Here is a 57,671-nt window from a genome sequence, read left to right as displayed (position 1 = left end):
GCAATACAAATGTAGCTGATTTCATTTCCCGAGTGGAGACGAGTCCATCGGTGTTGGATGAGGAGATTTTGTCCATGGCAATCCTGATAGACGGCAACATGGCCCATGCCTGGACCCCATATAGATTTTATGTAGATGGCAACTTCAGCCATTGTGGTGTCAATTCATTTCAGTTGATAAGAACAGAAATGGGGTGGAAAATCGTCCATATTATAGATACCCGGAACAAAGAAGGCTGTGACTAGTGCCTGTTTTTATTTTGCTTCTGATATACGCTGACAATGGAATAGACCACATATCCTTCCAAAATGATAAATGCGGCCACAAACACCAGTTGCCCTACGTTATCCTTAATGCTGCCACGGAACAGGACGAACAGCAGGAAAATAACTATTCCAAAAATAAAAGCAGTTTTGATCCGCATGTAAATTATAGATTTGAACGATTAAATGGTGATAAAAAGATTAATTCACTGATATTTGTCGAAACAAGAGATCATTGCACAAACTTCTCCAATAAATATATCTTTCACCAATTCTAAGGGAAAAAGTTTGTGATATATAAAATTTGTCCTTAGAATTGTGCGTCAAATAAACAAGCATGGATTTCGCAGTAAATATGTCTACAGAAATATCGGGCTCTGAAACCTTTCAGTTGTTTACCTGCGTCAACTTTTCTACCCGTACCACGGCCACATTAATTTCAATTACGGGGTAATCCCGTTTTGCTTTACCATATTACCCCTTTTCCAGAGGTCTTCCATAGCCTTTACATATACCTTTTAATCCCATACATAGCAATGAAAATTATCAAATTCGGAGGATCATCCATAGGCGATATCGATAGGATAAAAAATGTGTTGAAAATCGTCAGCCAAGCAAAAGCTAAGGATGATATAGCTGTTGTTTTTTCTGCCTTTGGAGGTGTGACGGAGGATTTGTTGAAATGTGCGGAATTGGCCAAAAGAAATGACTCTGCCTACCAGCCGTTGCTTTTGGCGATGGAAAAAAGGCACATGCTTTTGGTAAAGCAATTGATAAACGTCCAGAAACAATCTTCCGTGCTGACCTATGTAAAGGTACGTTTCAATGAGTTGGAAGACCTTTTTCACGGTATTTTTTTAATAAAAGAATTTTCTGCCAGAACCTCCGACTATGTTGTAAGTTTCGGGGAGCGGATTTCGGCGTTCATTTTAGCTGAAGCTCTTCGGGAAAAGGGATTGGATACCCTTTATGTGGATGCTAGGGACGTAATTCGTACCAACGACAACTTTGGAAATGCCAAGGTGAATTTCCCCACAACAAACCAACTAATTTGGGATCTTTATACCAAAACAAACGACATGCTGGTGGTCACAGGGTTTGTGTCGGCCACAGATAAAGGAGAAACGACCACCCTGGGCAGAAGCGGTTCGGATTATACCGCAGCGATTTTCGCCGCAGCTCTCAAAGCGGATTCGTTGGAAATCTGGACGGATGTGTCGGGAGTTATGACGGCGGACCCCAAATTAGTGTATTCCGCCATTACCATACCTCAACTGAGTTACAATGAGGCGATGGAACTTTCGCATTTCGGAGCCAAGGTGGTTTTTCCAGCCACGATGCAGCCTGCAATGCGGAGGAAAATCCCCATCTATATTAAAAACACCTTTGAACCTGAAAATACGGGTACCCTCATTTGTGAGGAAACTGAGACTACCAAACTGATCAAAGGGATATCCTCTTTGAGTCACATTTCATTGTTGAATATCCAAGGGTCAGGATTGGTAGAAGTTGTCGGAGTCAGTAGCAGGGTCTTTGGTGCTTTGGCCCGTAGCCAAGTCAACGTAATCCTGATTAGTCAGGCTTCTTCCGAACACAGTATTTGTGTGGCTATAAAATCCTCTGATGCGGAAAAAGCGAGCGAAGTCATCGAACAGGAGTTTCATTTCGAAATCATTGCCGGCGAAATGGACAAGGTTGCCATCATGCCGAATATGGCCGTGATAGCAGTTGTAGGTGAAAACATGAAACACCATCCAGGGGCCAGTGGAAGACTATTTCAGGCCCTTGGAAGAAACAATATAAACGTTTCGGCGATAGCTCAAGGAAGCTCCGAACTGAATATTTCGGCGGTAATCAAACAAACGGATTTGCAGAAGGGGCTTAACGCATTGCATGAAGCCTTTTTCTTGGCAGATAATAAGGTATTACACCTCTTTCTAATTGGTGTGGGGCTAATCGGTAAAGCGTTGACGAAAATGATCAATACTCAATTGGTAAAGTTGCAGACGGATTATATGTTGGACATCAAGATTCATGGACTGGCGAATTCCAGGTACATGTCCTTTGATGAAGATGGGTTTGACCTTTCTACAAGTCCTGTTCCATCGGAAAAGGACCTTCCTATGGACTTGAATGTGTTCTTAAACACCATGAACAGCATGAATTTTTCCAATTCGGTCTTGGTGGACTGTACGGCAAGCCAAGAGGTAGGAGATTGCTATCAGCGGGTGTTGGAATCCAAAGTGGCTATCGTGACACCAAATAAAAAGGCTAATTCGGGCCCCTTGGAAAAATATAAGGAGTTGAAAAGGCTATCCGGTCAGCGAAATATTAAGTTCCTTTACGAAACCAACGTAGCCGCCGGCCTTCCAGTCATTAACACCCTTCAGGATCTTATCCTCAGCGGAGACTCAGTGATCCGAATCGAAGGGGTGTTAAGCGGTTCCATGAACTTTATCTTTAGTGAACTAGGTAAAGGCATTCCGTTCAGTGAGGTAGTGGCTAATGCCAAGGCAAAAGGCTATACCGAACCGGATCCGAGGGATGACCTGAGTGGAATGGATGTAGCGCGCAAAATTTTAATTCTTGGAAGGGAGGCCGAACAGGATCTTCACTTTGAGGACGTCACCGTACAAAGCATGGTACCAGAAGACTGTGTCCATGCCAAATCGATTTCTGAGTTTATGGAAAAACTTAAAGCCCACGATGACCATTTCAAAAAGCTTTTGGACGAGGCGGATAAGAAGGGTGAAAAGCTACGCTTTATGGCGGTACTTGAAAACGGAAAAGCGTCTGTAGGATTGAAATCAGTGAACAGTAAGCATCCATTTTATGCGTTGGAGGGCAGTGACAATATGATTCTGTTCACTACGGAACGTTACCATGAATTCCCAATGATCATTCGAGGCCCAGGTGCTGGCGCAGATGTTACTGCTGCCGGCGTATTTGCAGACATTATCCGCTTAGGAAATTATTCCCGCTAATCATGGAAATGAAAAAAGTTACCGCTTTTGCACCAGCTACCGTGGCCAATGTCTCCTGTGGATTTGATATCTTGGGCTTTGCAGTAGATGGGTTGGGAGACAAAGTATCTGTAAGTCTAAATGACTCTCAAGAGATCAAAGTTACCTTGATTGAAGGGGATCAGGGCAAGCTGCCATATGAGGTTGATAAAAACACCTGCGGGGTCGCAGTAAATGCCATGCTTAAGGCCATGAATTATAAGGGGGGCGTGGATATCGAATTGTATAAAGGCCTTCCTTTGGGCAGCGGAATGGGATCCAGTGCGGCGAGTGCCGTCGCTGCCCTAGTTGCTACAAATCGGCTGTTGGGAAACCCATTTGAAAAGGCAGCCTTATTGCCATTTGCGATAGAGTCGGAGCGGGTAGCCTGTGGGGCAGGTCACGCGGACAATGTATCCCCAGCCCTTTTTGGTGGATTTGTGTTGATCCGGGAGTACCATCCGCTCGATGTAATCCCGCTCAATGTACCTCGTGGACTTTATTGTACCCTGGTTCACCCACATTTGGTGTTGAATACAGCAGATTCCAGAAGTGTTTTGAAACAGCATGTGTCGCTGAAGGATGCCACCACCCAATCAGGCAACATTGCAGGACTTGTGGCTGGGCTATACCAAGAAAATATGGCCCTTATCAGCCGCTCCCTGAATGATGTCATTGCAGAACCCTCGAGGTCGGTCCTTATTCCTGGATACGATGAAGTGAAGGAGGCCATCAAAATGGCCGGTGCTTTGGGATGTGGAATTTCAGGCTCTGGTCCTACTATCTTTATACTTTCACCGTCGGAAGAAATCGCCTGGGAAGTAAGCCGAATCAGTCAGGAAGTATTTGAGAAGATAGGACTTGATATAGACCTGTACGTGTCAGCCATCAATACGCGTGGAGCATACGTTATCGAAGAAAAAAAATAATCCCTTTTTCAGCCAAACTGGTAATCGGGACAACTTCACACCATTGAACCAATCATGAAATTTTACAGTACCAATAATCCGGCACATATTGTTTCACTTCAGGAAGCTGTCATCAAAGGACTTGCTCCAGATCAGGGGCTTTATATGCCAGTGACCATTCCGCAACTTCCGGCTTCTTTTTTTAAGCGGATGCCGGAAATGTCTTTTCTGGAAATAGGTTTTGAGGTTATTAGTGCTATTTTCTCTGAAGACTTGTCGGAAGCTCAGATTCAGGACCTGGTAGCTCATACCTTGCAGTTTGACGCTCCTTTGGTCCAGGTAGAAGAGGATGTCTTTAGTTTGGAATTATTCCACGGACCTACATTAGCCTTTAAGGATTTTGGAGCGAGATTTTGCTCGAAGTTGATGAGCCTGTTGCTTGATGGGAAAAAGGTAAAGGTACTTGTCGCTACTTCCGGTGACACAGGCAGTGCTGTGGCCAACGGGTTTTATGGTATAGATGGTGTTGATGTCGTGATTCTGTACCCTTCTGGAAAAGTTAGCGAACTGCAGGAAAAACAGTTTACGACCTTGGGAGGCAACATAACAGCATTGGAAGTAGAGGGCGTATTTGACGATTGTCAGCGAATGGTTAAGGAAGCCTTTTTGGATGCTGACTTACAGGAAAAGATGCTATTAACATCCGCCAATTCCATCAACATTGCCAGATGGATTCCACAATGCCTCTATTACTTTTATGCCGTATCCCGTTTACCAAGGAATGATAAAAAAGTGGTTTTTGCGGTACCGAGTGGAAATTTCGGTAATTTAGCCGCCGGGATTTTAGCCCAGCGAATGGGGCTTTCAATTGACATGTTTGTGGCAGCTACCAACACTAATAAGATAGTACCTGATTTTTTAGAGGGGATGCCATTTATGGCCAAACCTTCCATACAGACTATAAGCAATAGCATGGATGTAGGTAATCCAAGTAATTTTTATCGGCTATTAGCCTTATATGGAGGAGATGAGGCTCTGTTGAAGAAAAATGTTACCGGTTGTTTTTATACTGACCAGGCTACCCGTGAATCCATGCTTGCTGTAAAGAAATCAACAGATTACACCATGGATCCGCATGGCGCTGTAGCCTACTTGGGATTAAAAGATTTTATGAGCGCATATCCTGATAGTTATGTAGGTGTTTTTTTGGAAACAGCACATCCGGGCAAATTCAGACAGGTAGTAGAGGAAACCCTTGGTGAAACCTTAGTCCTTCCGGATCGCTTGGAGTCCTTTATGAAAGGAGAGAAGAAAGTCTCCCCAATGGCCAATGATTATGCGGCATTTAAGAAGTTTTTGTTAAGCTCCATTTGATTAATACTATAACTAGCTTTTTTTGTATAAAAAACTTGAGTATGGATTATGGTTACGCTTTCATTTTGATGATTTCGGTAAGCACGGATTTTACGTGAAGGATGTCTTCTGTGGAAATTTTATCGGACTTGATTGACTCAAATATTTTCATGGGAATGGGTGCTGCAGTTTCCCTAGCTTGTAGACCTTTGTCGGTCAATTCTATAATGACACTTCGCTCATCTGTAGCTGAACGGGTTCTTCTGATAAATCCCTTACTTTCGAGCCTTTTCAGCAGGGGAGTGAGGGTGCTTGTTTCTAAGAGCAAACAAGAGCAGATATCTGAAACGTTTCGATGGTCATTTTCCCATAGAACCATCAGCACCAAGTATTGCGGATAAGTGATTTCCAGTTCGTTCAGGTAGGGCTGATAAAGCTTTGTAATTATTCTAGAGGTAGCGTATAGCGGAAAACATACTTGATTTTCCAGTTTTAGAAGTTCGGTATACATGGGGTTTACTTTTACATTTCAAATCTATAACAGTTTTTTGAAATTCTCTTCAATATGATCGGATTTGGAAGTTGGACTGAAACGTTTGACGGGATTTCCATCCTTATCAATCAAAAATTTCGTGAAATGCCACCTACAATCATTAGAGAGTACTCCGCTGTTTAAATGCCTTAACAGCACCTGTTGACCAAAGTGCCCAAAGCACCAAGACAGGCTGAAAGAACAGCCGAATCAATCGCGCACGATCTGTGTCAAGTCCAAAGGCATCAATGCTATTTGTATATTGGGCCACATTGCCTGGAAATATCAGTATGAAAAAAACACCTAAGGCTATACCAACCAAAACCCGTCTTTTCCTCCAAAAAAGCATTCCTATCCCCAGAGCAAATTCCACAATACCCGATAATAGCACCACCAGGTCTTTACTTAAAGGGATCCAGGTCGGAACCTGTGCCTGGAATTCCTCCCGTTGAAAGGTTAGGTGGCCAATAGCGGCCAATACCATAAACGAACCCAAAATGATTCGTAGCGCATGCTGTAAAAAAGTGGTTTTTACATAATTATCCATCCTTGTCTGCAGAGTTATTGGTTTGGTTTTATCATATATCGTACACGACATAAATTGGCGAAAGGTTTAATTTCAAAACATCTTTCTTAATATTTCCTTAAAAATTGCTTATCTCAGCTTTGGTAAAAGCGTTTGACTTCGATTTTTTTCATTCAAAAAGCCACTTGTATTCGCCTTCTTTTCGCTTGTATGCCTTCCAGAGCGATGGGGTATGATTAGACTGAGGTGTTCTGCTAGGTACGGTTTTGTCTTGCCGAAGTCTACGAATCAAACCCAAAATGCCCAATGAGGGATTGTTGGATAAAAAGCTCACCGTGCCTCCGTCTTTTACATTTCCTAAAAACATGTCATAGCTGTTCATATCATAAAAATATCCCAAATGTTTTATCCTACCGATTAAGGACATGTTTTGCTTAAGATTTGCTTCTACCAGACTAAATGGCATTTCTGCTTGCAGAATCAGCTGTTTGAATTCAGCTTCTTCGGGTAACGTCCTTACTGTGACAACGTCAAGATCAACAGTGACCGGAAACAGTGTGATAGTCTGCAATGGCGTTTTGGATGCTCCTACATCCAAAACCTTACTTTCATACCCGACATGCGAAATTTTTATTTTCGTGTGGGGTTTTACGGGAATTTCAAAATAGCCTTCTGTACCACTGGTGGTTTGCTGCTGGGGGCCCAAAAGGTGAGCGCCGTTTATTGGCTGAAGAGTCGTGGCATCGAGCAACCTGCCACTATAAGTAAAAGTGTCTTCTTGCGCATTGGATGACCTATAAATAAACAATAAAACCAATATGAATTGCCAAATTAAGCAGAAGTTAAACGTCATGATTAAGATTGTTGGAATGGAGGAACTAAATTTAGGCCTGAGTACTTAAAAAAAATAGATTTTAACTTTCGTTAACGGGGTATTTAACAATTTATAAGTTTGTTAACCAAATTTTAACAAAATAAAAATGGGTATAGAAAAGCATCAAATTTAAAAGGTTGTTGAAATTATGAAAAGCTCTGTTGGGTTTATTAGCGAGATTTTGATTGTATAGACCACGTTTTACAGCCGAATTGTCTAACTTGTACTGTAATTTACCTAAACCTATTTACATGAAAAAGCTGTTATCACTTTTCCCTGCGCTGTTGCTACTCGTTAGTGTACATGCCCAAACTTGGTCTACCCTTAAACCACCTACCGAATGCACTGCGAGGCATGAATGTGCAGCTGCCGCCGTGGGCGACAAACTTTATTTAATGGGGGGGAGGGGAATGAAACCTGTTGAAGCTTATGACCCAGCCACCAACACATGGGAAACAAAATCGATGGCACCCTTGGAAATGCACCATTATCAGGCCGTACCCTATCAGGATAAAATATACGTTATTGGCGCCTTTACAGGAGGATATCCGCATGAGACTCCGATACCTCATGTTTATATTTACGATCCCGAGAATGACGAGTGGACCAAAAGCCATGAAATTCCTGAGAACAGAAGGAGAGGAGCCGCTGGTGTAGTTGTGCATAACGATAAATTTTATGTAGTGGGTGGCATCGAGGACGGACATTGGGCAGATAATAGGGATTATTTGGATGAATATGATCCTAAGACAGGCGAGTGGCAAACCTTGCCTAGCTTGCCCCGAGTTCGTGACCACTTTCAAGCTGTTGTGGTAGATGACAAGCTGTATGCAGTAGGCGGCAGGAAATCCTTTGCGAAAGAAGGACACACCTTTGAACTCACCTATGGAGAAGTGGACGTATATGATTTTAGTCAGAAAAAATGGGAAACACTTGGTAGTCCGGATGACCTCCCAACCCAACGGGCGGGAAGCTCTACCGTGGCATATGAAAACGGATTTATCGTAGTTGGTGGAGAAAGCATCAATCAAGTAGCAGCCCATGCAAACGTTGAATATTACGAACCGGGCAAAGCTTGGAAGAAGATCGCACCCTTGCAGCGTGGGCGTCACGGCATGCAGGTAGTGCCCATTGCCGGGAAATTTTATGTAGCTGCCGGCTGCGGAAATCGAGGCGGCAACCCTGAACTTACCAGTATAGAAGTTTTAAAATAATTAGCAACCCTTAACAACGTCGACGGGAGATTTAAGATTAATATAGTATATGGTCAAAGGAACACATAATGCAGTGACTGATTCCCGAAATGCGGATATTAAAATTTGGATAAATGGAGAGTTGTTTCCAAGGGAGGAAGCGAAGATTTCTGTGTTTGACAGTGGTTACTTGGTCGGCGACGGTGTATGGGAGGCGTTCCGCTATCATGCGGGAAAGATGCTTTTTTTAGACAAACACTTGAATCGGTTATGGCAGTCGGCTAAAGTCATAGGCATGCATCTTCCCTTTAGCCAAGAAGACCTAAAGGGAAATATTCAGGAAACCTTGGATACCAATCAGATGCAGGATCATGTTCATGTCAGGGTAATGGTCACCCGCGGCATCAAAAAAACCCCCTCCCAAGATCCCCGTTTCACCATCTCCGGACCGAATGTCGTCATCGTCGCAGAACACAAGCAAGCTTCTGTTGAGAACAAAAACCGTGGCATTAGCTTGTGGACGAGTACTATCCGCAGGGGTTCACCGGATTATTTGGATCCCAGGCTCAACTGCCACAGTAAACTCCACGAGGTTCAGGCGCTGATACAGGCTATAGAAGCAGGAGCCGACGAGGCGCTGATGTTGGATGTGAACGGCTTCGTATCCACCTGCAATTCCACAAATTTTTTTATCGTAAAGGGTAAGGAATTGTGGACCTCTACCGGGCAATATTGCATGAATGGGATCACCAGAGGTCATGTGATTGAATTGTGTGAGAGGTATGACGTGATCTGCCGTCAAAAAGACTTCTCACTTTTTGATGTTTATGGCGCAGATGAAGCATTTGTGACTGGAACTTTTGGAGGGCTCACACCCGTGATAAAAATTGATGGCAAGATTATCGGGGAGGGGTCCTTTGGGCCTGTTACCCGACAGCTTAGTGATTGGTACGATTCCCTGATTCAGGAGGAAATAGAGAGTGAGGAAAATAATGGGAACAGGTAAAACAAAGCGGATCTTTTTATGGTCGGGTCCAAGAAATATCTCCACTGCCCTGATGTATGCGTTTGCACAACGATCCGATACGAAGGTTTATGACGAACCCCTTTATGGGTATTATTTGAGTCATACAGAAGCAAAAGAATACCACCCGGGATCGAAAGAGATTCTAGAAACCATGGAGCATGATGGGGATAAGGTAGTAAAGATGATGCTAACAACTACGGAAAAACCTATAGTATTTTTCAAAAACATGTGCCACCATCTGCTGGATCTAGACAGAAGTTTTATGGCGCAGGGAGAAAACGTCATTCTGACGAGAGAACCTGTTGAGATGCTTTCGTCTTTTGGGGAAGTGATAGACAATCCTCAAATGCACGATGTGGGCTATAAATCCCAAGTTGATCTAATGCATGATCTAATAAGTAGGGGGATTCCGGTAACGGTGGTAGATTCCAAAACCATTCTGATGGACCCTAGTCGGCAGTTGGAGTCGCTCTGTCATAAATTGGGGATTTCCTTCTCTCCGGAAATGCTTTCATGGTCAGCAGGGGCGCGGGAGGAAGACGGTATTTGGGCACCTTACTGGTATTCCAATGTTCATCGTTCCACCGGATTTGCTCCCTACAAACCGAAAGAAAGACCCTTTCCTGAGAAGTTACGGAGTCTTCTTGATGATTGTCAGCCTTTTTATGAGGAGTTGATGAAATTTAGTCTGTAGCGTATATCCTGCCTTTTAAGATAAAGGACGACTTCAATCCCTTGTACTTTGATTCTACACCATTAGTGGTAGATATTTCGCACCCTTGGTGATAGTGAAGGTTGAGTTTAGAGGTAAACAAACCAAAGCCCCGGATCCATCCGAGGCTTTTTAAGTCAACTCATTTGCGGAAATTGACCCGTCTTTAATTTTTATCCATACGGTAACCGATAAGGTATTTCTCCTTATTTTCTGGAGCCCTCTTTAAATAGGCATCATAGTGGTCAATTGTCATTAAGTTTACCTGAAAATAATGCTTACCGTAATTAACGGCATTCTTCTCCAATTTACTTACAAACAATTGGGCGAAATCAGTATGGCTGTAGTTATTCAAATCCATATTTGCAATTCTTTTACCATCTATCCAAACTCCATACATGTCAGCGTCTTTATACGTATAATTGTTCGGAAAATACCTATGAAAAAGCGACTAAATATCACGGTCAAGGAAGACCTGATCCGGAAAATGAAAAAATACGCAGATCTTCAAGAGACCAGTATCTCTAGTCTGATAGAGGAACATTTTGAGGAATTGTTAAGGCACCCTTCCAAGTTTCCCAAAGAAATGTCTCTAGTGGAATTTGTGAAAACACTTCCAAAATCCAAGGTTGATTTCCCAACCGATTTTGATTTTAAAAAGGAATATTATAAAGTAAAATCAGTAGAATATGACGAACAGAATCCTGTTTGATGCCAATGTTCTCTTAGATTTTTTTCTAGATAGGCCAGCAATTCCAACCCATGCCCAACAAAAAATTTAAATCCATTCATCGCCGGTCTTCCACCCATCAAGGACGGTTTGTTCATATTTTTTCAAATAGAGATTTTTGGTTTACAGTCCTCGTTTTAAATCTTAAATCCCTAGAACCAGTGATTTGGTGATGGAGTGATCTAATGATTTAGTTTAAAATAGGTAAATAACTACTTTTTCAATATTCAATGTCCCACCTTTCATACTTGAATCTAAATCATCTTTCCTATAATTCTAGTTTCTAATTAAAAATCCTAAATCTCAAATCTGAAATCCTAAATCTAAAATCCCAAATCAAACACATTTTCGATCACCACATCACAGATCACTTCACCTGCTTTCTTCGCTCCATAAGCTCTCTCCATGTAGTCAAAATGATGCCTTCGTCAACAAGAAATTGCTGAAACTTGGGATCCATCATAGCCAGCATGTCCCCTTTCCGTAGGGAAGCACTTGGAGAAATTAGCTCAAAATGCGGAGTTGAATTTGTTGCATGGAGAATGATTTGCGTCACACCCGGTTGCAGCATGCGGACTGTTTCAATAAATTTTTCTGTTTTGTATGCCTGGATTTTATCGTCGTTACCTTCGATGGATGGATCTATTTTCCAGCTATAGCTGTCAGTATGTAGATCGTCGAGTACAGGTAGACCCGCATCCCAAAGTGTTTTCCCGATCGCTTGCAACTGCTCAACATTCAATGTGGACGAATTACTTTCCTGCTGTATCCAGGTAGCATGACCTCCGGGAAACATCACAGGTATTTGATATTCCATTCCCAGTTGGAGGTATTTTTTCAAAAATGCCTCACTGGCGAAAAGGGTGCCCATGTGTGAATCTAAATGAGTTGGTTGAAATCCCATGGCGATGAATTTGTCCACCTGTGCCTTGATCTCAGCATAAAGTTCCTCAGGATCTCCGTGTGTAACCACATCCCGAACGGCTGGCCATAAGTAGCCGTGGGGGTCTACCAAAGTTGGTGTTGCCAGGCCGCCAGAAACAGGCGCCCAGCGATAACCTTTCCATTCTGATGTTAACGTGAGGTGCACTCCAGCGTCGGTGTCAGGATTTTCTTTTAGGTAGGAAAAGTAATCGGGAACCCACGAACAGGGCATCATGACCGAGCAGGAATTGGCAGCCCCTTGATCCATGGATAAGATGGTCCCTTCGTTTGCTTCGTAGGACATGCCCGCATCGTCAACGTGAAAAATAATGACCTTGGCATCTTTGGGGTAACCCAGTTTTTCAGCGTAAGTTTGGGAGAAACTGTTTTGGCTAATCAGCAAAAATGCCACTAAATAATAAAATCCAAAAGATGTTTTTTTCATGTCAATTTTTAATTTAATTTTGATTGATTCTCTCTATATTGTCTTATAATTACGTTAAAAAAGACAAATGGACTATGGCTCATTGCGGAAAATATCAGTCGGTGCTAATTAGCAAAAGTAGGTAAATCTCCGCCGGAATTTAGGTCGTTTTTGGAGCAGGGTAATAATGTTTCATTTGCTTTCTAACGCTTAAGAACATAATTTTAGCAAAAGTTTATCCTCCAAGTCGAGGAAAGTCCAAAAATCCCCGCCGATTCAGGTTCTCTCTAGAAATAATACAACTATATACGAATGGAAAATATTGAAGATTCTAATGAAGGAAGAAAAATTAAAGGAATATTGTATCTTCCCCAACATGCCAAATCCCTTGCATTAGATGATCTGCTTAAAGACATTGAAGGAGAAATCCGCTATTACGATCCGGAAAAGGTAGATGACGAGAATCTGAATTTTAAGTTTCTTCTACCTATGGGAGAAGCCGCCAAAGAGCGTGAGTTGGATTTTGTTCTAGGTTTCGACAACGCCTTGGAAAGGATGATTATAGGCTATCTCAACGGAGAAGGTAAATTTCTGGTACTTAATGCGCACCAACAGGCGGCATTAATGGTAGACCATTTTCTGACTGCCAATGGTCCCGATGAAGCCAAGGAAAAGACTGTTATAAAAGGAAATATTCTTTCCCAACAAATAGATAAGATTGTCATCAGAAATGAAGGCAGATATAGGGAATCCCATGTGGGATATATTCCCCTCAAAGTTGCTTTGGAAAAGGAACAAGAAAGCGGATTGACAGCATTGGCCTGTGACGATAGAAATCATATTCTATTTAACACGGATCCAGAGGAAAATACAAAGGCCTGTATCTTGTTTGTTTTGGATATGGTAACCCGACTCGTCAAAAGGGAGTCAAGTATCTATTTTCACCATGTAGACCTACAGATAATGTATAAGCTCTATGGGGAAAAGACCTTTAATATTTCTTCTGAGGGGCAAAACAAAAAGGTTTTTGACCGGTTTCGTCTCAAAGCTCCCTCGGACAGCATCAATGAAGAGCTCGTGACTATTTCAGATTACAAGAAGGAGCTTTTTCAGAATAAACTAACGGGTCGTAAAGGACCTCCTGAACTTGGGCCCATGGATCTGGTACAGCTGGAGTTTACCAGCGGACTCAAGATTAGCGTTGAGTTGGCGGATGGAGGAAGTAAGCTGTTTCTACATTTGAGTGATTTTAGTGACTGCTACAACCGTGCTTCATTCCCTGATGCGCGTAAAAACATTCATGACAGGCTATTAAAAGTAGTAGTGTCCTTGGGTAAGATGGTTATCAATTTAAACAATTGATTTAGTCTATAGGCTTGCTAGCTGTAAACGTCATTCTCCCCAACAGTTCAATCTGTTGGGGATTTTTTATGAAATGGTTGTAGGGCATTTGATTTTAATTGTGGCATATCATTTTTTAAAATGATAATTTCTTGTTGGGGAAAAATAGGAAGGAGTTTGTATATTTATTCCGTTAACTCAAATATATTGTCTAAACCCAATTCCTATGAATAAATACTCAGTGTTTCCTTTGGCTATATTTTTTCTCCTATTTACCTATGGGGGATTTGCACAACATGGCGACTATAAAGCTCCAGCTTTGGAAAATCCCGATGCCTGGTCACTGGTATTGATTCCGGACACTCAATCCTACATGAAATTCAAACGCAATCAGCCTATATTGGACTTAATGCTCAATTGGGTGGATGAGCATATCGATCCCTTGAATGTGAAGTTGGTTGTACAGGTAGGAGACTTGGTAGAACAAAACGGACTTGTAAACCCCGACGGAGTTGCTGCAAATCAGACTGGAACACAACAATGGGAGGCGGTTTCTGGCTCATTTTCCATTTTGGATAAGAATGTTCCCGTAATCGCCACTACCGGAAATCATGATTTCGGAATAGTCAATGTAGAAAACCGACAAACTTCCTATAACGATTATTTCCCGATTGGAAAAAATCACCATAATCAAAAAATGATTCGGGATGTGGCGTTGGATGAGACGGGTATGCCTACGCTTATCAATGCCACCTATGAGTTTATTTCTCCTGAAGGCAGGAAGTTTTTAGTAATGGTGCTAGAATTTGCACCAAGGGAGGCAAGCTTAAACTGGGCCATTCAGACGGTCAATAAGGAGGAATATCAAGATCACACGGTAATTCTCTTGGCACATTCATACCTTAACCGGAACAGTGAGCATATTGAAACAGAAGGATATCCCCTTTCCGACAGTAATTATGGGAAGGCTATTTGGGAAAAACTGGTACAACCTTCGAAGAACATTCAGATGGTTTTTTCCGGTCATATCGGAGCACCCAATGATAAGTCAGGTCACGTTGGGTTCCGTACAGATTCCAATGCAGCCGGTAAAAAAGTCCATCAAATGACCTTCAATGCACAAGCGCTAGGGGGAGGCTGGCACGGCAATGGCGGTGATGGTTGGCTAAGATGGTTGGAGTTTCAGGGGAATTCCGTTTTGGTTAAGACTTATTCACCTCTGTTCGCAATCTCACCCAACACGAGGCATTTGGCATGGGGAACTGACGAGTTTGCTACTTTTTCCTTCGAGTTGGATTAAGCGATAATTGATTTCTTTACTAGCGGTACATTACAGAGAGAGACTGACATAATATTATTTATTCTTTCCTGTAGCATTAGGTAAGGTTTTTGCGTCTTCTTTTTTGAAAGCTAAACCAATTATTATTGCCATGTGGAAAACCTTTACCCCTGTCCTGTTGACAGCGGGATTGCTAGTGCTATCCTGTGACCAGTTGGAAGATAAACCCCAACTTCTAGAATCTTTGGCACACAGCCAATGGGAAGTGACGGGGTATTTACCGCCAGCAACCCCCGAACCAAAGGTAAGTCCTGTACCTTATCAGTTGACTTTTATCAACGATTCTACGTTTATTCTTCAATTGGACATCAATCGCCTGGTAGGAAAATATTCAGCCACTCAAGGCGGTGATTTCTCGGTTAGGGAAATCAAACGGACCGACAACTGTTGTGACAGTGAGTATGCGCTTCAGATGGCTGAGATCGTTCAGGGCGCAAATGTGTTCCAGTCAACGAAAGAGGGAATTGCACTTCAGGGTTCTGGAGAAGTATTTTTAAAGAAAAAAATAACTGTGAATCCATGAGAAAATATATCGGATTGATTTTAATAAGTATGGCCATCCTCCAATTTTCGTGTACGGAGGAGGATGAAATCATCCGTTGTGATGCCCAGCCTAATATCAGCGAATCACTTTATGGAACCACTTCTTCTTCGGTCACGATCACTGGAGCATCCATATTGACCAATTGCCTCGAAATTCGATTTTCATATACCGGATGTACTGACGTAGCCACTTACGACTTAGCGGTGTCGGAAATTGTTTCCGACACCTATCCTCCCAACAGAGCCATGCGTATAGTATTGTCCGAAGAAGGAAATTGCAGCATCACCCAAAGCCAAACCTATAGAGTTGATTTGACCATTCTTCAGGTCGAAGATACCAGTAGGCTTAATTTAGAACTTGAAGGTTGGGGTGAGCCCTTGGTCTACGGTTATTAATTGCTTATTTTCGAACGGACAATATAACCCGTTTGAGTGTGAAGAATCCTTTTAAAAAATTCACGTGGCTTAATGAGCCAGGTTTCTGGAAAGAAGAAGCAGGTGAACTGATAATAAAATCAGACGAAAAAACAGACTTTTGGAGAAAAACCCACTATGGGTTTACCCGGGACAGCGGCCATTTTTTTTACCGGAAAGTTAAAGGAGACTTTGTTGTCAAGGTCAAAGTGACAGGCAACTATACCGATCTTTATGATCAAGCTGGACTTATGATTCGACAGGATGAGAATCATTGGATCAAAACTGGAATTGAATGGGTCGATGGCGTGCAGCAGGTAAGTGCGGTAGTTACCCGGGAATTTTCAGACTGGTCGGTCAGGCCTTGGCCGGAAAACCCTCCCTCCATTTGGCTTAAGGTGAAGCGCAAGGGGGATTTTGTAGAGGTGGAGTATGGAAAGGTAGACAGTAGTTTTCAACTGCTTCGTCTGGCTTATTTTCCACCCTCGGATGAAGTTCAGATTGGGATAATGGCTGCCGCTCCCGATGGTGCCGGATTTGTGGCGAAGTTCAGTGATTTTACTTTTGAAAAAATCACTGTGTAGAAGTGTAATAAAAGAAAGTACTTATCAAGGTTCTTAATGGGTAGAAAGTCTCTCGCTTGTTTAAAATAGTAATGATTTTGATCTGTGAAGGGTCGACAACCTTCCACAGATCAAAATTAAGTTAATACCCCGTGATGGTTTTCATCAGATTGAAAAACCCTCTTTTGCGGTCAGAGTTAATGCCCCAATCTACCGGCACACTTTGATACCCCTCTTCAAAGCCTTCGTCTTTCATCCGGAAATCAAAATATCCCCAAGAAGCATAAGCCGATACGGCAGCGATAAAATTATTCCAATCCTTATCGAAATCAAAGTGGTCGTCTTCATTAAAAATAATCGGCATGGGGGTATATCCTTGCACGGCCCTCGTGTCTTTTACCATAATAGGTATGCGGTCAGGATCTTTAACACCATTGCCGTGGAGAAGTAGGTAATCTGCGGACTGAACCACGTTTGGCAAGGGGATAAATCCACCCCCATAGCTGGTACTTACGTAGAAGCGGTGCCCATCTTTTTCTATTCCTTTGGCCAGTTCAATCAGTTCATGTACCCGCTCAGGTTTAAGGATGTCGTGGTCATAGCGAACGTTGCTTTCATTGTTGATTTCAATTAACACGTTCCGGTAGTTTTTGGAATGGAGCCAATTTGTCGCATTGGTCACTGCGCGAATCACCGCTGTTTCATCAAGTAGCCGTTCATCCTGGCCGAAATAAAAAAATCCCACCATGGGCACCATGCCCAGTTCGTCCGCTTTGTCCAAGATACGTTCCAGCCTATACATGTAGGCAGGTATGAGTTCTCCGTTTTCGGTAAAAGCAGAATTGTGCCAAGGTTGTTCTTTGGAATACCCCTCCGGACTTCCTCCCTGCAGATTAATGGTAAATGACAGCATGCCGTGACTCTTCCATTCTTCCATATGGCGGACAAACTCGTCTGTATTGCGATCGGCATCCCACTTTCCAGTATCATTATATTTCCATCGACTGACAGTTTTAGGGTTCATGTCGTCAAAGATGCCCTGCACCATCCTGGAATTCATCAGCAACCCCTCGATAGGATGTTTTTTCCACTTTCGCTTTTCGTAGGTGGGTTTGCCGTTGATGTAGAATTTTTCACCACGGATTTCGACGGTCGTCTTTCGAGTTTGCTGTGAAAAGCCTTCAACGCAAATGCATAAAATAAGAAAGAGACAACAAAGGGTAGTTGTTTTCATAGTAGAATTGGGTTTAATGATTTTGGGGGTCGGAAGCGTCCACGGTTTTTAGGCCGTGGACGAGTTATTAAACAGTTTTGGGGTCAGGGTGCTGGTATGGTGCCCGGTAAGGCCTTCGAAGTAGCTTAGTGGCTTCCTCGTCACCGACTACTATCATCTGTTTGGGATCATAGACTAAGGCTCTACCGAGATCCATCGACATATTGGCTAGAATGCAACTTGCTGTAGATATATGTCCCTGTTCTACATCGGCAACAGGCAATCCTCCCTTTTCAATGGCTTCGAGGAAGTTAATCATTTGCCGTCTAGTCGCAGGGGCGGCATGCAGCTCCATACCGTCCTCTGTGAGATCCTCAGGATATTCTTCCCGTTCGAAAAGAGCAGTCTGGGTTATTGGCTCGCCTTCTCCCTGTGGGACAAATTCATATTTCATTACGGACGCTTTCAGGGTACCTTTATCTCCATAAATCTTATAGGCCCAAGGGTACTCGGGATCTTGAGGAGTTCCCCAGCTCCTGTGGGTCCAGACGCAATCCAATTCATCATAAGAAAATGTCGCCGTTTGGGTATCGGGAGTGGTGGAAATGCCTCCTTTTTGAACATATATACCTCCGGTGGCATAAACCTGCTTTGGCCAGCCCAGGTCGAGCATCCAGCGGACGGCATCGAACATGTGCACGCACATATCTCCAGGGATACCATTGCTGTATTCCATCAGCGTACGCCAAATCCTACGGTGTGGAAGTCCCCTGTAAGGTAGCTTGGGACCAGGACCTACCCATCGGTCATAGTCAAAGAAATCCGGGACAGGTTCAACCTCAGGATTGCCGTTGTATCTCATGTGGTAATAGCAACACATTTCCACGTGGGAAATTTTCCCCAACATACCGGTGTCTATAATTTCCTTTTTAGCATCTACAAGATGGGGAGTGCTGCGTCGTTGGGTCCCGATTTGGACTACACGTTTGTATTTCCGGGCAGCAGCAAGTATAGCTTCGCCCTCAATCACATCTACGGAAATGGGTTTTTGCAGGTACACGTGATTTCCTGCCTTGATAGCATCGATGGCGTGAAGGGCATGCCAGTGGTCCGGGCTGCCTACCAGTACAATATCTAATTTGTTTTCTCTAAGTAACTCTTGATGATCGTTGTAGGTCTTAGGTTTCTTACCGGATTTTTGGCGGGTGCTGATCAGTTCAGCGGCTTGGTCTCGTTGATTTTTGTCCGGGTCAGCTACGGCGATGACTTCTACCGGAGCTACTTGTATCAGACGAAAGAGGTCACTTTTGCCATACCAACCAGTGCCGATCAACGCTACTCGGTAGGGTTCTTTTCGGTCCATCCAGTCCATGCCATGTGCACCAAATGCGGATAGTGCGAACAACGCTGTGCTGCCTTTGATAAAATGCCTGCGGTTAATGGGAGTCTTATTCATTGAACGAGTGAGTTTTCTGGGATATTTGCTGTTGAGTATGTTTTTGGCTTTCAATATAAAGAAATTTTCAAGCAGAACTCCAATTTTCGAGCCGAACCTATGAATGAAGGCCCTTTTTTCTTTCAAACGGGATTTAAAATGGCGTATGTTATAGAGGGGAAAAATTGCTTTCAAGTTGGCCAGTCTGTATTTGGACGCTAGTCAGGAACCGGAAATGATTCAGTCATCATTTAATTTTAAAATAGCATAATGCGATATGGCACGGATATAGGAGAATTGCCGATCTTTTCATATTTTGGGCTATTGATAAGCAAATGTTTATCTTATCTATTATTCATCCATATATCCTAGCCTTGAAAAAAATCAACCGAAATAAATTTTTGAAGCAATCCATTGGCATTGGAGCATCGATGGTCATGCTTCCCCTAGTTGGCTTTCCGTCTAGGAGGGACAATTACTCCCGATCTTTTTCCGGATTATGGGAAAATATGGTCGCTGCCAATGACGAATTTATCCAAGACTTGATGGATCGGGGGGAGGTTGCTAATAGACATGGAGGCAGAAGCAATGGGTATAACTTTGCCAAGCTTGCGGCCGGGTATGCCTGCAAGGATTCGTATTTCTATAAAAACCCCCTTCTTATTGATCTACTAGATAAAACAACTGACAACCTAATAAAAACACAACGCCCTGACGGTACCATCAATGCAGGTAACTTGGAGTCTCCTCCGGATACAGCATTTATCATGGAGCCAGTTTGCGCTGGGGTAGTTATACTGAGCCAGATAGAGGATGTTGCACTTTCTCCACTAATGGAGAAAATCAAGGTCTTCGTAGAAAAAGTAGGAAGGGCTCTGGTAGTTGGAGGGATCCATACCCCCAACCACAGATGGGTACTGTGCCATGCGCTTGCCCGAATTAATCAGCTTTATCCGGATCCATCCTATGTAAGGCGGATAGACGAATGGTTGAGTGAAGGAATCTTTATTGACGAGGACGGGCATTACCCTGAGCGTAGCATGAATTATTCCGATGTGGAAAACAATGCCTTTATCACCATGGGAAGGTTGTTAAACAGACCCGAGCTTTTAGAAGCTCCACGGAAAAGTTTGACTATGACCTATTATTATATGGAACCAAACGGCGACCTGATTACGACGGATTCCAGAAGGCAGGATCAGTATTCCCATAGGAGCATAGTAGGGCAGTATCTCCATTACCGGTTTTTGGCCATCCATGATCAGGATGGCACCTTTGCGCATATTGTCTCTATGATTGAAGGGTTTCCGGGTTTTGATAAGGTTATTGTAAATGAGGCTCTATTCTATTTTATGGAAAACGAAATGCTCATAAAAGATCTTCCTGAACCAACGGCATTGCCAACCACTTTTGAAAAAGTTTTCAAGACCAGTAGTTTGGCCAGAATTCGAAGGGAGGATACTACCGTGACTATTTTTGGAGGAGTGGATTGGCCGCTAATTATAGCCTCGGGGAGGTCAGTAAGTCCAAATTTTTTCAGTTATCGGAAAGGAAACGCAGTATTGAAACACATGCGGATGTCTGCGGGTTTTTTCAGTATGGGCTATTTTCGAAGTCAAGGTCTGCGGAAGGAAGGAAACTCCTACATTTTGCACCAAAAATTAGAAGCGCCGTATTACCAACCTTTACCGGAAGAACTCAGAAATAAGGAAGGGGACTATAATTTGACACCAAGCATTGATGGTAGGTTTTGGAGTAAAATGTCCTTTGATCAGCGTCCTGTGAGTAATGTAAAAACCCTAGATACCGAAATATCTATTACGGAAGATAAGGGGAAAGTAACGCTCGGATTTGAAGTAAATGGGCTGGAAGGTGTGGAAGTAACTATCGAATTTTGTTTTGACGAAGCAGGAACACTCTTAGGGACAATACCTGCCTCTATCGGGGATGACAATTATTTCCTACCTACAGGAAGTGGTTCTTTTGAATGTGGAGGGGATACGATTCATTTTGGTCCTGGTGCAAAGCTACATGAGCGAATAGTCAGGCTTGAGGGGGAGCAGTACAGTGTCCATTTTGGCACCTTGAGAACCAAGGGCAAGCATGTCTACCTAACTGGTATTACACCCTTTGTGCATACGCTAACTTTCGGGTAAATAGATTTATTCCATACAATATTTTTACTTTTCTATTAAAATTACTTTTTTACTCCAAAAGCTATTGCGCATATGGAAATAATTGCTGAAATTCCGATTGTAAAACCTTAAGATATACTATGAAAAAACAATTCCTTTTACCAACCTTAGCCGTTCTAGGCCTTCTTTTCTTTCAGGGTACTAGTAAGAAGACAACCGATTCTGAAAATTCGTTACATGTGATGGAGGCGGATATGCCAGCGAATGTCAAAGCCGTCGTAGATCAAAAATGCTATGGCTGCCACAATGCTGAATCCAAAAATGAGAAAGGAAAGAAAAAATTAGATTGGGATGCCTTTGAGGCCTCCAAACGGTCCAAGCAACTAGCTGCCAAGGGTAAAATTCTTGAAGTATTAGAAAATGGAGACATGCCGCCTGCGAAATTTCTGGAGAATAAGCCGGAAGGTAAGCTAACAGAATCTGAATTGGCTACCTTGATGGAATGGAGTAAAAGCAAGAAAAAATAATTTTGGTAATGAAATGGGGATTATACCTGCTAGGCGGGTTGTCTGTCATATTGATAGGCATTCAATTCGTTCCGAATAATTTGCCAACTGTAGAAACCGCCAATCCCGGAGACATCATAGCGAGCGGAATTGTGAGTGACGATGTAGCTGCGATTTTGAAGACATCATGTTATAGTTGCCACAGCAATGAGTCAATTTATCCTTGGTATTCGTATGTGGCACCATCTTCCTGGCTTGTAGCCAAAGACGTTCGGGAAGGCAGGGAGGAGCTCAATTTCTCCAATTGGCAAGATTATGACATGATGGAAAAGTTGGAAAAATTGGACGATATCACTATTGAAGTAGGTGAAGGAACGATGCCTATGGGTATTTATACCCTAATGCACCCGACTGCTAGTCTAAATGATGTGCAGAGGGAAAAGATCATCGCATGGGCAGAAGATGCTATGGATGTAGTGTTGGAGGAGGAGGACGAAGAAGGTGACGAAGAATAGAATAATTTTAGGCAAAATTTATTCAATTATCTAATCAATCCCAGAGCAAATTAAACAAAGCGGGCGCAATAAAATGCGCCTTTTTTATTGCTTAGGTTTCTTATTTTCGTTTCCCCATACTTTCCACCCGTGTCTTTATATAATTGGATGACAAAGTTAACATAAGGAGAAAATTTTTCCTGAGGCTAACAATGAAGCAAGAAAGGGAATAGCTTTGGTTGATTTGTGGAAGGGAGTTTAATTTTTCTATCTAAAAATTAATTTGATTAAACTAAATTACCCGGGGATTGAGACCAATTCAATTGTAGGTTTTGTTGAAATGCCACAAAATTCTTACATTCAATCTATGAATGACACTTACGTTGGAATTCCCGCCAATTTCATGGTGCTAATTTTTCTGTTACTTGTATCCTGCAGGCAAAATACCCTTGGAGTATTTGAAGAATTTCAGGACATTGGCAATCCCGCATTGCCCGGAAATACGGTCTATGATTCGAAAACGGATTCTTACACGCTCACTGGTTCTGGTTACAATATTTGGTTTGATCGGGACGAATTCTATTTTTTGTACAAGGAAGTTAACGGTGATTTTTCATTGACTGCGGATATGGAGTTGATAGGGTTAGGAGTAGATCCTCACCGAAAAGTAGGAATCATGGTAAGGTCTTCCAAAGCGGCGGATGCAGCACATATGACCGCCACCGTCCATGGCGACGGGTTGACCGTGATGCAGTGGCGAAGGGAGGTTGGCATGGAAATGAGGGATCCTGAAGATGAAATTTTTGCTGAAGATGGGGATTTCCAGACCATTAAGTTGGAAAGAAAAGGAAATGAATATACGATGTGGGCAGCAAAAGCGGGGGGTGATTTGCAGCGAATAGGCTCGCAAATTTTGGAATCTATCCCAGAAGATGCCTTGCTCGGACTTTTCATTTGTTCCCATAATCCAGATGTTTTGGAACAAGCGATATTCTCTCAAGTAAACTTATCGAAAAGTAACAACGTGGGAATTTAATAACCAATTCACAATAAACCCTGCGTTCATGAATCTTAATTTCGCTTTCACACTAGTTATTTTTTTGCTTTCCGAAAGTGTTTATGCCCAGGAAAATGCTCCCTGGAAACGGCATACGATTGACAATACGTCACTGGGTTCTGACGGGTCAAAACTGGCAGACGTGAATGGTGACGGTCGTATGGATTTAATAGTGGGATGGGAGGAGGGTGGAGTTAGCCGCCTATACATTAATCCAAAAGAACCACGGGAGTTTTGGGAGTATATTGAGGTACCTTCGCCCGATGTGGAGGATGCTTTTGCAGTCGATTTGGATGGAGACGGCTTTATGGACTTGGTCACTCTATCGGAGGGAAAGCATCAACGCATTACTATTCACTGGGCTCCGGCCGATTGGGTGTCCTACTATCATTCTGAGCAATGGGTAAGTCAAGACATTCCGGTTACGGTGGGTAGGACACGGTGGATGTTTGGAAGGCCGTATGATATGGATGGAAAAAATGGAATAGACTTGGTGGTAGGTTCAAAAAATCCGAATGGCACATTGGGATGGCTTGAAGCCCCGGAAAATCCCCGAAACATGGAGACATGGAAATACCATGAAATTACCCCCGCAGGTTGGATAATGTCTATCGAGTTACTGGATATGGATAGGGACGGGCTGGAGGATATCCTGATATCTGACCGATATGGTGAACTGCGCGGAGTCAGATGGATCAAGAATCCCGGCCATGGGAAGGATTTGAGGGGCCTTTGGGGAAATCATTTCATTGGGGTGCAGGATGGGGAACCCATGTTCTTGACATTGGCAGATATCCCAGAATGGACATCGGATGGGGTTCCGGGCATAGTAGTACCTGACTTAGTAAAGGGATGGGAGATTTTTTACAGAGAGGAAGGCCGCTGGGTCAATGAATCTATGGCCTACCCTGCGTTTAGCGGAACTAGGGGTAAATCAGTGGCGGTAGCCGATATGAATCAAAACGGCTCCTGGGACCTGGTAGCCTCCTATGAAGGAGCGCTGGATAAATCCGGGGTGTTGTCGGTTGATGGATTCTTGGAAAAGACCCCGAGCTATACCGATATCAGTGGAAATGCAGGTGTCAAGTATGATTTTATCGTCCTTATCGATATAGACGGGGATGGTGATCTAGACGTACTTACCTGCGAAGAGACTGGGGAGGATGGCAGTAAAGAGGGGCTGGGAGTCATCTGGTACGAAAATCCGCTCAAATAATACTTCGGTAAATTTTTCAAAAAAGCAGGATGGAAGAGGGTACGTTTGCTCTAGTAGCAAGTAATATCAGGTAGTGTTCAGGCAATCAAATATCAAATAATAGAAACATATAGCATTTACAATTCATCACATGAGTATGACAAAGGACATTTACCTGGTAGTGAGCGGAGATTTGAGATTGTCGGCAAACCGCACCTGTTGGCAGGCACAGCATGACATGGAGACTGCTTTGAATGAGGTATTGAAGGCCTTGGGTTGGAATGTAATCCGTGGGCACGCTTACGATGATGAGAAGGGACATGGTTTTATTGATTCCCAGCGCATGGGCATTGAAGTATTTAAAAAGCTGGATCCCAGCCTCCCGCTAATTGTGGCAGAGAGTGTCTGGCAGTATACCCACCATGTGCTTCCAGGATTGAGTACCCATATGGGTCCTATCCTCACGCTTGCCAATTGGAGCGGTCAGTGGCCGGGATTGGTAGGTATGCTCAACCTGAACGGTTCGTTAACAAAGGCCGGGGTTAACTATTCCACGATTTGGAGCAAGGATTTCACAGATGGTTTTTTTATGGACAAACTTCGGGAATGGCTGGATACAGGCCATATTACCCACGATCTCAGTCATGTAAAGGCATTCGAGCCTTCCATGATTAATTCGGGTTTGCAGGAAAAAGGAAAAATTTTCGCTCAGAAGTTCAGGGAAAACAAGGCCATTATGGGAGTCTTTGATGAAGGGTGCATGGGTATGTTCAATGCCATTATACCCGATCATCTGTTGCATCCCACCGGCATTTTCAAAGAGCGGTTAAGTCAGTCCACACTTTATGCCGCTATGCGTGAGGTTTCGGATGAGGAGGCAGAAACAATATTGCAATGGCTTCTTGACCAGGGGATGAAGTTTAACTGGGGCACCTCAGAAGATGATCTTACCCGTACCCAAACGCTAGAGCAGTGCAAAATGTACATTGCCGCACTTCGGTTAGCTGATGAGTTTGGATGCGATACCATTGGAATTCAATACCAACAGGGTTTGAAAGACTTGGTTCCTGCCAGTGATTTGACTGAAGGATTGCTAAACAATACCAAAAGGCCCCCGGCATATGACAAAAAAGGAAAAGAACTTTTCCCAGGCAGGGCACTTCCCCATTTCAATGAGGTGGATGAATGCGCCGGTTTGGATAGTTTGATTACCTATAAGCTTTGGGATGAGTTGGGAATGGTCGGTGATAATACGCTGCATGATTTGCGCTGGGGCGAGCATTTTACCGGAGAGGGGCTCGATGATTTTATTTGGGTGCTTCTGATCTCCGGTGCGGCACCACCCTCACATTTTGAAGGTGAATACAGAGGAGCAAGCAGTGAGCGGCAGCCAGCCATGTACTTTAGGTTGGGTGGAGGTAGTCTGAAAGGAGTAAGTAGACCAGGCCACATCGTATGGAGCAGGGTATTTATTATGGATAATGCGCTGCATGCAGATTTGGGTATCGGTGAGGCGGTTTCCCTCCCGGAAGCAGAAACACAGCGACGTTGGGAAATGACTACACCACAATGGCCTATCATGCATGCCAAGCTCGAAGGAGTTTCGCAAAACCAGTTGACAGCCAGACATAAAGCAAACCATATTCATGTAGTATATGCAGACAGTCGTGAGAAAGCGTTGGAAGCCTGTCAGGTTAAAGCCGCTGTGTTCCATGAATTGGGCATCAAAGTTTCTTTCTGCGGTATTTAAAGACTAGATTATGTTAAGATTAGGACTATTATTTTTCGTAGGCGCATTGTTTGCCTCTGCCTGTCAGACCGGAAATAGATCCGTCAATGAGCAAGTCGGAGATAAGGAGGCCAACGATATCACGGGTAAATTTCACCTACCTCCCAAGGCGATTTCCGGAGAGCAGGGTTATTTACATGGAGAATTAATTTACTCGCTGGAAAACCGGCCTACTCCTCAGGTACACGCTTCCACGATAGTGGAAACACCTTCTGGAATGGTAGCTGCATTTTTTGCAGGTACACGTGAAAAACACCCTGATGTTGGTATCCGCGTATCCCGATTGGAGAACGGCACATGGACCCGTCCGGAGGAAGTAGCCGATGGTGTGCAGAATGACACTTTGCGATATCCCTGCTGGAATCCTGTACTCTTTCAACCTCAAGAAGGACCTTTACTGCTTTTCTATAAAATAGGTCCAAGCCCAATGGATTGGTGGGGAATGGTGATGACTTCCTCTGACGACGGAAAAACATGGACTACTCCTCAGAAAATTGGAGAAGATCCAAAAGTTGGCCATTTATTAGGCCCTATTAAAAACAAACCTATTCAGTTAGCTGATGGTACGATTATCAATCCATCAAGTATAGAACTAGAAGAGGGAGAAGAAGTAAAGTGGATGACTCATTTTGAAATAAGTAAGGATAATGGAAACACGTGGAAGGTGATAGGTCCGATTAACGACGGAATTGCTTTTGATGCAATACAGGCCAGTATTTTGCAACACGAAGACGGCCGTTTGCAAATACTTTGCAGAACCAGGCAAAACGTAATATCCACCAGTTGGTCCTCCGATCAGGGTGAAAGTTGGTCTGAGATGGAGGCGACTTCCCTGCCTAATCCTAGTTCGGGAACAGATGCTGTGACCCTGGCTGATGGAAGGCATTTGCTAATTTACAATCACAGTACCCGCGAAGGGGAGGAACCCAAAGCCCGGAATATTCTCAATTTGGCTATTTCAACCGACGGGATCGATTGGCAGCCCGTGATGACTTTGGAAAACGAGCCCAATCGATCTGGCTATTCCTATCCAGCGATCATTCAATCAAGGGATGGCCTCGTCCACCTGACGTACACCTATAACCGCGAATCAGTCAAATATGTGGTAATAGACCCTTCGGAACTTTGATTCCTGGACAATTCCCGGTCAAGATTGTTCCTAAAATATATTAAAATTTAGATTAAAGAATTTATAAGCATGTCAAATACAGCATTGTCAATGCCTTTGCGAGGGATAATTCCCCCGCTAGTAACCCCACTTTTGGATGATCAACACCTTGATCTTTTGAGTTTGGAAAAATTAGTCAGCCACCTGCTAAAAGGCGGGGTTCATGGCTTGTTTATTTTGGGTACAACTGGAGAGTGTACTAGCCTGAGCTATACCATTAGGAAGGAAATGATTGCTAACGTATGCAGGCTAGTCGACGGACGCGTCCCGGTGTTGGTGGGCATCACTGATACGGCACCGGAGGAGAGTATCGCACTGACGGATTATTCTAAGGAAGTTGGAGCTGCCGCTGTAGTCGCTGCACCACCTTATTATTTTGGACTTTCCCAGCCCGAGTTAATCACTTATTTTGAAAAATTGGCTGGCAGGCTTTCTCTTCCCTTGTTTTTATACAACATGCCTTCCCATACCAAGACAATGATTGCGGTGGATACGGTTGAGAAATTGGCCAAGCATCCAAATATTGTGGGTTTCAAAGACAGTTCAGCTAATGCCACCTATTTCAACGCATTGCTTTATTCTTTTAGAAATCAGTCAGAATTTTCACTTTTTGTAGGACCGGAGGAAATGATGGCATCCGCTGTACTGATGGGAGCTCATGGAGGAGTGAGTGGTGGAGCGAATATGTTTCCTAAATTATACGTCACTCTTTATGAGGCAGCAAAGGCAAATAATATGGAAGAGGTTCTAAGGTTACAGGAGAAAGTGATGGAAGTTTCAGCAAAAATATATTCCTTGGGAACTTATGGATCCAGTTACCTCAAAGGGTTAAAAGCAGCCCTTTCTATTTTAGGTCTATGCGATAATTACTTGGCAGGTCCATATACGGCCTTTGAAGGAGGCGAAGTAGAGGCGATCCGGAAAAATCTGGAAAGTATTCAGGGACTTTAACCAAATAAAATTAATTATACTGTTACCCATCATCCATGGATTTACCACTGATTGATTTAGTTGTTTTTTTAGTTTACATGTTGGCCATTGTGTTGTTTGGAGCTTCATTTTATTTTAAGAAGCGGACTGCCGATCAATATATTACAGGAGGAGGTAATTTGCCTTCTTGGGCTATAGGCATGTCAATCTTCGCAACCTTTGTCAGCAGTATTAGTTTTCTGGCGTTGCCAGGCAATGCGTATCTGACCAATTGGAACGGCTTTGTGTTCAGTCTGTCTATACCTATTGCGGCGATCCTAGCCGTGAAATTTTTTGTTCCGCTGTATAGAGGAATCAAAAGTGCCTCAGCTTACTATTTTCTGGAAACGAAATTTGGATCTTGGGCACGTACCTATGCATCCGTTTGCTACTTACTTACCCAATTGGCACGTATGGGTGCAATTATGTATTTGTTGGCTTTGCCTATGAACGCCTTGTTTGGATGGAGTATTCCGATGATAATCATTGTGACCGGACTGAGTGTCCTAGTTTACGCCATGTTGGGAGGATTTGAGGCTGTGGTTTGGACCGATGCAATCCAGGGAATTGTATTAATTACAGGGGCACTAGCCTGTGCTGGCATCATTTTGTTTTCTATGCCCGAAGGTCCCGGGCAAGTATTTACCATTGCATCCGAGCACAAGAAGTTCAGTTTAGGCAGTTTTGGGCTAAGCCTTTCAGAGGCGACATTTTGGTTGATTTTGGTATATGGTCTATTTATCAATCTGCAAAATTTCGGAGTAGACCAAAATTATGTGCAGCGGTATTTAAGTGCAAAAAATGAAAAAGAGGCTGTTAAATCCACTTTGTTGGGCAGTTTACTTTACGTACCAGTTTCCCTCTTGTTTTTCTTTATAGGAACAGCCCTGTTTGCATATTATCAGGCAATGCCGGAATCCTTACCTGAAGAACTGTTTGCGCCTGAAAATTCGGATAAAGTATTTCCCTATTTTATTGTAAACGTATTGCCTACTGGAATGACTGGACTATTGATTGCTTCCATTTTTGCGGCAGGGATGAGCACAGTTTCTACCAGTGTAAATAGTTCGGCAACTATTATTTTGACTGATCATGTCAAGAAGTACATGCTTCCGGGGATAAGTGAAAAAGGAGAGATGCAGACGCTAATGATAGCTTCTTTTGTAATGGGGATCCTGAGTATAATGGTTGCACTGGCATTTAGTGGGGTGACCAGTGCTTTGGATGCTTGGTGGGCATTGTCATCGATTTTCAGTGGCGGTATTTTGGGATTATTTTTGTTGGGATATGTTGGAAAAAATATAAGGCAAAAATTTGCTGCATATGGAGTCATTCTTGGCGTCATCATAATTGGATGGATGAGTCTTTCCCCGTTGATACCGGATGGCAGCAGCCTAGGGACATTCAGAAGTCCTTTTCATGCCAACTTAACGATTGTATTTGGGACAACAGCTATATTCCTGGTGGGCTTTTTGTTATCAGCTTTAGCCAATCGAAATACTACGGTCCAAAATCAATCCTGATTGTTGGAATACGATTTTGGTTGGGAGGTGAATGCCAAAACACCGATAATGATGAGCAAAATAAAGAGAACTGCGTATTCAAAATTCAACCAAATATCCGATCTGGCTGCAATTTGATAGGATCTCACCGTCAGTTTCCCGCCTTCTTCAAGTTGGATGTTTGACAACTCACGTAGATCAGTCAACACCCTTTCAAAATCAGCGTCAAATCTTCTTAGGGTTTCTTGATAATTAATATCTGTGTCCCCGATGTTCGCTGAAAAGTAGGCTTGAATTTCAAGTTTGTTTGTAATTAAATCTTTAAATTCGGCCAAATATTCAGCTTCTTTGGGGGTAAGTTTGGTTTTTTCAAAATCCTCAATAACCTTAAGAATCTGTGTATGGTAGTCAATTACCTTTTGCCTGACATCTTGGTATTCTTCCATAGTTCTACTTTCGGTGACAAGCAGGCGCATTCTGAATACCATCTCTGTTATGGAGAAAATGTGCTCTTGGACTACCAGCCTGTCCTCATATACGGAGATGAAAGCTTCTTCCAGTTCATCGACATTTTGTTTATCCACGATACTTTTGATGAAAATCAATAAAAGAATTGCAGTTAGGGCAATCGCTATCTTTATTTTAAATCTAATATAGGCACTTTTTTGCATGAGAGAATTTTTTTGGGTTTCTACTGACTATTTAGTGCTAATATAACAAATTTTACGGTTATAAAACGATTCAAAAAAAATGGATTACCTACCGAGGAAATGTTCTTACTTGGCGCCATTTGCTACGGGTAGGGTAAAAGTGAAGGTGCTTCCTTTGTTTACCTCGCTGCTAACCCAGATAGAACCTTTGTTACTTTCCAGAAAATCCTTAACCAAAATTAATCCGAGTCCTGTACCTTTTTCTCCCGAGGTTCCATATCTTTTGGTGTGAAAATTAGGTTTGAACAAGGAGTCAATAATTTCCGTACTCATGCCAATCCCATTATCCCGAAGAGAAATTTCCCAATCGTTATCCTTGTTTAGCCTACTGGAAATCTCAATTGTCCCATTTTTTGGGGTGAATTTCAGTGCGTTGTTTAACAAATTTCTTATTACCAAATTTATTTGCTCCCTATCAGCCCAGCTTATAGTCTCGCCAGCGATTTTACTTATGACTGCAATGCTTTTACTGGTGGATATGGGTTTATACAGCTCAATGTTTTCTTCCACCAATTCATTGATATTTAAAAAATCCGGATAAGAAGTTATGCCTTGCATCTGACTTTTAGCCCAATTTAGCAGATTATTTAGCGTAAAATGAACATGCTCAACCTCATTTTTTAGTTTATGTGATATTTGTAAGAACTCCTCTTGACTAAGACTTTCATCCATAGTGTATTGCATGAGGCTGTTTAAGGAGTTTATAGGGCTACGAAGGTCATGACCCACAATGCCGAAAAGCTTGTCTTTTGTCTTGTTTACTTCCTCCAAATCCTTAGCGATAGATTCTATTTCCTCTTTTTGCTGACTGGTTTCGAGGTAGAGGCGTTCCAATTCATCTTTTTGCTGTGTGACTAAAAGCCTTGCCTTTCGCTGGATTCTGTAGGACCTGATTGTAATATACAAGGCTAAAACCATTAATAACAAGAGGGCTATTGCGGCGTTTCGAATAACATTGGCATTCTGTTTTTCCCGTTGAAGTTCATTTTCCCGCCGGATTCTTTGTGTCTCTAGGGCACTTTTTTCCAAACCATAAGCTATAAGTAAATCTTCTGTAAGTCTTTCAGTATCCGTATTAAATATTGAATCCTCAAAAATCTTGTATTGTTGGTGATGAAATAAGGCTTGTTGGTAATTTCTTTGATTCTCAAACAATCGGCTCAACAATCTATGGCTTTCAGAAATATTCTTCTTAATCCCGCTTTCTTCAGCTACTCGGAGGGACTCTTCTATAAGTTCTCGGGATTTAGGTATTTGATTCAAATTGAGGTAGGCTTCTGCGAGACCAATTAGGTCGTAGGAAATACCGTATCGGTCATTTAATTCTTGGTCTAACTCCAAGGCTTTATTGTAATGGGTGATAGCTTTCTCAAATTCATTTTGAGCAAGGTAAATCTCCCCAATATTATAGTGGGAAACCGATCCCAAGGACTTGTTTTCCGAGGTTGATTCCTTTGCTAAAATTTCCTCGAAGATTTGAAGGGAAATATCGTGTTTTCCTTCTTTTTGAAGAACTAAAGCAATATTAACGTCAATCGTAGAAATCCCTAATTTGTCCCCAAGTTTTTCACGGATATCTTTGGCCTCACTGAAGAATTCCATCGCCTTTTGAAACTGTCTTCTATCAATTGCTATTAACCCCAAATTATTTAAGGTGTTTGCAATCTCCGAGTTCAGGCCAAGGTCTCTTTTAATTTTAAGTGACATCAAGTAGTACTCTGTTGCTACCGCTAAAAAGCCGGTTTCATAATAACTTAACCCAATGCTAGCATATAGATTGGCCAATCCGGGTTTATACAAAGCTCGCTCCGCTAATTGTAAACCACTCTTAAAGATAACTATTGCTGTATCATAGTTCCCTTGCTTGTTGTTAAAAGCACCTATATTTCTATAGGCGTCCGCTAACCCTTCTGTGTATCCTAGTTTTTCACTGAGTTGTTTGCTTTTTTCAGCATAATACAAAGTGGAATCCGGGAAGTAATTGTAATATGACTCCGAGAGGCGGTTTAAAACCTCAATGTATTCTTCATTGGGAGAGAATCTCTCTGATGTCTCAATTTGGGTCAGCTTCGATTTTAGGCTATCAATTAAGGTGGATTGTGCAAAAGAGAACAAGTTAATACCCAAAAAAAGCGGAAAAAAAAGTAAAGTCCGAAAATAAAGAGTCAAACAACTTGACTCAATTCCATGGATCGCCTTTAAAGTAATAAAATAATTGATACTCATCTATGTTTAAAATGACGTTGAAATATCTATTATTCGCAAGTTAATCTAAAATTGCAGGAATACTATTTTTAAAATTTTGATTACAGAGTTTTTTTGAGCCGAATTCATGCTCCCTCTTTAACCCGTTTTTCCTTTTTTCCAACGAAGAACATTTCAACTAGGAAATGAAAGAAAAATCAAGTACGTAATAGCTAGAATTATCTTTTCTAGGTTAATCCTGCAGTTCAGAAAATTTTTATAGTTGTAGCAGTTTTAAGGGCTTTGCTGATTAGATTTCTTATTTTTTAGGTAACAATGTTTAAATTTAATTAAAAATAAAATAGTATACTAGTTTATGAATCCTCCGAAATCATCCTTAATTCCCCTTTTGGGGATATTTCGGATCTAGGATATTTGAATAAACTTGTGCCGTGGTTGCAACGGACTTTTGTTTTGAGAAAAGATACACTATCTACCCCAAAGTACGTAAAAATACACAAAAAGAGAACTGTTAGAAAGAGCGAAAGTTTCCTAGACACCCCGCCCGCTTTCTGGCCCGAGACTAATAATGTCGCCGGAATATTATCCTAACGGCACGTCCTCGCCAGGACTTCCCGAATATCTCATTACGTCGATTTTGGGACCCTATAAAACTTTCTTAAATAGAAAAACCTGCTCCGAAGAACAGGTTTCTTTACTCTAAGTGATCCCGCTGGGGCTCGAACCCAGGACCCTAACATTAAAAGTGTTATGCTCTACCAGCTGAGCTACAGAATCAATTGATCAACCAAAATTTCAATTTTAAGCATAGGAGTGGTTGCTTCTCTTTTGCCTTCAATGTGATCCTGTCAGGAATCGAACCTGAAACCTACTGCTTAGAAGGCAGTTGCTCTATCCAATTGAGCTACAGGACCAATATTTTACTAGTCAATTCCCCAAAAAACCATTATTAATGTCTGACAGAAAGAAGTACTGACAAACTCAATATCCTCAAAGGCAGCACGTTTTCTTGGGAAAAGAAAGTGGTGAAAAAGCCTAAATCTAAGGATTCCAACTCCACCCCCCTCCAATGGTGATGCAAAGGTAAAATAAGATTTTTTAAATACCAATAATTCAAATGAAAAAGCGAGGATATAATGGAAATGTGCAGGGGATTCGGTTAATTTGATATGTAATAGCAGCTATGAAAAACGAGGCCATCGTCGGAATAGACGATTTCTATACCAAGAAGATTAAAAAGATCCCATTGCGAGATATTAGGAGGTGTCCCGCGGATATGCCGATTTTTGAGGTGGCCAGAGTTATGGCACATGACAAAATCAGTTGTGTATTTATCATGGACGGACAGTCAAAATTAATTGGCTTTGTCAGCGACATCACCCTCAGGGATGAGGTAATCGCCGAACAAAGACCCTTGAATGGCCCCATTAGGGATGTTATGGATCCTAACATCATTTCTGTTTCCAGCGACGCTTATGTTTATGAGGCTTTGCTTTTGATGTTTCAGACAAAAACCAGATACCTCCTCGTGGAGCAAATGGGGAAGTATATCGGAATGGTCAGCAGAAATAAAATCCTTACTGAACCCTCACACTCACCTTTTATTTTTATTCAATCCGTTAAGCAGGCAGGTAACAAAGAGGAACTACAAAAAAAATGGGCGAAAGTGCCTCAGATGGTCTTCCAGCTAATACAACGGGGAGTTAGGGCAGAGTTGATCAACCAGATTATCTCAACAGTGGCAGACACCATTATCCTCCGCGTCATTGAGAATGTGCTTAAAGAGAAAGGAGACGCTCCTGCCAAATTTGTGTTTTTTATTCTGGGAAGTGAAGGCCGTATGGAGCAAACCCTAAAGACAGACCAGGATAATGCCATCATCTATGAAGACAAAGCCAATGAACAGCGGGAGTCGGTCCGGGAATTTTTCTTGAGCTTTGCAAAGGAAGTGTCCGAGCGGCTTGACTATATAGGTTTCGCGTTTTGTACAGGTGATTTTATGGCCCAAAATCCATCATGGACCCATTCACTTTCCCATTGGAAAAACAACTATGAGCGGTGGTTTGTCGAGTCTTCACCCGAGACGGTCATGAACTACGCCACTTTTTTTGATTGTAGGGCCATTTATGGTGATTTTTCCCTTCTAGACCAATTGAAAGATTTTATGGTCGAGCAATTGGATAATCCCTTGGAAAGGTTTTTTTTCAATATGGCACAGAATGCTTTAAAGTTTGACCCACAATTAACGTGGTTGAAAAATATCAGGACCTTTAAAATTGAAAACGAAGAAGTGTTTGATATCAAAAAAGCCATGAGTCCGATGGTCGAAGCCATCCGTATATATGCGCTGAGGGAAAAAATATTCGAAACCAATACCGGCCGTCGTCTGAAGGAATTGACGGAAAGGAATATTTTTGACAAAGAATCGGCTTCTGAGCTTTACCAGGCATATTACTACCTCATGGCTCTACGATTGGAAAAACAAGCTGAAAGGATCATAGAAGAAAGGAAACCTGCCCAAAATTACATTCCTATCCGGTCTATCACTAAAGTCCAAGCGGCAACGTTAAGGCAGATTTTTAAGGTAATTAAAGACCTGCAACTGAAAATCAAAATTGAATTTACTAAATCTTTTTAGTCGCTGATCCCCTCTGTATGTAATGAAGCTTTCGGCTACGACTGGGTTTAGTATGTAACTACACCCTAATATAACAACCAGCTTGTAATTGGAATGCAACGTATCCTCACCCAAAAACTACTTCAATTAAAGCTTATTATGAGTAGTTTCTGGCAATTTGAAAGCTCTTTTTATTTTGAATGCCTTATCGTTTTGTCTAATCTATTTCAATACGTATATAAATGCCAGAGCTATGAAAACCAAATTGACACTGACCATAAAAAAGAACGTCATCGAAGCCGCCAAAAGGAAGGCAAAAAGCAAAGGAATGTCACTTTCCCGGATGTTTGAGGAGATTTTTGAAGAAGGGGGATCAAATGAGATAAAAACGGAACACCAAAGGGCTGCGGAAAGGCTTCTTCAGAAGCTGATTATTTTCTCAGCAGAAATACAAAAGACAATAAGTATTCCTTACAAATACTTCCTGTTTATACTCCTTTGGAATTTCTTTGGGGTATAGAAGGATAACCATGAGACAGATTTTTAAACTATTCAAAGACCTGCAACTGAAAATCAAAATAGTATTTACTAAGTCTTTTCAGCCGCTATTACCATTTGTATTTTGGGAACCTAATTTATTTGGTAGCTTGCAGGTAAACCAAAATACCAGCTATTCCCATAGAGGGATACCATATGAAAGCCAACAATTCACAGTTCGGTACAGATCCCTTGGGGAGATTGCTTATGCAGCAGGCTGTTCCGGCGGCAATTGGTATATTGGTTCTGTCCATTTACGGGATAGTAGATACAATTTTTGTAGGCAGGTTTGTAGGTTCTCTGGGTATAGCGGCCATTACTGTGGTTCTTCCCATTACATTTTTGATTTCCAGCATTGGCATGTCTATTGGAGTTGGAGGTTCGTCGATCATTTCAAGGGCTTTTGGGGATAAAAATGTTGAAAAAGCCCATCAGACCTTTGGCAACCAAATAGGCATGACCCTTACGCTTGCCTTGGTCATTGTGGGCATCGGGCTTATGTTTCAAGAAGAAATACTCACCGTATTTGGAGGCAAGGGAGATGTGTTGGCACCTGCTCAGGAGTATTTTCAAATTATCTTATATGGGGTTCCCTTTTTGGCTTGGGCCATGATGAGTAATAGTGTAATTCGGGCAGAAGGGTATCCCAAGATGGCCATGTACACCTTAATCGTCCCTGCTTTGTCCAACATTATTTTGGATCCCATTTTTATTGTTGGCTTAGATATGGGCTTGGAAGGTGCCGCATGGGCGACTACTATTTCCTATATAGCCAGTGCCGTTTATACAGTTTGGTTTTTCATTTTTGGAAAATCTACCATGAAAATTAAAGCTGACTGGATCCGGCCCAATCTCAAGATCGCCAAGGAAATTTCCGTTTTAGGTGGAGTGACACTGGCTAGACAGGGAACGGTCAGTGTGCTGTCGATTGTGCTTAATAATGTCCTCTTCAGCTATGGTGGAGAAATGGGACTATCTGTCTACGGAATAATAAGCCGGGTAATGATGTTTGCCAATTTTCCGGTTTTGGGAATTACTCAGGGATTTGTTCCTGTAGTGGGGTTTAATTATGGAGCAAGGTTGACGGATCGTGTGCATCGGTCTATCCGTCTGGCACTACAGTATTCCACACTGATTGCATTATTAATATTTATACTGATTTTCACATTTACGGCCCCTTTGGTCCAGGTGTTCACTACCGATGAGGAATTGATAGCACTTAGTATTCCGGCAATGCGAAAATCATTTTTGGCCACCCCCCTATTGGCGTTTAGCCTGATAGGCAGTGCTTATTTCCAAGCTGTTGGCAAGCCCAAGCCTGCCTTGCTACTGGCATTGAGCAAACAAGGGATCTTCTTAATTCCGCTGGTGTTTTTGATGCCGATGTTCTTTGGGTTAGAAGGAATTTGGTTTGCTTTTCCGCTAGCTGATACCGGCGCAGCCGTCATTTCTTATTTTTACCTTAAAAAGGGAGAAGGAGCACTTTAAATAAAAAATTCATTGCTGGATAATTAATATGGGAGGGACTTATAGGTTTCTGAACCTAATAGGGTTCGCAATTTTCTCATAAATTTCGGACCTGACTCATTTTTTTCGGAAAGATAATTTGGGTCTGTTTCCTTCCATAAAGGTGAGTTTTGGAAAGTCTAATAAACATGATGACCAATAACATATTCTATGGGAAGCTTTTTTGACAGCCATTTAATGAGATCTGTATTTGCCTTTAGCGGTGTTTTGGTTAGGTGCGCCTTGGGGCCTCCGATATTTTCTACCCCTATTGCCATATAGTTAAGACTTATGGTATGCCTACCTAATGCGGTTTCAGGCATAAGTCTAAAAATGGTGGCATCACGATCCAATCAGGATGAAATAATATCCAAAAACACAACTAAAAAAAGCCCCGGTCAACTGACCGGGGCCTTTCCTTTTCAAACCTAACCAACTTTAAATATTTTGGAAACTGTTGATGCAATCACCTTTTAGGTTTTATGCACCCGGCCTAACTGGCCTGTTCCAATGTCTTCTTTCTTATCTGCTTTCATATATATATACGTCAAAGGTACCATGATGGATGTGTATAAAAGAATGATAATAGTCATGATCTTGAATATCGTTTGTTGGAGGGTAAAAAGATCTATAATTTGGTTTAAAAAGTGCATATGGGCGGTAATATACCCTTCATTTTTTTTAAATTTCCCATGATATCCTCCAAAAAAGTATAGGGAACTCACGTTGAGTCAGGGTTTGCTTTGGTATCTGCAGTCAAATCTTTTTCAAGGATATAATCCTCCATCAAATACCCTTGGCCAATTTGTATGTCCTCTTCTCCCACTACCTCAAAGCCATTGTTTTGGTAAAACTCCATTGCCTTTGTATTGTTCCGGTTGACATTCAGGGATAGTCGGAGATTTCCTTTTTCTATGCTTTCTTTGGAAATTCGTTCAAACAAACTTTTCCCCAATCCCTTACCCTGGGCTTCCGGTAATATATATATTTTATGGACTTTAGTGATTGACAATCCTTGATAATTTATTTCAAAGGCAGCAAACCCCATCGGATCCTTTTCTCCAATTCCAGCCAACAAAAAAGCATGTCCCTTTTGCTGTATCTGCTGGGCCAAGGACACGGAGCTGTACATCATGTCCAGCATATATGTCAATTGTTCCATGCTCAGAATGTGCTCAAAAGTCACAGGCCATGTGTGATAGGCAATTCGCTGAATGACAGGTATATCACCGACGGTCGCTGAATGAATTTGTATCATTTGATCAATTCGAGGTGGCTACAGCCCCCATTTTTATAGGGGAATAGATTAGGCTTTGCTTCAATTATTTTTTTTAGAATCGAATATTCCGCTAAAACCGATACTTTTTTTATTGTCTTGAGGCTCGAAATCTTTTTCATCTTGATTATAGATAGCCCCAAGTATCATGGGGGAGTCTATTGGAGTTTGAAATCCTAGTTTTTCCGATAAGTGGCGGGCTTTTTCTGTTGCCAATTCCTTAAATTCGTAGGTGGCGATCAGCCGTCCTTTTCGGGTAAGGGCGGGGTCTATTTTGGACAGATCTGTGTTAAAGGAGCATATGACCTGAATATTTAGGCAATCTGAAAGGAGTCCATCTGAGATGTTTAATATCGAAGATACAGGCGAACTTCCATCCTGATCCCTGTTTACGACAATGTTTTCCGCATCTTCGATGACAAAAATGGAATTTTGATAACTTACCAGTAAGGATAACAACTCCGGATTTGTTATCATGGGTGCCATATTGGGAGGGAGGAAAATCACGCGTTTTTTGACTTTCCCGATAAGATAGCGAATATAGGAGGTTTTTCCTGTCCCCGGCTTGCCGTGCAGAAGGACTATGCCCTTGTCATTCTTTTTCAATAATCGCTTCAATATGATTTCATGGATCTCCAAAAAATCATCATTGTAATTGTCCTCAATATTCAGTTTGGGTTTTATAAGCTTCATACTTCTTGTATCTATCCCGTCCACTGTCTGCAGGAGCAAGTAGATATATGAAGCACTTTTGGTCTTTTTCCGGAACTGGCTGAGCTCATTCACCAACTCATTCACCTTGGCGTCTGTAGTGTCTTTAAATAGAAGACGAACCGATCCGCTTTCGAAGTCAAAGTTTACGATCAAATCGTCCCATAGGAAGTAAAATACATCTTCGAAAACCGAATTCTTTTTATGGTTATCCCGTCTTTTATTGAAATTGAAATCTTGAATTTGGTCTTTGTAGGTTTCTTTAAACCATTCATGGGCCTTTTTCACCCTAATATTCTCTTCCTCAATGCAGTTGGGGATTTTTTGAAGCTTTGTCAAGTAGAGATAGAATTCATTTAGGTAAGTACCCCGCCGAAACGTGAATACATCAGAAAAATTTGTGCTGGCTATTCCCTCCGACAGAAAACCGGGATTAGTTATTTCCGAATTATTAGTTGATTCCATTGGTCTCAAGTTATATTATTTTTATAAAAATATTATTCGAATTACGGCAATACTTATCTTTACTTATACTTTTAACGAAAATAAATTGGGATTTTTAAAAAGATAAGGATGTTTCCGCCAATTTTGAGCAGTTTCTGAGGAATTGATACTAGTTTTTGTCAAGGATAAAGTTTGAAATCCAATTCAGGCTATTTACTTAGGTCGATTTGTCAGTCTCCATGAGAAACCTAGTGGACAAATAAGTAATGTCTATCAACGGATATAGATTGGGTTGGTATAGATCCATGGAACCCATTCTCCATTAAGAGGAATTCTGGCTGTGATTCTATAGTTACCATGTCCAATAGGTGTATATTCGAAATGGTATTTACTTTCCGTGCTAAGGATTAAGTCTCCGTCTTTAATTAGATCGAACTGTACAGGATAGGGGGAGGATACTTTTAATTGCTGAATCTCCCGGAGAGGAATTTCATCTCCCATTATCCCGATAAGTTCCCCGTCTTTCCCATAAGCGGCGTATTCAAAACCTTTTGCTTCCAACAGGTTTTCAAAGGAAACAAAAGCGTGTCCCTGAACTAAGTGGTCTTTCAGAGAGCGGCTGTCAAGGCTGTCGGCAAAAATATGCGTCTGCACGTAGTGGAGTGAATGAAAGTAAGTGTCCAATTCAGCTTTATATACCCAACCGGCCTCATCAGCTTCTTCAAGTAACAATTTTTCAATCCACCCAGGTTGGCGTATGCTTATGGTTTTGGCGTTGGAACCTACCCATTCTACTCTGCCGTCTTCTTGGAAACGGGCCCGTATACTCTGATTATTGTGTACATCGGGAGCACCATAGCCGATAATTTTACGGTGTTGGTTGAGAGAATCCCAGAGTGCATGGATTTCGATCTGCTCATCAAATATCTCTCTATATGCCCAATGCCTGTATTTTCCGGCATTGACCATACTATTTAGAACAAACCCGAAAAGCCTTCCTCCTTCATCTTTGAAGTCGGTGTGGATATTGTATATTTCCATTCCCTGATAGTGTGGGTTACCCCAGTCATGAGACACTTCTGTATGCACGTATAAGACCATTCCATCTTCTTCAACTACCTGCTGAATTACCTGGTCTTGACCAAGGTTCCAGTCCAAGACGGTGTCTTTGAGCGGAGTTACCATCAAGTTGTTGGATTCTGTACCTGCCTCGAACAATATCCCCTCGTACATGCCGTGATAGGACCGGGGAAATGTATCCATATTGTCCCTTTTGTGGTCAGACAAAAAAATGAATTCAATCTTCGCTGCCTTGGCTGCAGGCACTATCTCCTCCAGTACCGCCCTGCTGTCGTGGGACCAATAAGTATGTGCATGTAGAGCTCCCTGAAAGCTTGGCAGTGGGATTTTTTTCTCGGGCTGTTGATAAAGTTCTTTCAGTGCCTGAACTTCCCTTTCCATTCGGGGGTAAACAACCCATTTCTTCCAAAAAGGACCAACGAATAAAAGCAAAATCAAAACAACAATTATAATTGAAAGCCATTTGATAGTTATAAGAATTATGGAAAGTACTCGATAAACTATCCTCATTGTGCTCGTAGGTATGGAATTTAAATTCTATATAGTACCTTAAATAACAGGATTTGGACTATCTAAGGCCCAAGATCGTTAAAGAATTTAATCTATGAAAAACAATTGATAAAGCTTCATAAAACTGGAGAAATGAAAATGAACTGCGAGCTGAATCAGCCAAGAATAGCAACGACCTCTCGGCTGTTTGTTTCACTTCCTTAAGAAGTTGAAATATTCTTTGGTCATGCCAGAAAACATGTGTTTTTATTTGTACTTTTCGCCATGGATACTTTTGCAATTAAAAAGGGTTTCTGGGTTATTATTTGGTTTGTATTCCTCCTGCCTGATACCTCACTGTTTGGACAAAATGATTCCACCCATCAACAGCCAAAATCCCCTATTGGATTTCCGGTAATAGGTGTTTTGGGAGATACCATTTTCTACGTTTATTCCAGGCTGGGATCAGCAAGCCCTCTGGAGCGGGCAACGACTATTAGCGACAGGATACAGCGTATTGTTGAGGAGGGTGAGGATTTTGTGGAAGACTCTCTTCAGGTAGTTCCTTATGAAAACACCTACGATATCATCTATCGGGGATTAATTGTCACAAATGTATCTCCCACTGATGCTTTACTGAATCAAAAAGAAATTTGGACCCTTGCAAATGATATCAAGAGCCATATAGCATCCTCACTCATGTTGGCGAAAGAGGACCAACAATTAACCCGCATTCTGATTCAGTCTGTATTGGTACTGGTTGTGTTGGGAATTGCATACCTGCTCTTTTGGCTGTTGAAAAAAGGTTTTAAAAGAATCCATCTTTATTTGGAAACCGACAGGGACAAATGGCTTAAGAACCTGGCATATAAAGAATACACATTCTTGACTGCACAGCAAGAGATGCAGATCATTCTAGTGTTTTTAAGGGTGTTGCGCATCTTTCTTTTTGTACTACTAGTATATTTTGCACTTTCTATCGTCTTTTCCATTTTTCCTTTTACAAGAGGCTGGGCGGACCGTTTGTTTTATTTGGTTTGGTCTCCCTTCACATCTATTTTTCTATCACTTTGGGAATACCTGCCCAATCTGATTACCATTATAGTCATAGTGTTTGTGATGGGGTATTTTATCCGCTTTGTGAAATATATCTTTTCAGAAATAGATGAAGGGAAACTGCACATTTCTGGCTTTCATGCGGACTGGGCCATGCCGACATATAGCATTGTCCGGTTTTTATTGTATGCGTTTATGTTTGTTTTAATATTCCCTTATCTACCAGGTTCGGATTCCAATATTTTCAAAGGGGTTTCTGTTTTTATTGGTGTACTGTTCTCCTTGGGCTCATCCTCAGCCATTGCCAATATGGTAGCGGGATTGGTTATTACCTATATGCGTCCTTTCAGAATTGGTGATAGGATCAAAATTGGTGATATTACCGGCGACGTGTTGGAAAAAACACTACTTGTGACCCGAATTCGCACCACGAAAAACGAGGAAATCACCATCCCTAATTCGTCCGTTTTGAGTGGGAATACTACAAATTACAGCACTTTTGCCAACAGGGATGAGGGGCTTATCATCCATACCACGGTCACTATCGGATATGATGTGCCCTGGAAAGAGATGCATGCAGTACTTATAGAAGCCGCACAGCGAACAGACCGAATAGTAAAAGAACCCCAACCTTTTGTGTTACAAACTGGATTGGAAGATTTCTATGTTTCTTATCAGATTAACGCATATACCAAAGAGTCAAACCTTTTGCCGAGAGTTTATTCTGACTTGCACCAACATATACAGGATGTTTGTTTTGAGAAGGGGATTGAAATCCTTTCCCCACATTATAGGGCAGCGAGAGATGGAAATAGAACTACAATACCGGAATCTTACCTTTCTAAAGATTATAAAGTACCTAGTTTTCAGGTGAAAATAGAAAAGGAGCCTTACAGTGATTAAATTTAGTTATGGGGACCACGATCAACCTTTTACGAACTGATTCCGATCATTCCGAATTCAAGCGACTTGTACAGCAGTTGGATGATTACCTAGCGGTTACCGATGGAGATGATCATGCATTTTATGATCAATATAACAAAACAGATCAGATTCGCCATGTGGTTGTTGCCTACATGGATGATGAGGCTGTAGGTTGTGGAGCCATAAAGGAGTTTTCGCCAGCCGCCATGGAAGTCAAACGCATGTTTGTTTTACCCAGAAAAAGGGGACAGGGAATTGCTTTGGACGTTTTGAAAGAATTGGAAACCTGGGCCTATGAATTAGAATATGCCAAGTGTGTCCTTGAAACTGGCGCCCGTCAGATTGAAGCTGTTGCCCTCTATACCAAAGCAGGCTATGTCCGAATACCAAACTATGGACAGTATGAAGGGGTGGGAAATAGTTTGTGCTTTGAAAAGAGATTGGGTTGTTAGGTTGATGGGTCTATAGGTTGTTGGGTTAAATGGGGTTGGGCTATAAACCTATAAACCAATAGACCTATAAACCGAAAATAGAGGAGCAGATCCATATTTGGTCCGTTTTGCCTATTCTCAGGTATATGAATAAGCTATTTGAGCAACAGCATGCCGTATTGTTTGCAAACATAAACCGAGAACTTCATGGAGAAGAATAAAAAAATTGCCGTCATCGGCGGAGGAATTGCCGGACTTACTTTCGCCCTGTGCATGGAGGAGAGTGGGTTTGAATGCCATGTTTTTGAGAAAAATCCGGAGTTTGGAGAATTGGGTGCCGCCATCAGCGTTTTCCCGAACGCCATGTTCGTTTTTAGGGAGTTGGGTTTGATGGATGAATTGGTGGCTGCCGGAGGATTATTGACACAGGCCTATTTGAAATCCTCATCAGGAAAGGTATTAAGCAAAGCCCAGCCGAAGTATGTGCTTCCTGCAATTTGCATTCACCGTGCGGATTTCCACGGCATTTTAAGAAAGCATTGTAGGGCTATCATGAACGCCGGACACTCGCTCGAAAAGGCTGAGCCCTTACCCAATGGGCAAATTGGGGTTACCTTTGCTAATGGAAAAACGGAGGTTTTTGATGCTGTGATTGGGGCGGAAGGTATTCATTCCCCTTTAAGGGAGCTTATAATTGGGGATGGAAAACCGATATTTAGAGGATACAATATATGGCGGGGAGTCTGTGACAGCAGTTTTGATGTGGGTTATGCCAGTGAGACTTATGGGCTTGGAAAGCGGGTCGGTATCGTTCCGATAAAAGAGGCGAAGTATGGCTGGTGGGCTACCTTCAATGAGGAGTTTATGAAGGATGACTCTCCAGAAGGTACGGATAAGAAGCTTAGTCGCTTGTTCGGGGATTGGCATCATCCCATTCCAGAGTTGATGAGGAATTCAAAGCAAATCATTAAGAATAGCCTGATTGACAGGAAACCTAAACGGGGCTGGTCTCTTGGAAATATGGTGCTCATTGGTGATGCCGCACACCCCACCACGCCCAACCTAGGGCAGGGAGGTTGTATGGCGGTTGAGGGAGCATACATTTTAAGTGAATGTATAAAAAAGTATGGCTTGTCAAAAATAGCTTATGACAGGTATGAAAGTCTCCATTTCCCTCGAACCAAGTCAATCAACGAAACTAGCCTTCGGATGGGCGTCGTTGGGCAACTGGAGAATCGGGTGCAGGGATTTTTAAGGAATAGGCTTATCGCTTTGATGCCTTCTTCAGTTAGCATGAAGCTGATAGACAAGTTTTTTTCTTATGATGTGACTTCGCTTCGTATATGATAGTTGATGGGTCGATAGGTTTATAGGTTAAAAAAAAAGTTATGAGGCATCGATACGGTTTTGAGAAATTGGAAGTTTGGCAAGAATCAAGGAAAATTGAGAACAAATGCTTTAGGGATTCCTAGGGATGGTTTTGGTTTTTCAAACGATACGATGGGGACTTTTGGACCACCAAGTTTTGAGAAAGCAGCATTTAAAGTTACCGCAGGTAAAAATAATGTGAGCATCAAACTTAGATGATTCTATCTTCGCAGTTGAAAAACACTGTTTATGATTCTTTTGGATTACCCCTACACGTCAGACTTTCTGATTGAGACCGTCGTCAAAAATCAATTCCCCGTTGTTGCTACCAAAGAAGCTAAAGAAATCCTTAGAGGTAAAAATGCCAATTTGATCAGCGAAGAAAATGCGATAGCCTGGTTCATATCAAATCAGGGAAGTCCGGTTTATACCAATTCGGAAAACAGCATTGCATGGATACAGCAAAACCTGAAAGGCACCTCTCTTTGCGAAAAAATCGAGACCTTTAAAAACAAATTCAGATTCCGGGAATTGATTCAAGAGGCCTACCCTGATTATTTTTTCAAATCTGCATCTTTATCAGAGTTGGGAAATTTGGATATCACCGGGTTCAAATTCCCGTTTATTATCAAGCCCGTTGTGGGGTTTTTCAGTATTGCAGTGCATAAGGTAGATAAGCCCGAAGATTGGCCGTCCATTGTAATCACAATTGAGAAACAGATTGAAAAAACTAAATCCCTTTATCCCAAGGAGGTGGTAAGCAATACGGATTTTATCATTGAAGAATATATCCATGGAGAAGAATATGCATTTGACTGTTACTTCGGTGAAAAAGGCGAACCTGTGATTTTAAATGTACTTCACCATGTCTTTACTTCGGAAAATGATGTCAGCGACAGGGTTTACTCAAGTTCAATGGAAGTTATTTATCGACTTTATCAACCCATCATAGACTTTCTAATTGTGATAGGTTCAAAGATTGATCTGAGAAATTTTCCGTTGCATATTGAATTTCGGGAAAGTGAACCCGGAAAAATCAATCCCATTGAAGTAAATCCCATGAGGTTTGGTGGATGGTGTACCACTGCAGACCTGACCTGGTTTTCTTATGGCATCAATTCCTATGAATATTTTTTCCATTCAAAAAGACCTGATTGGGAGGAAGTTTTTGCAAACAAAAAAGACAAAAAATACAGTCTCATTCTTCTGGATAACCAATCTGATGTGCCGCAGGAGGATATTGATTATTTTGATTTTGAGGCCATTGCCAAGGATTTTGAGAACCCCTTGCATGTCAGAAAAGTAAACATGGAAAAATTCGGCGTATTCGGTTTTCTCTTTACAGAAACAAGTAAAGGAAATAAACAGGAACTGGAAGAAATTCTGCATTCCGACCTTAAGAAGTATATGGTATTGAAATGAAGAAAAAAACCACGGCATTGGTTCCGTGGTTTTTTTCATTATTAATTCATATCAGATTATTTATTAAATTCTCCGGCTTTGACTATGGACATTTTATTCAGGTCCAGATGACGCTTCATGGCTTCCTGTATCTGCTTTGGAGTGAGGGCATTTACTTTATCTTCCAACTCCTGTTCCCACTCAATGGTACGCTTTAGGAATAGGTTACCGTTCAAGGCTCCTGCAAGGTAATTGTCCTGAGAGCGGCTGACCGACCTGTTCTGCAGCCAACCGGACTTGGCCGCAGCAACCTCCTCCTCTGTAAATCCTTCTTCCAGTACCTTGGTAATTTCTTCCCTAAATGCCTCCTCCAAACGCTTTAGGTTTTCAGGGGCGTAAATGGCGTAAGTCTGGAAATTCCCTACTTTATCAATGGGACTAGCACCGAAACCAGATCCCACTCCATAGGATATACCTTCTTTTTGACGGATTCTAACGGCCAATCTTGAATTTAGGAATCCACCACCCAACATGAAGTTACCAAGTACAAGGGCTGGATAGTCTTCATGGGAATCATTCATTTCAAACTGCTGGGTCGCCAAGAAAAAAGCATTTGGCTTATCCGGTGTTTCTAAAGCCTCATTGATTACGGGGTTTTTCCCTATACGTCCATGCAAGCGGGTGTATTCTGCCTTGGAATTCCAATTTCCCAGCATGTCTTTTAAGGCTTCAAAAACCTTTTCCTCATCAAAATCTCCAACAATGGCCATTGTGCCGTGATTTGCTCCGTAATACTCTTTATGAAAATTACGGACATCCTCTAATTTCACAGCCTTGTGGGCTGCAATACTTTCCTCGAAAGTAAGCTGATACCTTGGATCGTCCTTATCATATGGATTGGAATGCCTGGACATCCTATTAGAAGCGAGCGCAATAGGATCACTCATTTGGGATTCTATATTTGTGATATTCTCTAAAATCATTTTATCGAGTTCTTCCTTTGGAAAGGATGCTTCATGAAGGATTTCTTTGATCAGGTTAAGGACTTCTGGAAGATTATCCTTCACAGTTTCTCCATTAATAGAAACAGCGCTGGCACTGCCAAAAAACGACACATTAGCTTTCAGCCTGTCAAATTCATCTTTGATTTCCTCTCTGGATTTTGAAGCTGTTCCTTTATCCAATAATCTGGAAGTATAATCTCCAGTAAATCCTTTATTTTTCAGGTTTTCTTCATTACCAAACCGAATTGTAAAGTTGAAGTTGACAGAACTGCCCCGGGTCTTTTTGCTGAGAAAAGCAATCTCCATTCCATTGGCGAGTTCATGACGTACTGTTCTGCTCTCAATATTTTCAGGAGTTGGATCAAAGGCTTCCCCAGCTTCCAGTCCCTCCCCTCCGAGGTAATCGGTCACTAGTTCAGAAATGTTGACTTCTTCAGGAATTTTGGTCCGGTCAGGCTTGTCTACAGGAATAAACATGCCGACGGTTCGGTTGTCTTCCTTGAGGTAATTGGCAGCAACCCTATGGATATCTTCCACGGTCACATCCTTTACCCGGTCCCTTTGGATAAACATTAACCTCCAGTCTCCTGATCCAATATATTCACTCAGTTGCAATCCAATCCTCTCTGAGGAATTGAAAGCAAGTTCTATGCGTTTTAGGATATTGCTCTTTGCCCGGTTGACTTCCTGTTCAGTTACTGGATTTTCAATTACTTCCCCGTAAGCTTTAATCATTGCATCCCGGGCTACCTCAATTGATTTTTCATTGGGCACCTCGGCAAAAGCCATCATGATTCCCGGGTCTTTCCAAAGATGTACATAGCCATAAACATAAGAGGCAATCTGTGTATCCACTAATGCTTTATAAAGCCTTCCGGAAGGATTATCGGTCAATATAGTGCTCAGCACCTCCAAGGGAGCTGCATCCTCGTGAGAAAGCGCTGATGTTTTGAAGGCTGCTCCTACAATTTGGGCATCTCCTACACGTCTGACGATCACCCTTTTTTCCCCATCCTGATCTGGATCTGTGGTATAAAATTTAGGCAGCACTCTTTCCGGCTTAGGGATAGGTCCAAAGTAATCGTTGACTAAGGCTATGGTCTTTTCTTCATCAATTTTACCGGCAACCACCAAAACAGCGTTGTCAGGCTGATAATATGTGCGGTAGAAATTCTGTAGTCTGTCAATGGGAACATTTTCTATGTCTGACCGGGCTCCAATCGTAGTCTTGCCGTAATTGTGCCATTCAAAGGCAGCAGATAGTATCCTTTGGCGAATTACATTCCAAGGGGAGTTTTCCCCTGCTTCAAATTCATTTCTGACAACGGTCATTTCCGAATCCAGATCTTTCTGGGCAATGAAAGAATTGACCATGCGATCCGCTTCAAGATCCAATGCCCAACGGAGATTTTCTTCTGTGGCTCTGAAAGTCTCAAAATAGTTGGTCCGATCGGTCCAGGTAGTTCCATTCGGCCTCGCTCCCCTCTCTGTAAGTTCCTGCGGAATATTTGGATGCCGTGGCGTTCCCTTGAAGACCAGGTGTTCAAGTAGATGGGCCATGCCGGTTTCCCCGTAATTTTCATGCTTGGAACCCACTAGGTAGGTAATGTTTACCGTAATGGTTTCTTTGGTCATATCAGGGAAAAGCAAAACCCTAAGACCATTGGCCAATTGGTATTCCGTAATCCCTTCCACAGAAGTAATCCTGACAGGATCCGGAATATCGGACGAGGTCAAGGACTGTATACTCCATGCCTGAGGTGGAATCAGAAACATCCATAAGCCAAATACAATTGAAAGTATTCTTTTCATTGACTTTGATTTAATGGTTGAAAAATATTTAACAACATATCAATTAGTTAAATTTATAATAAAAATTTCTTAACTCAAAACCTTAACAAAATTTAACTAAATAATTAGTAAAAAAATTTAAAATGCTTTCAATCAGGGTTTTTGATCGGGAAAAAACCATTACTTAATCCTTCAAATAATTTCAGTGTATAGGTATTTTATGTTGGAAAATTTGACTTATTGTAAAAATCGAGCTTGCCTACCGGACAGGTAGGCAAGACGAGATCCTCACAATTAAGGATGATTTCCGTAGCAAGATTCTTTTTACCTATCACGCAAAATCAAACAACAGATCAGGGGATTTGCAATTTTGGACCAATGGGAATCGTGCGATGGAACTATACAAATCCGAAATGATTGAAAGTAGGAAGAAATATATTCATGAGAATCTTAGCTAAGAAAGAAAACTTTGAAACTTCGTTGAAAGCTGCATTTAGTAAAATGAATTGATAAGAAATAGAAATGAAATTGGACGTCCTTGCAGTAATGTGTAGGTTTTTACTTTTAGTCCTGCTTCTCCATTCTTCGGAAACATATAGTGGGTAGAATCAGTCTCATATAATTTCAATGTTAATTTTTCAGATTTTGTATTAGTTTTAGGGTGTCTGTAGATTCACACAACCCTAACCTAGATCTCATGATTCAACGAATTGTTTCTATTAACCCATTTAGTCGCTATCTCTTTGTTTTTGTGCTTATTGTATTTGGCCATACAAATTTACAAGCTCAAGAAATGAGCTTTGAAGACTATAACCCCCCTTCCACGCTTGTAGTGCCGGAAAACCCGGTAAAGCGGGCTAAATTCCCATTTATCGACGTGCACAGTCACCAGTGGAATGTGGCTGAGGAAATTGTAAATCGGCTTGTGAGGGAAATGGATGAGTTAAATATGGGAGTAATGGTGAACCTGAGCGGGAGGGGATCTTCACGAACTACCAATGATATTGACGGGCAGGAATATATGTATTCGATGATCCGTAGGTTTAACGGGGTGGCTCCCGGTAGGTTTATCGTGTTTACCAACCTTTCATTCCGTGAGTTTGGTGCTCCTGGATGGACGGAAAAGGCAGTATTAGATCTGGAGAAAGACGTGGCCAATGGGGCCAACGGCTTGAAGATTTTCAAGAGTTTGGGTTTATCTGTCAAGGATGTCAAAGGAAATCGGGTACCTGTCGATCACCCAGATCTGGACCCTGTCTGGAAAAAGGCCGGGGAATTAGGCATTCCTGTACTTATTCATGCTGCCGATCCGGCGGCTTTCTGGGAGCCCATGGATGCCAACAATGAAAGATGGCTGGAGTTGAAACTTAATCCTGGCCGAAAGCGTGGTGCCGACAACCCTGTTCCGTTCGAGCAAATTATTGCGGAGCAGCACAACGTATTTCGCAAACACCCCGGCACTACTTTTATCAATGCCCACATGGGCTGGATGGCAAACAATCTGGACTTGGCCAGCAGGCATTTGGATACTTATCCGAATGTAAACTTTGGAATTGGAGCAGTTATCGCAGAGTTTGGCCGCCAACCCCGAAGAGCAAAGGAATTTTTTGTTACCTATCAGGACAGGATCCTCTTTGCAAAAGATGCCTATAATAAGGAAGAGTTCTATACCTATTTTCGGGTGTTGGAGACTGAGGATGAATATTTTCCCTATTATAAAAAATACCACGCTTTTTGGAGTATGTACGGTATGGGTTTGCCTGATGAGGTTCTAAAAAAGGTCTATTATAAAAACGCTATCCGAATCATTCCGAATATAGATGCTAGTAGGTTTCCAGATTGATATTGGATTTAAAAGGCAGTGTACCCGGAACTGGGTGTAGAATCCTCTACACCCTTTTTTTGCTAACCTCTTTTACAGTCTAGATCTCTTTAATGCCATTTGCAATGGTTCACCAAAGAACTTCTTAGTAAACAATATCTAGCATTTTGAAATCCATAAACCTATCAACTTATAAACCAATCGACCTATTAATCCGTTTCTTTGTATTAAAAGGTTTAGAAATGAGCAACACCCAATTACAAAAACTAGAACTGCTTGAATGGCTGGCCAATCTCCAGGATCAAAAGCTGATCGATGAACTGATGAAGTGGAAAGAATCACACCGTCGTGTCAGCATCGAGCAGTACAACCGGGAATTGGAAGAAGCCAATGCACGGATAGATGCTGGAGAATATGTAACCCATGAAGAGGTGAAAAAGGAATCTAAATCATGGGTAAGCCGGAAATAATCTGGGATGTAAAAGCCAGAAACTCGCTTAAAAAACAAATCGATCACATAAAAAAGGACTCCCTGCAGGCGGCTGAGAAGATTAGGGACGACATTTTTGATATCCTCGACGATTTACCGGCCAACCCTTTGAAGTTCCCGTCCGACAAATTTAAAACCGATAACGACGGCAATTCTAGGGCTTTCGAAAAACACGGTTTACGCATAGCTTACCTTGTTTCCGAATCGTATATCAAGATATTGAGGGTAAGGCATGTCAAACAAGAACCCCAACAGTATTAAATACCGCAAATAAATCCCCCCAACTGGGTGTAGAATCCTCTACACCAAACGACCCATGTAGTCGAAATCCATTCAAAGCCATTTGCAATAGCTTACTAAAGAACCTCTTAGTAAAAAAGTCCACAATTTTGAACACTTTCTGGCGGAGGTTTGTAGACGGCTCCAAACCAACTATTCATTTGTCCAATAAGTCGCCCTGTATTCATTTGTAATTGCTGTGCGGATAAACTATCTTTAGCTATGGGTTGGATTATTGGTAATTCCGTCCATTTCCAATTGCAAATTGGAGAAGATAAGAGGGTAGGACAAGCCTAAAACAATCCTGAGGACTATTTTAGGCTTGGGCCGGGCAGTAGGGATGGCAAACTACACCCAGTTTGGGTTGGGCATGTTAAAATTGCACCTCAAATCAAACCTATAAACCTATCAACCTATAAACTAATCAACCTATATACTCTTTTTTTTGTCAACACCCGCCTCGTTTGAAATGGCAATTTTTGACTACTTATTTTCGCTTTTATCCTGTTTCTCGCGGGCCTTTTCGAGTTGTTTTTGATGCTCCTTCTGCCATTCCTCCATTTTGATTTCGAATTCAGCCATCTTTTCCTTCATCTTACCCTCGTTCTCTTCCTGCCATTTTTCCATTTTACGCTGGTATTCCTCCATCTTCGGTTGGTTGGCTTTTTGCCATTCTTCCATTTTCAGCTGAAAGGCCTCAATTCTAGGTTTGTTTTCCTCTTCCCAAACAGCCATTTTTTCCTGAAATTTTTGCTGCCAGACTTGGTGTTTTTCGTCGAATTTTTGCTGCCATTCCTGTTGTTTGACTTTGAATTGCTCTTGTAAAACCTTTAACGAATCTTTGGAAATCCCTATACCAGAAAATCCCATAAATGGAAAAGAGTCAGGAAAGTTAACCCAGGGCATAGAATCTGACATAAAGGGCATTGGTTCAAGAATTAAATCAAAAGGAGGTGCAAGATCAAAATCCGGAGTAGGAACGTCCATAAAGGATTCGAAATCCGGAACAGGAGGGGATACCCAATTAAATTCGGGAACGGAGTCCAAGCCGTATAAATTAAAATTTTCAAAGGGTTTCATGGCTTCTAACATCTCCAATTCAATCGCTTCCAGATCTTCTTGTGCTATTTCGGGAACAACTAGGCTGTCTAGGGGAAGACCAGTCGTGGGGCCCTTTGGAACGCTGTCCAACTGTTGAGATAGTCCTTGAAAAGAAGGGATTAGCTGGATTTGTTTCAATGGTGGTGTAATCGATTCCAATGGTTGCAGCGATGGTGTTTCAGGGCTGCTTGACGCGCCGACTAGGAGGGTAGCTCCTAGAATAAGGGTTACCAACATACTAAGACTGCTCAGCGGTGAAGGTTGTGAATAAGGTGTTTTGTATCCCATGATGCGTTTGATTCGGGTTAGGGTTGGAGTTTTTTGCCCGGTTGAGGCCATGGCCAACTCTGGGGGAGTAGTTGTAGAATGGTTTAAGGTGTTGGCTAGATCAAAGGCTAGGTCCTTCGGAGAAATGCCGTTCATAATTGCCGTATCGTCGGCCACACTTTCGCGGGACTCCCGAATGGTATAATTGATCCACCAGAAAACAGGGTGATAGAAAAAGATCACTTCTAGCACGCTTTGGAGCAAGTTTACTGCATAATCGTGCCTTTTGATGTGGGCCAATTCATGAACTATAATTGCTTCTAATTGCTCCGGAGTAAGTTGGAGAAATAGACTTACTGGAATTAGAATCACTGGTTTCCAAATACCATATGTGAGCGGAAGGTCAATGTGCACACTTCTGAAAAGCCGGACGGGTGATTTTATTCCCATTTTTTGTATATGACCCTGCATGAGTAATACCCATTTTGGGTCCGCATCCAGCTTGGGTTTGTTTTTTAACCCCCTTAAATCCGCAAGGGAGGAACCAAAACGAATCAAAAACAAGAGGGCCCCGAAAAACCAAACTTTCACTAAAATTGGAATGGTAGTTTCCAACTTGCCCATTAGGGTGTCTGACCATGATGAAGTGGCCAGCAAAGGAGCTACTGAAGGATCCAATTCCGCCAATGATTGGGCTGGAAGATTAGTTGACAAATAGGCTATAGGAAAGGGTGTGGGAATAGAAACCCAAAATGTAGTGGCCGCCGAGACAACAATAAACACCAGTCCGATTAGTCCTATCCGATGATGGAAAATCATGGCTTTGGAAGCGAATAGCCGACGGCAAATCCAGAGAAGAAAACCGACTAAGGCAATCTGCCAAAGTGAATGGATAATCATCCAACCAAAGGCGGTTCGGAACTCAATTGGTAATAACCATTCAATTGTCTCCATGATCTTTTGCTGTTAGTTGGTCCATAAACTGCCGGATTTCATCTAACTCTTCTTTCGAAGGATTACTCTGACCCAGAGCCTGCATCACTAGGTTTTTGGCAGAGCCGCCAAAGGTAGAGGCCATAAATGTACTGACCAGACTTTTTTGGGTTTTGGCTTGGTCCAGGGCTGGATAATAAATGTGCGTACGTTGCGCATCATCTCTGGTTACTAAACCTTTTGAAAACATATTCTGCAAGGTCTTAAGGGTGGTAGTATATCCCGTGTCTTTGGTTTCCGCCAATTTCTCGTGGATCTCCCGTACCGAAGCCTTATCCATCTGCCAAAGCAGCGATAAGATTTCCAATTCTGATTCTGTTGGTTTCGCTTCCATGAAATAATTATACGATTTGTTTCGTACAAATGTATACGATGGAAATCGTACATCCAAAATAATCTACGATTATTTTCGTATTACTTTTTCTTATTTCGAGGTTGGTTGAAAAGAAATCATAAATACCTTACCTTTGATAGATGGCAGAATATGGCACAAACACCCCAACACCCCAACCAAACAATCCTTTACACGGTCTCAGGTTGATAGACATATTAGAATTTTTACAATCAAAATATGGTTGGAAAAAGCTGGGTGAAAAAATCCCTATCCGCTGTTTTACCCATGATCCTTCGCTCAATTCAAGCCTTAAATTTCTCAGGAAAACCGACTGGGCAAGAACAAAAGTCGAAGCGCTCTATATCCGAACGATTGAACTGGATCAAGCCAAACAAGCCAAAAGCGGGCAGGGCTAAAAAGGAACCACAGAGAACGCAAAGGTTACACAGAGGATACAGAGAATTTTTTAAAATCTCAGTGATCTTTGTGACTTGCGTAGTCATCTTTTTAACCACATAGTTCACATAGAGTTTTTTGAAATTCGTTACGTCCGCTGCGCCATCATTGCGTCCGTTGCGTGAAAAAAGAGTATGCGGTATTTTAAAAATCTTAGTGTCCTTCTTGGTCTTTTTAACTGGAACTGGGTAAATGATCGATGGTAATAGTTTTTTTTACGAAGCGATAATCATTATGGCACATAGATTTCGAATATTGGGGAAGTGCCTGATTCTATGGTTTAATTCCCACATTCTCCTCCAACTTTTATACCGGGCTTTTCATTTTCCATTGTAAAATGGATTAAGAAATACTATCTTGGTTTTTAAACCTAAGATAAACGACCCATCCCACAATATGGAAGCACTCTACCGTTCGGATTTTTGGCCTTTTTTGGTACTTATATTGAGTGTTTTGGTTGTAGTTTTGATGATTAGCCGTTGGCGCTTTCATCCATTTATTGCCCTGATTCTAGCCGCGATTTTTGTGGGTTTTCTTTCAATCGACTTGCCTTCCCCATCCTCCCAACACTGGATGGTAGCGGCAGTAGAACTTCCCATGGTGGAATTTGGCATTATGGCTGGAAAGATTGCCTGGGTAATCGCATTGGCGGCAGTGATTGGTACCGCTATGATGGAAAGTGGAGCGGCAAGCCAGATCGTACATTGGTTGTTGAAAAATCTAGGTGAAAAGCAGGCAGCGGTGGCCCTTATTATCAGTGGGTTTATCTTATCTATTCCGGTGTTTTTGGATACTGTTTTCTTTTTGCTGATTCCTTTGGGCATTACCCTAGCCAGAAAGACAGGTAGGGATTATTTGCTTTATGTCCTGGCGATTGGAGGAGGTGCCGTAATCACACATAGTATAGTGCCGCCTACTCCCGGACCGTTAATCATGGCGGAGACATTGCAGATTGATTTGGGAGTTGTGATACTGGCAGGATTGGCGGTAGGCCTGCTTCCTGCAGCCTGCGTGTACTGGATAGCAAATTGGATGAATAAAAAAATAGACATACCAGTTCGAATGCCAGCGGAAATGCCTGATTCGAATCAAGTCCTGCCTTCACTATTCTTTTCTCTTCTGCCTATTGCTCTCCCCCTTTTGCTGATTGGATCCGCCTCTGTGTATCAAGGAATGACAGGTGCGGTTCCCGGTTGGGTAGCCTTTCTGGGTAACAAAAATATAGCTATGGCACTTGGGACAGCCGTGGCTTTATACCTTTGGGCAAAGGCCAAAAATCTGGATAGGACAAATCTGTGGTTGGAGATCGGAAAACCTTTGGAAATAGGGGGGATAATTATATTGATAACAAGCGCTGGCGGGGCATATGGTGCCATGATACAGCACAGCGGCATAGCTAACGCCATTGATTCCATATCGGGGAATTTTCAGTTGAATTATATCCTCATGGCATGGGTAATTTCCGCAGTGATGAAAACGGCACAGGGTTCTGGAACCGTGGCGATGATATCTGCAGCAGCTATTATGGCTGCGTTGGTTGGGCCTGAATATGCGCTTCCTTACCATCCGGTTTATTTATTGTTAGCCATGGGATTTGGGTCGGTTTTCATTTCATGGATGAACGATAGTGCCTTTTGGGTGGTAGTCCGCATGAGTGGATTTACAGAGAAGGAGGGACTGAAGACATGGACAGTTTTATTAGCTGCCTTATCCATAATAGGACTGGTTCAGGTATTGGTCTTGGCATCGCTCTTTCCATTGGTAGGATAATTTGGGATTGAAGTAATAACTTAAAAATAAATAGATATGCATGTAGTAGTAATAGGGGGTGGAGGTTTTATAGGCAAACGCTTGTCGGAAGAGTTGCTGGCTAAAGGTGGCCTCAAGCAAGGTCAAATAACCCGTATGACCATTATGGACAAGACGTTTCCGCCCGATATGCCGACTGACCCCAGGGTGGAGTGCCTGCCGGTGGATTTTAGCGATGCCCAAGTGATGAGGAAAGTGCTGGAACAAGGTCCGCAGGTTATTTTTCATTTAGCCGCCATCGTCAGTGGTGAAGCGGAAAAGAATTTTGACTTGGGGATGAAGGTGAACTTTCAGGCCTCGCTACAGTTGTTGGAGATGTGTCGGGAATTGTCGATTAAACCACGCATTGTTTTCGCCAGTTCTTGCGGAGTCTTTGGCGGCGACGTCACCCAAGTGATCACGGATGAGACGGATCCCAAGCCGCGCAGCTCCTATGGAA

Annotated in this window: 53 protein-coding genes and 2 tRNA genes (2 of these 55 running past the window's edge); 36 read left to right on the top strand and 19 right to left on the bottom strand. The window is 42.1% G+C overall.

Annotated features, from left to right (window positions below):
- Nucleotides 1–245 carry the 3' portion of a nuclear transport factor 2 family protein gene (locus FQ608_RS09185; protein ID WP_234364143.1) on the top strand. It extends 229 nt beyond the left edge of the window, so only the last 245 of its 474 coding nucleotides appear in the window; its start codon lies off the left edge, out of view; it ends in the stop codon at nucleotides 243–245.
- Here FQ608_RS09185 and FQ608_RS09180 read toward each other — a convergent pair.
- Nucleotides 242–424, bottom strand: a complete 183-nt coding sequence (locus FQ608_RS09180; RefSeq protein WP_158857685.1) for a hypothetical protein — start codon at nucleotides 422–424, stop codon at nucleotides 242–244. The genes FQ608_RS09185 and FQ608_RS09180 overlap by 4 nt on opposite strands.
- Before the next feature lie 375 nt (nucleotides 425–799).
- On the opposite strand from FQ608_RS09180, the gene thrA reads away from it, so the two are divergent.
- Genes thrA through thrC form a run of 3 tightly spaced genes read left to right on the top strand, consistent with a single transcriptional unit; the run spans nucleotide 800 to nucleotide 5,547 of the window.
- Nucleotides 800–3,247: a bifunctional aspartate kinase/homoserine dehydrogenase I gene (gene thrA, locus FQ608_RS09175; protein WP_158857684.1), complete on the top strand. Its 2,448-nt coding sequence runs from the start codon at nucleotides 800–802 to the stop codon at nucleotides 3,245–3,247.
- 8 nt (nucleotides 3,248–3,255) lie between these two features.
- Nucleotides 3,256–4,194: a homoserine kinase gene (locus tag FQ608_RS09170; RefSeq protein ID WP_158857846.1), complete on the top strand. Its 939-nt coding sequence runs from the start codon at nucleotides 3,256–3,258 to the stop codon at nucleotides 4,192–4,194.
- A 54-nt stretch (nucleotides 4,195–4,248) separates the two neighbouring features.
- Nucleotides 4,249–5,547, top strand: coding sequence for a threonine synthase (gene thrC / locus FQ608_RS09165; RefSeq protein ID WP_158857682.1), 1,299 nt, complete (start codon nucleotides 4,249–4,251; stop codon nucleotides 5,545–5,547).
- Between the two features lie 52 nt (nucleotides 5,548–5,599).
- On the opposite strand, the gene FQ608_RS09160 is transcribed toward thrC, so the two are convergent.
- From FQ608_RS09160 to FQ608_RS09150, 3 genes are all read right to left on the bottom strand, one after another.
- Complete coding sequence (locus FQ608_RS09160; protein ID WP_158857680.1) at nucleotides 5,600–6,037, bottom strand: MarR family winged helix-turn-helix transcriptional regulator; 438 nt, start codon at nucleotides 6,035–6,037, stop codon at nucleotides 5,600–5,602.
- Nucleotides 6,038–6,179: 142 nt separating this feature from the next.
- Nucleotides 6,180–6,605: a DoxX family protein gene (locus tag FQ608_RS09155; protein ID WP_158857678.1), complete on the bottom strand. Its 426-nt coding sequence runs from the start codon at nucleotides 6,603–6,605 to the stop codon at nucleotides 6,180–6,182.
- A 148-nt stretch (nucleotides 6,606–6,753) separates the two neighbouring features.
- Nucleotides 6,754–7,437 carry a carboxypeptidase-like regulatory domain-containing protein gene (locus FQ608_RS09150; protein WP_158857676.1) on the bottom strand — a complete coding sequence of 228 codons (684 nt, stop codon included), beginning with the start codon at nucleotides 7,435–7,437 and terminating at the stop codon, nucleotides 6,754–6,756.
- Nucleotides 7,438–7,709: 272 nt separating this feature from the next.
- On the opposite strand from FQ608_RS09150, the gene FQ608_RS09145 reads away from it, so the two are divergent.
- The 3 genes from FQ608_RS09145 to FQ608_RS09135 are packed head-to-tail and all read left to right on the top strand — an operon-like array spanning nucleotide 7,710 to nucleotide 10,372.
- Nucleotides 7,710–8,672, top strand: coding sequence for a Kelch repeat-containing protein (locus FQ608_RS09145; RefSeq protein WP_158857674.1), 963 nt, complete (start codon nucleotides 7,710–7,712; stop codon nucleotides 8,670–8,672).
- Between the two features lie 49 nt (nucleotides 8,673–8,721).
- Nucleotides 8,722–9,657: an aminotransferase class IV gene (locus FQ608_RS09140; RefSeq protein ID WP_158857672.1), complete on the top strand. Its 936-nt coding sequence runs from the start codon at nucleotides 8,722–8,724 to the stop codon at nucleotides 9,655–9,657.
- Complete coding sequence (locus tag FQ608_RS09135) at nucleotides 9,644–10,372, top strand: sulfotransferase-like domain-containing protein (protein ID WP_234364142.1); 729 nt, start codon at nucleotides 9,644–9,646, stop codon at nucleotides 10,370–10,372. The genes FQ608_RS09140 and FQ608_RS09135 overlap by 14 nt, the downstream gene beginning before the upstream one ends.
- Before the next feature lie 184 nt (nucleotides 10,373–10,556).
- Here FQ608_RS09135 and FQ608_RS09130 read toward each other — a convergent pair whose 3' ends face one another.
- The gene (locus tag FQ608_RS09130; protein WP_158857670.1) at nucleotides 10,557–10,790 is read right to left on the bottom strand and encodes a hypothetical protein; all 234 of its coding nucleotides are present in this window, start codon (nucleotides 10,788–10,790) and stop codon (nucleotides 10,557–10,559) included.
- Between the two features lie 39 nt (nucleotides 10,791–10,829).
- On the opposite strand from FQ608_RS09130, the gene FQ608_RS09125 reads away from it, so the two are divergent.
- Nucleotides 10,830–11,102, top strand: a complete 273-nt coding sequence (locus FQ608_RS09125) for a DUF6364 family protein (protein ID WP_158857668.1) — start codon at nucleotides 10,830–10,832, stop codon at nucleotides 11,100–11,102.
- 385 nt (nucleotides 11,103–11,487) lie between these two features.
- On the opposite strand, the gene FQ608_RS09120 is transcribed toward FQ608_RS09125, so the two are convergent.
- Nucleotides 11,488–12,489, bottom strand: a complete 1,002-nt coding sequence (locus tag FQ608_RS09120) for a polysaccharide deacetylase family protein (protein ID WP_158857666.1) — start codon at nucleotides 12,487–12,489, stop codon at nucleotides 11,488–11,490.
- A gap of 291 nt (nucleotides 12,490–12,780) precedes the next feature.
- Between FQ608_RS09120 and FQ608_RS09115 the strand changes: the two genes are divergently transcribed.
- The 5 genes from FQ608_RS09115 to FQ608_RS09095 all read left to right on the top strand — a co-directional run bounded on the left by FQ608_RS09115 (nucleotide 12,781) and on the right by FQ608_RS09095 (nucleotide 16,689).
- Nucleotides 12,781–13,830 carry a hypothetical protein gene (locus tag FQ608_RS09115; protein WP_158857665.1) on the top strand — a complete coding sequence of 350 codons (1,050 nt, stop codon included), beginning with the start codon at nucleotides 12,781–12,783 and terminating at the stop codon, nucleotides 13,828–13,830.
- A 205-nt stretch (nucleotides 13,831–14,035) separates the two neighbouring features.
- On the top strand, nucleotides 14,036–15,109 hold the full coding sequence (locus tag FQ608_RS09110) for a metallophosphoesterase (protein WP_158857663.1): 1,074 nt from the start codon (nucleotides 14,036–14,038) through the stop codon (nucleotides 15,107–15,109).
- A gap of 130 nt (nucleotides 15,110–15,239) precedes the next feature.
- On the top strand, nucleotides 15,240–15,671 hold the full coding sequence (locus tag FQ608_RS09105) for an META domain-containing protein (protein ID WP_158857661.1): 432 nt from the start codon (nucleotides 15,240–15,242) through the stop codon (nucleotides 15,669–15,671).
- Nucleotides 15,668–16,087 (top strand): hypothetical protein, encoded by a 420-nt coding sequence (locus FQ608_RS09100; RefSeq protein ID WP_158857659.1) that lies wholly within the window; start codon nucleotides 15,668–15,670, stop codon nucleotides 16,085–16,087. The genes FQ608_RS09105 and FQ608_RS09100 overlap by 4 nt, the downstream gene beginning before the upstream one ends.
- Before the next feature lie 38 nt (nucleotides 16,088–16,125).
- Nucleotides 16,126–16,689, top strand: a complete 564-nt coding sequence (locus tag FQ608_RS09095; protein ID WP_158857657.1) for a DUF1349 domain-containing protein — start codon at nucleotides 16,126–16,128, stop codon at nucleotides 16,687–16,689.
- Between the two features lie 121 nt (nucleotides 16,690–16,810).
- Here the strand turns inward: FQ608_RS09095 and FQ608_RS09090 are convergent, their stop codons facing one another.
- Both FQ608_RS09090 and FQ608_RS09085 read right to left on the bottom strand, forming a co-directional pair.
- Entirely contained in the window at nucleotides 16,811–17,902 is a 1,092-nt protein-coding gene (locus FQ608_RS09090; protein ID WP_158857655.1) for a hypothetical protein, read from the bottom strand.
- 67 nt (nucleotides 17,903–17,969) lie between these two features.
- A complete protein-coding gene (locus FQ608_RS09085; protein WP_158857653.1) occupies nucleotides 17,970–19,337 on the bottom strand; it encodes a Gfo/Idh/MocA family protein in 1,368 nt (455 codons plus the stop codon).
- A 380-nt stretch (nucleotides 19,338–19,717) separates the two neighbouring features.
- Between FQ608_RS09085 and FQ608_RS09080 the strand changes: the two genes are divergently transcribed.
- The 9 genes from FQ608_RS09080 (at nucleotide 19,718) to FQ608_RS09040 (ending at nucleotide 30,152) form a co-directional block, all read left to right on the top strand.
- A complete protein-coding gene (locus FQ608_RS09080) occupies nucleotides 19,718–21,472 on the top strand; it encodes a hypothetical protein (RefSeq protein WP_234364141.1) in 1,755 nt (584 codons plus the stop codon).
- Nucleotides 21,473–21,591: 119 nt separating this feature from the next.
- Nucleotides 21,592–21,978 (top strand): heme-binding domain-containing protein, encoded by a 387-nt coding sequence (locus tag FQ608_RS09075; RefSeq protein WP_158857651.1) that lies wholly within the window; start codon nucleotides 21,592–21,594, stop codon nucleotides 21,976–21,978.
- Between the two features lie 8 nt (nucleotides 21,979–21,986).
- Nucleotides 21,987–22,472 (top strand): heme-binding domain-containing protein, encoded by a 486-nt coding sequence (locus tag FQ608_RS09070; protein WP_158857650.1) that lies wholly within the window; start codon nucleotides 21,987–21,989, stop codon nucleotides 22,470–22,472.
- Between the two features lie 346 nt (nucleotides 22,473–22,818).
- Nucleotides 22,819–23,487, top strand: a complete 669-nt coding sequence (locus FQ608_RS09065) for a hypothetical protein (RefSeq protein ID WP_158857648.1) — start codon at nucleotides 22,819–22,821, stop codon at nucleotides 23,485–23,487.
- A 28-nt stretch (nucleotides 23,488–23,515) separates the two neighbouring features.
- Entirely contained in the window at nucleotides 23,516–24,724 is a 1,209-nt protein-coding gene (locus tag FQ608_RS09060) for an FG-GAP repeat domain-containing protein (protein ID WP_158857646.1), read from the top strand.
- A 130-nt stretch (nucleotides 24,725–24,854) separates the two neighbouring features.
- Nucleotides 24,855–26,453 (top strand): fucose isomerase, encoded by a 1,599-nt coding sequence (locus FQ608_RS09055; RefSeq protein ID WP_158857644.1) that lies wholly within the window; start codon nucleotides 24,855–24,857, stop codon nucleotides 26,451–26,453.
- Nucleotides 26,454–26,463: 10 nt separating this feature from the next.
- Nucleotides 26,464–27,621, top strand: coding sequence for a sialidase family protein (locus FQ608_RS09050; RefSeq protein ID WP_158857642.1), 1,158 nt, complete (start codon nucleotides 26,464–26,466; stop codon nucleotides 27,619–27,621).
- Between the two features lie 69 nt (nucleotides 27,622–27,690).
- A complete protein-coding gene (locus FQ608_RS09045; RefSeq protein WP_234364140.1) occupies nucleotides 27,691–28,611 on the top strand; it encodes a dihydrodipicolinate synthase family protein in 921 nt (306 codons plus the stop codon).
- A 35-nt stretch (nucleotides 28,612–28,646) separates the two neighbouring features.
- Entirely contained in the window at nucleotides 28,647–30,152 is a 1,506-nt protein-coding gene (locus tag FQ608_RS09040; protein WP_158857641.1) for a sodium:solute symporter, read from the top strand.
- Here the strand turns inward: FQ608_RS09040 and FQ608_RS09035 are convergent.
- From FQ608_RS09035 to FQ608_RS09020, 4 genes are all read right to left on the bottom strand, one after another.
- A complete protein-coding gene (locus FQ608_RS09035) occupies nucleotides 30,143–30,802 on the bottom strand; it encodes an MCP four helix bundle domain-containing protein (protein ID WP_158857639.1) in 660 nt (219 codons plus the stop codon). The genes FQ608_RS09040 and FQ608_RS09035 overlap by 10 nt on opposite strands.
- A gap of 105 nt (nucleotides 30,803–30,907) precedes the next feature.
- Nucleotides 30,908–33,067: an ATP-binding protein gene (locus tag FQ608_RS09030; protein ID WP_158857637.1), complete on the bottom strand. Its 2,160-nt coding sequence runs from the start codon at nucleotides 33,065–33,067 to the stop codon at nucleotides 30,908–30,910.
- A gap of 683 nt (nucleotides 33,068–33,750) precedes the next feature.
- A tRNA-Lys gene (locus tag FQ608_RS09025) sits at nucleotides 33,751–33,823 on the bottom strand.
- 63 nt (nucleotides 33,824–33,886) lie between these two features.
- Nucleotides 33,887–33,960: transfer RNA gene (locus FQ608_RS09020), tRNA-Arg, on the bottom strand.
- 269 nt (nucleotides 33,961–34,229) lie between these two features.
- On the opposite strand from FQ608_RS09020, the gene FQ608_RS09015 reads away from it, so the two are divergent.
- The 3 genes from FQ608_RS09015 to FQ608_RS09005 all read left to right on the top strand — a co-directional run bounded on the left by FQ608_RS09015 (nucleotide 34,230) and on the right by FQ608_RS09005 (nucleotide 37,688).
- Nucleotides 34,230–35,684 (top strand): DUF294 nucleotidyltransferase-like domain-containing protein, encoded by a 1,455-nt coding sequence (locus FQ608_RS09015; protein WP_158857635.1) that lies wholly within the window; start codon nucleotides 34,230–34,232, stop codon nucleotides 35,682–35,684.
- Nucleotides 35,685–35,916: 232 nt separating this feature from the next.
- Entirely contained in the window at nucleotides 35,917–36,183 is a 267-nt protein-coding gene (locus tag FQ608_RS09010; RefSeq protein ID WP_158857633.1) for a DUF6364 family protein, read from the top strand.
- Between the two features lie 173 nt (nucleotides 36,184–36,356).
- On the top strand, nucleotides 36,357–37,688 hold the full coding sequence (locus FQ608_RS09005; protein WP_158857631.1) for an MATE family efflux transporter: 1,332 nt from the start codon (nucleotides 36,357–36,359) through the stop codon (nucleotides 37,686–37,688).
- 158 nt (nucleotides 37,689–37,846) lie between these two features.
- Here FQ608_RS09005 and FQ608_RS27445 read toward each other — a convergent pair whose 3' ends face one another.
- The 4 genes from FQ608_RS27445 to FQ608_RS08985 form a co-directional block, all read right to left on the bottom strand.
- Entirely contained in the window at nucleotides 37,847–38,059 is a 213-nt protein-coding gene (locus FQ608_RS27445; protein WP_262885486.1) for an N-acetylmuramoyl-L-alanine amidase, read from the bottom strand.
- A gap of 368 nt (nucleotides 38,060–38,427) precedes the next feature.
- Entirely contained in the window at nucleotides 38,428–38,964 is a 537-nt protein-coding gene (locus FQ608_RS08995) for a GNAT family N-acetyltransferase (protein WP_158857629.1), read from the bottom strand.
- 60 nt (nucleotides 38,965–39,024) lie between these two features.
- Nucleotides 39,025–40,158: an AAA family ATPase gene (locus FQ608_RS08990; RefSeq protein WP_158857628.1), complete on the bottom strand. Its 1,134-nt coding sequence runs from the start codon at nucleotides 40,156–40,158 to the stop codon at nucleotides 39,025–39,027.
- A 252-nt stretch (nucleotides 40,159–40,410) separates the two neighbouring features.
- Nucleotides 40,411–41,598: a CehA/McbA family metallohydrolase domain-containing protein gene (locus FQ608_RS08985; RefSeq protein ID WP_158857626.1), complete on the bottom strand. Its 1,188-nt coding sequence runs from the start codon at nucleotides 41,596–41,598 to the stop codon at nucleotides 40,411–40,413.
- Between the two features lie 393 nt (nucleotides 41,599–41,991).
- Here FQ608_RS08985 and FQ608_RS08980 point away from each other — a divergent pair, with 393 nt between their 5' ends.
- The 5 genes from FQ608_RS08980 (at nucleotide 41,992) to FQ608_RS08960 (ending at nucleotide 46,907) form a co-directional block, all read left to right on the top strand.
- Nucleotides 41,992–43,665: a mechanosensitive ion channel family protein gene (locus tag FQ608_RS08980; RefSeq protein WP_158857624.1), complete on the top strand. Its 1,674-nt coding sequence runs from the start codon at nucleotides 41,992–41,994 to the stop codon at nucleotides 43,663–43,665.
- An 8-nt stretch (nucleotides 43,666–43,673) separates the two neighbouring features.
- On the top strand, nucleotides 43,674–44,138 hold the full coding sequence (locus FQ608_RS08975) for a GNAT family N-acetyltransferase (protein ID WP_158857622.1): 465 nt from the start codon (nucleotides 43,674–43,676) through the stop codon (nucleotides 44,136–44,138).
- 186 nt (nucleotides 44,139–44,324) lie between these two features.
- Nucleotides 44,325–45,464 (top strand): FAD-dependent monooxygenase, encoded by a 1,140-nt coding sequence (locus tag FQ608_RS08970; RefSeq protein ID WP_158857620.1) that lies wholly within the window; start codon nucleotides 44,325–44,327, stop codon nucleotides 45,462–45,464.
- A 60-nt stretch (nucleotides 45,465–45,524) separates the two neighbouring features.
- Nucleotides 45,525–45,704, top strand: coding sequence for a DUF2141 domain-containing protein (locus FQ608_RS08965; RefSeq protein WP_317168907.1), 180 nt, complete (start codon nucleotides 45,525–45,527; stop codon nucleotides 45,702–45,704).
- Nucleotides 45,705–45,734: 30 nt separating this feature from the next.
- Nucleotides 45,735–46,907: an ATP-grasp domain-containing protein gene (locus FQ608_RS08960; RefSeq protein WP_158857618.1), complete on the top strand. Its 1,173-nt coding sequence runs from the start codon at nucleotides 45,735–45,737 to the stop codon at nucleotides 46,905–46,907.
- Nucleotides 46,908–46,963: 56 nt separating this feature from the next.
- On the opposite strand, the gene FQ608_RS08955 is transcribed toward FQ608_RS08960, so the two are convergent.
- Nucleotides 46,964–49,702, bottom strand: a complete 2,739-nt coding sequence (locus tag FQ608_RS08955) for a M16 family metallopeptidase (RefSeq protein WP_158857616.1) — start codon at nucleotides 49,700–49,702, stop codon at nucleotides 46,964–46,966.
- A gap of 772 nt (nucleotides 49,703–50,474) precedes the next feature.
- Between FQ608_RS08955 and FQ608_RS08950 the strand changes: the two genes are divergently transcribed.
- The 3 genes from FQ608_RS08950 (at nucleotide 50,475) to FQ608_RS08940 (ending at nucleotide 52,254) form a co-directional block, all read left to right on the top strand.
- Entirely contained in the window at nucleotides 50,475–51,524 is a 1,050-nt protein-coding gene (locus FQ608_RS08950; RefSeq protein WP_234364148.1) for an amidohydrolase family protein, read from the top strand.
- Between the two features lie 221 nt (nucleotides 51,525–51,745).
- Complete coding sequence (locus tag FQ608_RS08945; protein ID WP_158857612.1) at nucleotides 51,746–51,973, top strand: hypothetical protein; 228 nt, start codon at nucleotides 51,746–51,748, stop codon at nucleotides 51,971–51,973.
- On the top strand, nucleotides 51,955–52,254 hold the full coding sequence (locus tag FQ608_RS08940) for a type II toxin-antitoxin system RelE/ParE family toxin (protein ID WP_158857610.1): 300 nt from the start codon (nucleotides 51,955–51,957) through the stop codon (nucleotides 52,252–52,254). The genes FQ608_RS08945 and FQ608_RS08940 overlap by 19 nt, the downstream gene beginning before the upstream one ends.
- Nucleotides 52,255–52,755: 501 nt before the next feature.
- Here FQ608_RS08940 and FQ608_RS08935 read toward each other — a convergent pair.
- Nucleotides 52,756–54,594, bottom strand: a complete 1,839-nt coding sequence (locus FQ608_RS08935) for a M56 family metallopeptidase (protein WP_158857608.1) — start codon at nucleotides 54,592–54,594, stop codon at nucleotides 52,756–52,758.
- A complete protein-coding gene (locus FQ608_RS08930; RefSeq protein ID WP_158857606.1) occupies nucleotides 54,581–54,967 on the bottom strand; it encodes a BlaI/MecI/CopY family transcriptional regulator in 387 nt (128 codons plus the stop codon). Before FQ608_RS08930 ends, FQ608_RS08935 begins: the two co-directional genes overlap by 14 nt.
- Before the next feature lie 140 nt (nucleotides 54,968–55,107).
- Here FQ608_RS08930 and FQ608_RS08925 point away from each other — a divergent pair, with 140 nt between their 5' ends.
- The 3 genes from FQ608_RS08925 to denD form a co-directional block, all read left to right on the top strand.
- Nucleotides 55,108–55,383, top strand: a complete 276-nt coding sequence (locus FQ608_RS08925) for a VF530 family protein (RefSeq protein WP_158857604.1) — start codon at nucleotides 55,108–55,110, stop codon at nucleotides 55,381–55,383.
- Between the two features lie 436 nt (nucleotides 55,384–55,819).
- Nucleotides 55,820–57,193 (top strand): GntP family permease, encoded by a 1,374-nt coding sequence (locus FQ608_RS08920; RefSeq protein ID WP_158857602.1) that lies wholly within the window; start codon nucleotides 55,820–55,822, stop codon nucleotides 57,191–57,193.
- 36 nt (nucleotides 57,194–57,229) lie between these two features.
- Nucleotides 57,230–57,671, top strand: the beginning of a protein-coding gene (gene denD, locus FQ608_RS08915; protein WP_158857600.1) for a D-erythronate dehydrogenase. 527 nt of this gene lie beyond the right edge of the window; 442 of the gene's 969 nt are visible here — the first part of the coding sequence; its start codon is at nucleotides 57,230–57,232; its stop codon lies off the right edge, out of view.

Source organism: Lunatibacter salilacus (assembly GCF_009797935.1).
Lineage (GTDB): Bacteria > Bacteroidota > Bacteroidia > Cytophagales > Cyclobacteriaceae > Lunatibacter > Lunatibacter salilacus.
Note: the sequence above shows the minus strand (reverse complement) of the source record. Positions and strands in the feature narration are given on the sequence as shown.

Excerpts from the sequence above, each read along its gene's own strand:
- FQ608_RS09170 (WP_158857846.1), top strand. The coding sequence starts at position 3,256 with ATGAAAAAAGTTACCGCTTTTGCACCAGCTACCGTGGCCAATGTCTCC.
- FQ608_RS09045 (WP_234364140.1), top strand. The coding sequence starts at position 27,691 with ATGTCAAATACAGCATTGTCAATGCCTTTGCGAGGGATAATTCCCCCG.
- FQ608_RS08960 (WP_158857618.1), top strand. The coding sequence starts at position 45,735 with ATGATTCTTTTGGATTACCCCTACACGTCAGACTTTCTGATTGAGACC.
- FQ608_RS09115 (WP_158857665.1), top strand. The coding sequence starts at position 12,781 with ATGGAAAATATTGAAGATTCTAATGAAGGAAGAAAAATTAAAGGAATA.
- FQ608_RS08920 (WP_158857602.1), top strand. The coding sequence starts at position 55,820 with ATGGAAGCACTCTACCGTTCGGATTTTTGGCCTTTTTTGGTACTTATA.
- FQ608_RS09125 (WP_158857668.1), top strand. The coding sequence starts at position 10,830 with ATGAAAAAGCGACTAAATATCACGGTCAAGGAAGACCTGATCCGGAAA.
- FQ608_RS09140 (WP_158857672.1), top strand. The coding sequence starts at position 8,722 with ATGGTCAAAGGAACACATAATGCAGTGACTGATTCCCGAAATGCGGAT.
- FQ608_RS08985 (WP_158857626.1), bottom strand. The coding sequence starts at position 41,598 with ATGGAAAGGGAAGTTCAGGCACTGAAAGAACTTTATCAACAGCCCGAG.
- FQ608_RS08975 (WP_158857622.1), top strand. The coding sequence starts at position 43,674 with ATGGGGACCACGATCAACCTTTTACGAACTGATTCCGATCATTCCGAA.
- FQ608_RS09065 (WP_158857648.1), top strand. The coding sequence starts at position 22,819 with ATGAATGACACTTACGTTGGAATTCCCGCCAATTTCATGGTGCTAATT.
- FQ608_RS09075 (WP_158857651.1), top strand. The coding sequence starts at position 21,592 with ATGAAAAAACAATTCCTTTTACCAACCTTAGCCGTTCTAGGCCTTCTT.
- FQ608_RS08930 (WP_158857606.1), bottom strand. The coding sequence starts at position 54,967 with ATGGAAGCGAAACCAACAGAATCAGAATTGGAAATCTTATCGCTGCTT.
- thrC (WP_158857682.1), top strand. The coding sequence starts at position 4,249 with ATGAAATTTTACAGTACCAATAATCCGGCACATATTGTTTCACTTCAG.
- FQ608_RS09050 (WP_158857642.1), top strand. The coding sequence starts at position 26,464 with ATGTTAAGATTAGGACTATTATTTTTCGTAGGCGCATTGTTTGCCTCT.
- FQ608_RS08950 (WP_234364148.1), top strand. The coding sequence starts at position 50,475 with ATGAGCTTTGAAGACTATAACCCCCCTTCCACGCTTGTAGTGCCGGAA.
- FQ608_RS09010 (WP_158857633.1), top strand. The coding sequence starts at position 35,917 with ATGAAAACCAAATTGACACTGACCATAAAAAAGAACGTCATCGAAGCC.
- FQ608_RS09035 (WP_158857639.1), bottom strand. The coding sequence starts at position 30,802 with ATGCAAAAAAGTGCCTATATTAGATTTAAAATAAAGATAGCGATTGCC.
- FQ608_RS09105 (WP_158857661.1), top strand. The coding sequence starts at position 15,240 with ATGTGGAAAACCTTTACCCCTGTCCTGTTGACAGCGGGATTGCTAGTG.
- FQ608_RS09120 (WP_158857666.1), bottom strand. The coding sequence starts at position 12,489 with ATGAAAAAAACATCTTTTGGATTTTATTATTTAGTGGCATTTTTGCTG.
- FQ608_RS08970 (WP_158857620.1), top strand. The coding sequence starts at position 44,325 with ATGGAGAAGAATAAAAAAATTGCCGTCATCGGCGGAGGAATTGCCGGA.
- FQ608_RS09060 (WP_158857646.1), top strand. The coding sequence starts at position 23,516 with ATGAATCTTAATTTCGCTTTCACACTAGTTATTTTTTTGCTTTCCGAA.
- FQ608_RS08980 (WP_158857624.1), top strand. The coding sequence starts at position 41,992 with ATGGATACTTTTGCAATTAAAAAGGGTTTCTGGGTTATTATTTGGTTT.
- FQ608_RS09030 (WP_158857637.1), bottom strand. The coding sequence starts at position 33,067 with ATGAGTATCAATTATTTTATTACTTTAAAGGCGATCCATGGAATTGAG.
- FQ608_RS09135 (WP_234364142.1), top strand. The coding sequence starts at position 9,644 with ATGGGAACAGGTAAAACAAAGCGGATCTTTTTATGGTCGGGTCCAAGA.
- FQ608_RS09100 (WP_158857659.1), top strand. The coding sequence starts at position 15,668 with ATGAGAAAATATATCGGATTGATTTTAATAAGTATGGCCATCCTCCAA.
- FQ608_RS09005 (WP_158857631.1), top strand. The coding sequence starts at position 36,357 with ATGAAAGCCAACAATTCACAGTTCGGTACAGATCCCTTGGGGAGATTG.
- FQ608_RS08995 (WP_158857629.1), bottom strand. The coding sequence starts at position 38,964 with ATGATACAAATTCATTCAGCGACCGTCGGTGATATACCTGTCATTCAG.
- FQ608_RS09155 (WP_158857678.1), bottom strand. The coding sequence starts at position 6,605 with ATGGATAATTATGTAAAAACCACTTTTTTACAGCATGCGCTACGAATC.
- FQ608_RS09130 (WP_158857670.1), bottom strand. The coding sequence starts at position 10,790 with ATGTATGGAGTTTGGATAGATGGTAAAAGAATTGCAAATATGGATTTG.
- FQ608_RS09150 (WP_158857676.1), bottom strand. The coding sequence starts at position 7,437 with ATGACGTTTAACTTCTGCTTAATTTGGCAATTCATATTGGTTTTATTG.
- FQ608_RS08955 (WP_158857616.1), bottom strand. The coding sequence starts at position 49,702 with ATGAAAAGAATACTTTCAATTGTATTTGGCTTATGGATGTTTCTGATT.
- FQ608_RS09055 (WP_158857644.1), top strand. The coding sequence starts at position 24,855 with ATGAGTATGACAAAGGACATTTACCTGGTAGTGAGCGGAGATTTGAGA.
- FQ608_RS08925 (WP_158857604.1), top strand. The coding sequence starts at position 55,108 with ATGGCAGAATATGGCACAAACACCCCAACACCCCAACCAAACAATCCT.
- FQ608_RS09180 (WP_158857685.1), bottom strand. The coding sequence starts at position 424 with ATGCGGATCAAAACTGCTTTTATTTTTGGAATAGTTATTTTCCTGCTG.
- FQ608_RS09015 (WP_158857635.1), top strand. The coding sequence starts at position 34,230 with ATGAAAAACGAGGCCATCGTCGGAATAGACGATTTCTATACCAAGAAG.
- FQ608_RS08945 (WP_158857612.1), top strand. The coding sequence starts at position 51,746 with ATGAGCAACACCCAATTACAAAAACTAGAACTGCTTGAATGGCTGGCC.
- FQ608_RS09090 (WP_158857655.1), bottom strand. The coding sequence starts at position 17,902 with ATGAAAACAACTACCCTTTGTTGTCTCTTTCTTATTTTATGCATTTGC.
- FQ608_RS08940 (WP_158857610.1), top strand. The coding sequence starts at position 51,955 with ATGGGTAAGCCGGAAATAATCTGGGATGTAAAAGCCAGAAACTCGCTT.
- FQ608_RS09110 (WP_158857663.1), top strand. The coding sequence starts at position 14,036 with ATGAATAAATACTCAGTGTTTCCTTTGGCTATATTTTTTCTCCTATTT.
- thrA (WP_158857684.1), top strand. The coding sequence starts at position 800 with ATGAAAATTATCAAATTCGGAGGATCATCCATAGGCGATATCGATAGG.
- FQ608_RS08990 (WP_158857628.1), bottom strand. The coding sequence starts at position 40,158 with ATGGAATCAACTAATAATTCGGAAATAACTAATCCCGGTTTTCTGTCG.
- FQ608_RS09070 (WP_158857650.1), top strand. The coding sequence starts at position 21,987 with ATGAAATGGGGATTATACCTGCTAGGCGGGTTGTCTGTCATATTGATA.
- FQ608_RS09145 (WP_158857674.1), top strand. The coding sequence starts at position 7,710 with ATGAAAAAGCTGTTATCACTTTTCCCTGCGCTGTTGCTACTCGTTAGT.
- FQ608_RS09040 (WP_158857641.1), top strand. The coding sequence starts at position 28,647 with ATGGATTTACCACTGATTGATTTAGTTGTTTTTTTAGTTTACATGTTG.
- FQ608_RS08935 (WP_158857608.1), bottom strand. The coding sequence starts at position 54,594 with ATGGAGACAATTGAATGGTTATTACCAATTGAGTTCCGAACCGCCTTT.
- FQ608_RS09085 (WP_158857653.1), bottom strand. The coding sequence starts at position 19,337 with ATGAATAAGACTCCCATTAACCGCAGGCATTTTATCAAAGGCAGCACA.
- FQ608_RS09160 (WP_158857680.1), bottom strand. The coding sequence starts at position 6,037 with ATGTATACCGAACTTCTAAAACTGGAAAATCAAGTATGTTTTCCGCTA.